General features: G+C 71.7%; 44 protein-coding genes, 1 pseudogene and 1 riboswitch (1 of these 46 running past the window's edge). Of the genes and pseudogenes, 27 read left to right on the top strand and 18 right to left on the bottom strand.

Translation table 11 applies throughout. From position 1 onward, the window contains the following. A protein-coding gene (gene galK, locus ACZ7G3_RS16805; protein ID WP_470926284.1) for a galactokinase crosses the window boundary here: on the top strand, nt 1–908 show its 3' portion. Its footprint begins 268 nt before the window's first position; only the last 908 of its 1,176 coding nucleotides appear in the window; the start codon falls outside the window, past its left edge; its stop codon occupies nt 906–908. A gap of 88 nt (nt 909–996) precedes the next feature. Here the strand turns inward: galK and ACZ7G3_RS16800 are convergent, their stop codons facing one another. Together ACZ7G3_RS16800 and ACZ7G3_RS16795 are read right to left on the bottom strand one after the other, a co-directional pair. Next, nucleotides 997–1,524: a DinB family protein gene (locus ACZ7G3_RS16800; RefSeq protein ID WP_470926282.1), complete on the bottom strand. Its 528-nt coding sequence runs from the start codon at nt 1,522–1,524 to the stop codon at nt 997–999. A gap of 259 nt (nt 1,525–1,783) precedes the next feature. Then, the gene (locus ACZ7G3_RS16795; protein WP_426596602.1) at nt 1,784–2,239 is read right to left on the bottom strand and encodes a GNAT family N-acetyltransferase; all 456 of its coding nucleotides are present in this window, start codon (nt 2,237–2,239) and stop codon (nt 1,784–1,786) included. A gap of 304 nt (nt 2,240–2,543) precedes the next feature. On the opposite strand from ACZ7G3_RS16795, the gene ACZ7G3_RS16790 reads away from it, so the two are divergent. After that, the gene (locus ACZ7G3_RS16790) at nt 2,544–3,317 is read left to right on the top strand and encodes a response regulator transcription factor (RefSeq protein WP_426596601.1); all 774 of its coding nucleotides are present in this window, start codon (nt 2,544–2,546) and stop codon (nt 3,315–3,317) included. Between the two features lie 149 nt (nt 3,318–3,466). Here ACZ7G3_RS16790 and tamR read toward each other — a convergent pair whose 3' ends face one another. Beyond that, nucleotides 3,467–3,964 (bottom strand): MarR family transcriptional regulator TamR, encoded by a 498-nt coding sequence (gene tamR, locus ACZ7G3_RS16785; protein WP_426596600.1) that lies wholly within the window; start codon nt 3,962–3,964, stop codon nt 3,467–3,469. 119 nt (nt 3,965–4,083) lie between these two features. On the opposite strand from tamR, the gene ACZ7G3_RS16780 reads away from it, so the two are divergent. Beyond that, on the top strand, nt 4,084–4,905 hold the full coding sequence (locus tag ACZ7G3_RS16780; protein WP_470926279.1) for a trans-aconitate 2-methyltransferase: 822 nt from the start codon (nt 4,084–4,086) through the stop codon (nt 4,903–4,905). A gap of 54 nt (nt 4,906–4,959) precedes the next feature. Here ACZ7G3_RS16780 and ACZ7G3_RS16775 read toward each other — a convergent pair whose 3' ends face one another. From ACZ7G3_RS16775 to ACZ7G3_RS16765, 3 genes are read right to left on the bottom strand one after another with little or no spacing between them, the layout of a single operon-like run. Continuing rightward, a complete protein-coding gene (locus ACZ7G3_RS16775; protein WP_470926277.1) occupies nt 4,960–6,135 on the bottom strand; it encodes a CaiB/BaiF CoA transferase family protein in 1,176 nt (391 codons plus the stop codon). A gap of 54 nt (nt 6,136–6,189) precedes the next feature. Then, on the bottom strand, nt 6,190–6,867 hold the full coding sequence (locus tag ACZ7G3_RS16770; protein WP_310872965.1) for a TetR/AcrR family transcriptional regulator: 678 nt from the start codon (nt 6,865–6,867) through the stop codon (nt 6,190–6,192). Beyond that, a complete protein-coding gene (locus ACZ7G3_RS16765; protein WP_470926274.1) occupies nt 6,864–7,877 on the bottom strand; it encodes an acyl-CoA desaturase in 1,014 nt (337 codons plus the stop codon). The genes ACZ7G3_RS16770 and ACZ7G3_RS16765 overlap by 4 nt, the downstream gene beginning before the upstream one ends. A 311-nt stretch (nt 7,878–8,188) precedes the next feature. Here ACZ7G3_RS16765 and ppc point away from each other — a divergent pair, with 311 nt between their 5' ends. Beyond that, the gene (ppc, locus tag ACZ7G3_RS16760; protein WP_470926272.1) at nt 8,189–10,924 is read left to right on the top strand and encodes a phosphoenolpyruvate carboxylase; all 2,736 of its coding nucleotides are present in this window, start codon (nt 8,189–8,191) and stop codon (nt 10,922–10,924) included. Between the two features lie 89 nt (nt 10,925–11,013). On the opposite strand, the pseudogene ACZ7G3_RS16755 reads toward ppc, so the two are convergent. The 5 genes and pseudogenes from ACZ7G3_RS16755 to glmU all read right to left on the bottom strand — a co-directional run bounded on the left by ACZ7G3_RS16755 (nt 11,014) and on the right by glmU (nt 15,719). Continuing rightward, nucleotides 11,014–11,589, bottom strand: a pseudogene (locus tag ACZ7G3_RS16755) (hypothetical protein). 82 nt (nt 11,590–11,671) lie between these two features. Next, nucleotides 11,672–12,268: an aminoacyl-tRNA hydrolase gene (pth, locus tag ACZ7G3_RS16750; RefSeq protein ID WP_470926270.1), complete on the bottom strand. Its 597-nt coding sequence runs from the start codon at nt 12,266–12,268 to the stop codon at nt 11,672–11,674. Nucleotides 12,269–12,368: 100 nt separating this feature from the next. Further along, nucleotides 12,369–12,956, bottom strand: a complete 588-nt coding sequence (locus tag ACZ7G3_RS16745; RefSeq protein WP_426596593.1) for a 50S ribosomal protein L25/general stress protein Ctc — start codon at nt 12,954–12,956, stop codon at nt 12,369–12,371. Nucleotides 12,957–13,163: 207 nt separating this feature from the next. Then, nucleotides 13,164–14,138 carry a ribose-phosphate diphosphokinase gene (locus ACZ7G3_RS16740; RefSeq protein WP_426521235.1) on the bottom strand — a complete coding sequence of 325 codons (975 nt, stop codon included), beginning with the start codon at nt 14,136–14,138 and terminating at the stop codon, nt 13,164–13,166. A gap of 132 nt (nt 14,139–14,270) precedes the next feature. Further along, complete coding sequence (gene glmU, locus ACZ7G3_RS16735) at nt 14,271–15,719, bottom strand: bifunctional UDP-N-acetylglucosamine diphosphorylase/glucosamine-1-phosphate N-acetyltransferase GlmU (protein ID WP_470926268.1); 1,449 nt, start codon at nt 15,717–15,719, stop codon at nt 14,271–14,273. A 448-nt stretch (nt 15,720–16,167) separates the two neighbouring features. Between glmU and ACZ7G3_RS16730 the strand changes: the two genes are divergently transcribed. Next, nucleotides 16,168–17,493 carry a sensor histidine kinase gene (locus ACZ7G3_RS16730; RefSeq protein ID WP_470926266.1) on the top strand — a complete coding sequence of 442 codons (1,326 nt, stop codon included), beginning with the start codon at nt 16,168–16,170 and terminating at the stop codon, nt 17,491–17,493. A gap of 18 nt (nt 17,494–17,511) precedes the next feature. Here the strand turns inward: ACZ7G3_RS16730 and ACZ7G3_RS16725 are convergent, their stop codons facing one another. Beyond that, nucleotides 17,512–18,006: an SUKH-3 domain-containing protein gene (locus tag ACZ7G3_RS16725; protein WP_426596589.1), complete on the bottom strand. Its 495-nt coding sequence runs from the start codon at nt 18,004–18,006 to the stop codon at nt 17,512–17,514. 147 nt (nt 18,007–18,153) lie between these two features. After that, entirely contained in the window at nt 18,154–18,699 is a 546-nt protein-coding gene (locus tag ACZ7G3_RS16720) for a YwqJ-related putative deaminase (RefSeq protein ID WP_426596588.1), read from the bottom strand. A gap of 309 nt (nt 18,700–19,008) precedes the next feature. On the opposite strand from ACZ7G3_RS16720, the gene ACZ7G3_RS16715 reads away from it, so the two are divergent. The 6 genes from ACZ7G3_RS16715 to mfd all read left to right on the top strand — a co-directional run bounded on the left by ACZ7G3_RS16715 (nt 19,009) and on the right by mfd (nt 31,931). Further along, nucleotides 19,009–20,034: an SMI1/KNR4 family protein gene (locus tag ACZ7G3_RS16715; protein WP_426596900.1), complete on the top strand. Its 1,026-nt coding sequence runs from the start codon at nt 19,009–19,011 to the stop codon at nt 20,032–20,034. A gap of 7 nt (nt 20,035–20,041) precedes the next feature. Beyond that, a complete protein-coding gene (locus ACZ7G3_RS16710; RefSeq protein ID WP_470926263.1) occupies nt 20,042–22,852 on the top strand; it encodes an SUKH-4 family immunity protein in 2,811 nt (936 codons plus the stop codon). Nucleotides 22,853–23,018: 166 nt separating this feature from the next. After that, on the top strand, nt 23,019–23,909 hold the full coding sequence (locus tag ACZ7G3_RS16705) for a cellulose-binding protein (RefSeq protein ID WP_470926261.1): 891 nt from the start codon (nt 23,019–23,021) through the stop codon (nt 23,907–23,909). A 680-nt stretch (nt 23,910–24,589) separates the two neighbouring features. Further along, on the top strand, nt 24,590–25,378 hold the full coding sequence (locus ACZ7G3_RS16700; protein ID WP_426596585.1) for an ABC transporter ATP-binding protein: 789 nt from the start codon (nt 24,590–24,592) through the stop codon (nt 25,376–25,378). Beyond that, complete coding sequence (locus ACZ7G3_RS16695) at nt 25,375–27,942, top strand: ABC transporter permease (protein WP_470926258.1); 2,568 nt, start codon at nt 25,375–25,377, stop codon at nt 27,940–27,942. Before ACZ7G3_RS16700 ends, ACZ7G3_RS16695 begins: the two co-directional genes overlap by 4 nt. A 455-nt stretch (nt 27,943–28,397) precedes the next feature. Next, a complete protein-coding gene (mfd, locus tag ACZ7G3_RS16690) occupies nt 28,398–31,931 on the top strand; it encodes a transcription-repair coupling factor (protein ID WP_470926256.1) in 3,534 nt (1,177 codons plus the stop codon). Nucleotides 31,932–32,024: 93 nt separating this feature from the next. Here the strand turns inward: mfd and ACZ7G3_RS16685 are convergent, their stop codons facing one another. Continuing rightward, a complete protein-coding gene (locus tag ACZ7G3_RS16685) occupies nt 32,025–32,222 on the bottom strand; it encodes an antitoxin (protein WP_470926254.1) in 198 nt (65 codons plus the stop codon). 134 nt (nt 32,223–32,356) lie between these two features. On the opposite strand from ACZ7G3_RS16685, the gene ACZ7G3_RS16680 reads away from it, so the two are divergent. Continuing rightward, entirely contained in the window at nt 32,357–33,139 is a 783-nt protein-coding gene (locus tag ACZ7G3_RS16680; protein WP_470926252.1) for an HNH endonuclease family protein, read from the top strand. Here ACZ7G3_RS16680 and ACZ7G3_RS16675 read toward each other — a convergent pair. Next, the gene (locus tag ACZ7G3_RS16675) at nt 33,093–33,704 is read right to left on the bottom strand and encodes a GNAT family N-acetyltransferase (RefSeq protein ID WP_470926250.1); all 612 of its coding nucleotides are present in this window, start codon (nt 33,702–33,704) and stop codon (nt 33,093–33,095) included. The two genes, ACZ7G3_RS16680 and ACZ7G3_RS16675, sit on opposite strands and share 47 nt — an antisense overlap. 175 nt (nt 33,705–33,879) lie before the next feature. Here ACZ7G3_RS16675 and ACZ7G3_RS16670 point away from each other — a divergent pair, with 175 nt between their 5' ends. Further along, the gene (locus tag ACZ7G3_RS16670; protein ID WP_470926248.1) at nt 33,880–34,623 is read left to right on the top strand and encodes a GNAT family N-acetyltransferase; all 744 of its coding nucleotides are present in this window, start codon (nt 33,880–33,882) and stop codon (nt 34,621–34,623) included. A gap of 238 nt (nt 34,624–34,861) precedes the next feature. Here ACZ7G3_RS16670 and ACZ7G3_RS16665 read toward each other — a convergent pair whose 3' ends face one another. Beyond that, complete coding sequence (locus ACZ7G3_RS16665) at nt 34,862–35,365, bottom strand: hypothetical protein (protein ID WP_470926246.1); 504 nt, start codon at nt 35,363–35,365, stop codon at nt 34,862–34,864. Between the two features lie 191 nt (nt 35,366–35,556). On the opposite strand from ACZ7G3_RS16665, the gene ACZ7G3_RS16660 reads away from it, so the two are divergent. From ACZ7G3_RS16660 to ACZ7G3_RS16595, 14 genes are all read left to right on the top strand, one after another. Beyond that, nucleotides 35,557–38,037 (top strand): N-6 DNA methylase, encoded by a 2,481-nt coding sequence (locus ACZ7G3_RS16660; protein ID WP_470926244.1) that lies wholly within the window; start codon nt 35,557–35,559, stop codon nt 38,035–38,037. Between the two features lie 135 nt (nt 38,038–38,172). Next, nucleotides 38,173–38,886: a hypothetical protein gene (locus ACZ7G3_RS16655; protein ID WP_470926242.1), complete on the top strand. Its 714-nt coding sequence runs from the start codon at nt 38,173–38,175 to the stop codon at nt 38,884–38,886. Nucleotides 38,887–38,924: 38 nt separating this feature from the next. Next, nucleotides 38,925–40,415, top strand: coding sequence for a serine/threonine protein kinase PkaE (pkaE, locus tag ACZ7G3_RS16650; protein WP_426596899.1), 1,491 nt, complete (start codon nt 38,925–38,927; stop codon nt 40,413–40,415). 199 nt (nt 40,416–40,614) lie between these two features. Next, nucleotides 40,615–41,262, top strand: coding sequence for a SurA N-terminal domain-containing protein (locus ACZ7G3_RS16645; RefSeq protein WP_426596576.1), 648 nt, complete (start codon nt 40,615–40,617; stop codon nt 41,260–41,262). 185 nt (nt 41,263–41,447) lie between these two features. Continuing rightward, the gene (locus tag ACZ7G3_RS16640; RefSeq protein ID WP_470926240.1) at nt 41,448–42,443 is read left to right on the top strand and encodes a nucleoside triphosphate pyrophosphohydrolase; all 996 of its coding nucleotides are present in this window, start codon (nt 41,448–41,450) and stop codon (nt 42,441–42,443) included. Nucleotides 42,444–42,526: 83 nt separating this feature from the next. Then, nucleotides 42,527–43,867, top strand: a complete 1,341-nt coding sequence (locus tag ACZ7G3_RS16635) for a cytochrome P450 family protein (protein WP_470926238.1) — start codon at nt 42,527–42,529, stop codon at nt 43,865–43,867. Between the two features lie 145 nt (nt 43,868–44,012). Further along, entirely contained in the window at nt 44,013–45,095 is a 1,083-nt protein-coding gene (locus ACZ7G3_RS16630) for a transglycosylase family protein (protein WP_470926236.1), read from the top strand. Nucleotides 45,096–45,278: 183 nt separating this feature from the next. Beyond that, nucleotides 45,279–45,446, top strand: a riboswitch (cyclic di-AMP (ydaO/yuaA leader). Nucleotides 45,447–45,449: 3 nt separating this feature from the next. After that, nucleotides 45,450–46,193 carry a transglycosylase family protein gene (locus ACZ7G3_RS16625; protein WP_470926234.1) on the top strand — a complete coding sequence of 248 codons (744 nt, stop codon included), beginning with the start codon at nt 45,450–45,452 and terminating at the stop codon, nt 46,191–46,193. Between the two features lie 353 nt (nt 46,194–46,546). Next, entirely contained in the window at nt 46,547–47,827 is a 1,281-nt protein-coding gene (eno, locus tag ACZ7G3_RS16620) for a phosphopyruvate hydratase (RefSeq protein ID WP_470926232.1), read from the top strand. Between the two features lie 97 nt (nt 47,828–47,924). After that, nucleotides 47,925–48,407 (top strand): FtsB family cell division protein, encoded by a 483-nt coding sequence (locus ACZ7G3_RS16615; RefSeq protein ID WP_426596571.1) that lies wholly within the window; start codon nt 47,925–47,927, stop codon nt 48,405–48,407. Between the two features lie 49 nt (nt 48,408–48,456). Then, nucleotides 48,457–48,999, top strand: coding sequence for a DUF501 domain-containing protein (locus tag ACZ7G3_RS16610; protein ID WP_426596570.1), 543 nt, complete (start codon nt 48,457–48,459; stop codon nt 48,997–48,999). Then, nucleotides 48,996–49,937, top strand: a complete 942-nt coding sequence (locus ACZ7G3_RS16605; protein ID WP_470926229.1) for a Ppx/GppA phosphatase family protein — start codon at nt 48,996–48,998, stop codon at nt 49,935–49,937. Before ACZ7G3_RS16610 ends, ACZ7G3_RS16605 begins: the two co-directional genes overlap by 4 nt. A 419-nt stretch (nt 49,938–50,356) precedes the next feature. Continuing rightward, a complete protein-coding gene (locus ACZ7G3_RS16600) occupies nt 50,357–51,775 on the top strand; it encodes an NAD(P)/FAD-dependent oxidoreductase (RefSeq protein ID WP_426596568.1) in 1,419 nt (472 codons plus the stop codon). A 293-nt stretch (nt 51,776–52,068) separates the two neighbouring features. Then, the gene (locus ACZ7G3_RS16595; protein WP_470926226.1) at nt 52,069–53,370 is read left to right on the top strand and encodes a class I SAM-dependent methyltransferase; all 1,302 of its coding nucleotides are present in this window, start codon (nt 52,069–52,071) and stop codon (nt 53,368–53,370) included. A gap of 70 nt (nt 53,371–53,440) precedes the next feature. Here the strand turns inward: ACZ7G3_RS16595 and ACZ7G3_RS16590 are convergent, their stop codons facing one another. Further along, the gene (locus ACZ7G3_RS16590) at nt 53,441–55,969 is read right to left on the bottom strand and encodes an ABC transporter permease (protein ID WP_470926224.1); all 2,529 of its coding nucleotides are present in this window, start codon (nt 55,967–55,969) and stop codon (nt 53,441–53,443) included. 132 nt (nt 55,970–56,101) lie between these two features. Continuing rightward, a complete protein-coding gene (locus tag ACZ7G3_RS16585) occupies nt 56,102–56,899 on the bottom strand; it encodes an ABC transporter ATP-binding protein (RefSeq protein ID WP_470926222.1) in 798 nt (265 codons plus the stop codon). Between the last annotated feature and the right edge of the window lie 772 nt (nt 56,900–57,671).

Raw genomic sequence — 57,671 nt, 5'->3', positions numbered from 1 at the left:
CCCCCGAGTCGGACAGGTCCTGGACCGCGTACCCCTCGGGCGTCGTCTGGGCGCTGCGCGAGGCCGGCCACGAGTTGACCGGTGCCGACATCCACCTCGCCTCGACGGTCCCGTCCGGCGCGGGCCTCTCCTCCTCGGCGGCCCTGGAGATCGTCGTCGCCCTCGCCCTGAACGACCTGCACTCCCTCGGCCTGCGCGGCTGGCAGCTGGCCCGCCTGTGCCAGCGCGCCGAGAACGTCTACGTCGGCGCCCCCGTCGGCATCATGGACCAGACCGCCTCCGCCTGCTGCGAAGCGGGCCACGCCCTGTTCCTCGACACCCGCGACCTCTCCCAGCGCCAGATCCCCTTCGACCTCGACGCCGAGGGCATGCGCCTCCTCGTCGTCGACACGCAGGTCAAGCACTCCCACAGCGAGGGCGAGTACGGCAAGCGCCGCGCCGGCTGCGAGAAGGGCGCCGCGCTGCTCGGCGTGAACGCGCTGCGCGACGTGGCCTACGAGGAGCTCGACGCGGCACTGGAGCGGCTGGCCGACGACGAGGAGGTGAGCCGCCTGGTGAGGCACGTCGTCACGGAGGACGAACGCGTCGAGCGGGTGGTGTCGCTGCTGGAGTCCGGCGACACCCGTGCCATCGGGCCCGTCCTGGTCGAGGGCCACACCTCCCTGCGCGACGACTTCCGCATCTCCTGCCCGGAGCTCGACCTGGTCGTCGACACCGCCCTCGCCGCCGGCGCCCTGGGCGCCCGCATGACCGGCGGAGGCTTCGGCGGCTCGGCGATCGTCCTGGCGGAGACGGCCGACGTGGACGCCATCACGAAGGCGGTGGAGGAGGCCTTCGCGACGGCGGGCCACAAGGCTCCTCGCGTGTTCGAGGCGGTGCCTTCGGCGGGGGCGCGGCGGATCGTCTGACGCCCGGAGACCCGGACTGCCCTCACCGCTCCCGGCCGAGGGCAGTCCGTCGCCGGCGTGGCCGTGCCGGCCGTGCGGCGAGCCTGTCTCAGGCGCCGGTGACGCCGTCGATCCCCTCGCGGATGAGGTCGGCGTGACCGTTGTGACGCGCGTACTCCTCGATCATGTGCACCATGATCCAGCGCAGCGAGACCCCCTGGTCACCGACGTGTCCCGCTTCCTGTTCGGGCAGGTGGCCGGACGCGTCGAGCGACGCGCCGGCGATCAGCTCACGGCCTCGGGCGACCTCCGCCCGCCAGGCGGCCGTCGCCTCGTCGAGCCCTCGGTCCGGCCGAAGGGCGAAACCGTCGAGGCCGCCCTCCCCGAAGACCGGCGGCACGTCCTGACCCGCGAAAACACGTTGGAACCAGTTGCGCTCCACCTCGGCCATGTGCTGCACGAGGCCGAGCAGCGTCATCGACGACGGTGACGCCGCGGCGAGCCTCACCTGCTCGTCCTTCAGGCCGGAACACTTCGAGGCGAGAGTCGCACGGTGGAAGTCGAGCCACGCTTCCAGCATGACGCGCTCGCCGGCATGCGGAGGCGGTATCGGCCGCCCGTCCGGTGTCGTATTCATGACCACACCATGCCAGCAGCGACGGCGCCCCCCACGACCGCCTTCGCCGGCGACGAGAGGCGGCGGCGCCCACGGGGCCTGGCCGGTCCGGCGGCCGCCCCGGGTACGAGAACCGGCCGTACCGTCCGTACGGGGAACGGGCTGCCTTCGCCACCGACCTCGGCACCTGGACGACCGGCACCACCGGACCGCCCGCTCCAGCGCGAAGGACACGGGGCCGGAGCCCGAGTGACGACCGGCCCCGTTGCCTCCGGCCGCCTCACCCCAGCCGCTTGGTCAGCGTGTACTCCGTGATCCCCGGCGGATAGTCCGGGATCACGCACACCACCTCGTAGCCGTGCCCGCGGTAGAAGTCCGGAGCCTGGAAGTCCCAGGTCTCCACGCGGGCCGCCGTGCAGCCCCGCTCCTCGCGGGCACCTCGCTCCGCCTCCGTCAGCAGGGCCGAGCCCAGACCCGCCCCCCGGCACCGGTCGTCCACCCACAGGTACGTCACGTGGAGCCAGCTCGCCCAGGTGTGGCCGACCAGGCCGCCCGCCAGGCCGCCGGCCTCGTCCAGCACCCAGACGTGCAGCGGGAATTCGCGTTCGTGAGGGGTTCCGCGCAGGGAGCGCAGGATGGCCGAGGCCGCCGTGTTCGTCTCCCGCAGGCGGGTGCGCAGCAGATTGCGCCGTGCCTTGTCTACTTCTGTCACAAGACGAAACATGCGGCTCACCATAAACGCGCCGGGCTGTCAGTTCTGCAAATAGCCTTCCGCTCCCGGCCCCCGCCCGTACTCTGATGAGCAGCACCGGTGGGGGCCGGTGCCGTTCAGGGGGCGAGACAGCCGGGTACGGCGCCCGGGGCGGGGTGGCGGTCACTGCACGGCGGCGGCCGTGCGGCTGCGGCGACCCGTCCCGGAGTACCGAGTGCACAGCCGGATACGGGGCTTCGGGCGTCGTACCCGTGCCGGTGTCGTTTTCCGAGGACGGACAGACGATGGGTATCCCCTGCTCCTCGAGGAGCGTGGGGGAGGGGGTTTCGTGGTTCGTATCCGAGTCCTGGTCGTCGATGATCACCGCATCTTCGCCGAGTCGCTCGCCGCCGCCCTGGCCGCCGAGCCGGACGTCGACGTCTCCGCGGCCGGCAGCGGCCCGGCCGCGCTGCGCTGCCTGGAGCGGGCCGCGTCCGACGGGCGGCGGTTCGACGTGCTGCTCGTCGACGCCGACCTGGGGGGCCAGGTACCCGGCGTGCGCCCGGCCGTACCCGTGCGGGACGGCAACGAGGACGGGCTGGTGGACGGCATCTCCCTGGTCGCCGGGGTGCGATCGGGGCAGCCGAGCGTACGGATCGTGGTCCTCGCCGAGAAGGACGACCCCCGGCGGGCGGCCCTCGCGCTGGGGGCCGGCGCCTCCGGATGGGTGGCCAAGGACTGCTCCCTGTCGCGGCTGCTCAACGTCATACGGGGCGTCCTGCGCGACGAGACGCACCTGCCGCCCGCCCTGCTCACCGGCGTCCTGCGCGAACTGACCGCCGCCCGCAAGCACCGCACCGAGAGCGAGCGGCTGGTGGAGTCGCTGACCCCGCGGGAGCGGGAGGTGCTGCGCTGCATGGTCGCCGGGCTCGGGCGCAAGGCCGTCGCGGAGCGGCTGTACCTGTCCCCGCACACCGTGCGCACACACATGCAGAACGTGCTGGGCAAGCTGGGCGTCCACTCCACCCTCGCCGCCGTGGCGCTGGCCCGGCGGGCCGGGGTGGGGCCCGCCGAGCTGGGGCCTCCCGGGCAGATCGGGTCCCAGGAGAGCAACAGCGCCTGATCAACGCAGGCAAGCGGGGCCTGGTGCGTGCGGACACCAGGCGGAGGAGGGGCGTCGGCGCGGAGCACCGGCAACCGACGACAAGGCGGCAGATGTGCGTGCCGGTCGCCGCGTCGCCGCGTCCGCGGCACGGTCTGCCCGGGAGGCCCTCAACCGGGGATGTTGTCGAACGGGGCGGTCAGCCGGCGCAGCAGTGCCGCCAGTTCGCCGCGCTGGGCGCGGGAGAGTTCGCCCAGGATCGCGCGCTCCTGGGCGAGCAGGCCCGCCAGCGACTGGTCGGCTCGGTCCCGGCCCTCGTCCGTGAGCCGGACCAGGACGCCGCGCCGGTCACTGGGATCGGGCAGGCGTTCCACCAGGCCCTTCTTGGCCAGGCGGTCGATACGGTTGGTCATCGTGCCCGAGGTGACCAGGGTCTGGGTGAGGAGCTGCCCCGGCGAGAGCTGGTACGGCGTACCCGCGCGGCGCAGTGCCGTCAGGACGTCGAACTCCCAGGGCTCCAGGTGGTGTTCGGAGAAGGCCAGGCGGCGTGCGCGGTCCAGGTGCCGGGCGAGCCGGCTGACCCGGCTCAGCACCTCGAGCGGTTCCACGTCGAGGTCCGGGCGCTCCCGGCGCCACGCTGCGACCAGCCGATCGACCTCGTCCTCCATGACGATCAGTGTAGTGGTTGTGTCGATGTGAAGTCTCTTGACGTCAACACTCTTGACGTCGATTTATCGTGCGGGTGACGCTGGGTACCCGCCCCGCACGGCCAGCCCCTGGAGGCCCCATGCCCGCCACCGCCCCCCTCTGGGACCCCGCCCAGTACCTGCGCCACGCCGGCCACCGCGCCCGCCCCTTCACCGACCTCCTCGCCCGCGTCCCGGAACTGCCCGGTGACCCGCCCCGCATCGCCGACCTCGGCTGCGGCCCCGGCAACGTCACCGTCCTGCTCGCCGGCCGCTGGCCCACCGCCCGCATCACCGGCTACGACAGCTCACCCCAGATGCTCGAACGGGCCCGGGAGCACGCCGGCCCCACGTCCGGCGGCGGCCACCTCGACTTCGCCCCCGCCGACGCCCGCACCTGGACCCCCGACGAGCCCTGCGACCTCGTCATCAGCAACGCCACCCTCCAGTGGGTCCCCGGCCACGTCGAGCGCTTCCCCGACTGGATCGACCGCCTCGCCCCCGGCGGCACCCTCGCCTTCCAGGTACCCGGCAACTTCGACGCCCCCAGCCACCGCCTGATGCGCGACCTCACCCACTCCCCGCGCTGGCGGGACCGCCTCGCCGGCGTCCTGGGCCACGACGACGCCGTCCTCACCCCCGAGGCCTACCTCGCCCGCCTCACCGCCGCCGGCTGCACCGCCGACGTGTGGGAGACGACGTACGTCCACCTGCTGCCCGGCGAGGACGCCGTGCTCGACTGGGTGAAGGGGACGGGGCTGCGTCCCGTGCTCACCGCACTCGACGACGACCCGGAGGCCCGCGACGCGTTCGTCGAGGAGTACCGGACCGCGCTGCGCGCCGCCTACCCGGCCGGCGCGCACGGCACACCGTTCCCCTTCCGCCGCGTCTTCGCCGTCGCCCGGAAGCCGGACAACCCCTGACCGCCACAGCCGGTCACGTGAGGAGCGGCACGCCCCGGGCCCGCACGCCGCCGCTCACGCCACGCCCTCCGCGACGAGCGCGTCGATGGCGTCCTCGGACAGGCCCAGCTCGCCGAGTACGGCGCGGGTGTGCTCGCCCAGCGCCGGCACCGCCTCCATACGGGGCGCGTCCCCGGTCGGGCCGGGCGGTGCCATCGCCGGGACCGGACCGGCCGGCGTCGGCACCCGGTGCACGCGTCCGCGCGCGGCCAGCTGAGGGTGGTCCCACACCTCGGCGAGCGTGTTCACCCGGGCGTTGGCGACCGGCACCGCGCTGAGCAGCGCGATCGCCTCCGCACCGGTCAGCTCCGCGAACCGCGCCGCGACCAGCCCGCCCAGCGCCTCCCGGTGCGTGTGGCGGTCCGCGTTGGTGGCGTAGTGCGGATGACCGGCCAGCTCCGGGCGGCCCAGGAACCCCGCGCAGAAACCACGCCACTCGCGCTCGTTCTGCACCGCCATCATGACCACGTCACCGTCCCCCGCCGTGAACGGCCCGTACGGGTGGATCGTCGCGTGCGCGGCGCCCGCCCGGGGCGGCGGCCCCGCACCGTCGAAGGCGTAGTACAGGGGGAAGCCCATCCACTCCACGGTGGCCTCCAGCATCGACACGTCCAGATGCGTGCCCCGCCCCGTCCGCCCGCGCTCCAGCAGCGCACCGAGGACCGAACTGTACGCGTACATCCCGGCGGCGATGTCCGACACCGAGGTCCCCACCTTGGCCATGTCGTCCGGCGTGCCCGTGACGGACAGCAGCCCCGACTCGGACTGCACCATCAGGTCGTACGCCTTGCGGCCCTCGTACGGGCCCGGGGCGCCGTAACCGGAGATGTCGCACACGATCAGCTCCGGGTGCCGGGCCCGCAGCTCCTCAGCCCCCAGCCCGGCCCGGGCCGCCGCCCCCGGCGCCAGGTTCTGGAGGAAGACGTCGGCGTCCGCGATCAGACGGCGCAGCACCTCCATGCCGCGCGGGTCCTTGAAGTCCAGGGTGAGGGACTCCTTGTTGCGGTTGGCCCACACGAAGTGCGAACTCAGACCCCGCACCCGGGTGTCGTAGGACCGGGCGAAGTCCCCCGTCCCGGGACGCTCCACCTTGATCACCCGCGCGCCGAGGTCGGCGAGCTGCCGGCTCGCATAGGGAGCGGCGATCGCCTGTTCGAGGGAGACGACGGTGATTCCGCGCAACGGCTGCATGTGCTGGGTTCCGTCCTCTCCACCCCCCGGCGGCACGCCGCGGGCCGACACGCTCTAGCTCTTGCGGTGCCCTATCAGCCGAGGCTTCGGCTCCAGGCCGTCCAGCCCGTGCCACGCCAGGTTCACCAGGTGCGCCGCCACCTCCGCCTTCTTCGGCTTGCGCACGTCCAGCCACCACTGCCCCGTCAGCGCCACCATGCCGACCAGCGCCTGCGCGTACAGCGGGGCCAGCTTGGCGTCGAAACCGCGGTTCTTGAACTCGCGGCCCAGGATGTCCTCCACCTGGGTGGCGATGTCCGAGATGAGCGAGGCGAAGGAACCCGTCGACTGCGGGATGGGCGAATCACGGACCAGGATGCGGAAACCGTCCGTGTACTCCTCGATGTAGTCCAGCAGGGCGAAAGCCGCCTGCTCGCACAGCTCACGCGGATGCCCGGCGGTCAGGGAACTGGTCACCATGTCCAGCAGCCGCCGCATCTCACGGTCCACCACCACCGCGTACAGCCCCTCCTTGCCACCGAAATGCTCGTACACCACCGGCTTGGACACCCCGGCCTTCGCCGCGATCTCCTCCACCGACGTGCCCTCGAAACCCTTCGCCGCGAACAGCGTGCGACCGATCTCCAGCAGCTGCTGGCGCCGCTCGGCACCGGTCATCCGGGTGCGACGCGCGCGCCGGGGCTTCTCATTGCTCGGGGTGCTGCTGGAGTCGGTCGCCACGCCGACCATCATGCCGCCTCGACGGTTTCCTTCCGGCGGCGGGAGGAACCTTGGTCCGTGTTGCGGCGGGAATCGATACGCGAGCGTGACGGCCACCGCACGTCGTACGCCCACCCGAACCGCTCGAACCAGCGGATCAGCCGGGCGGACGAGTCCAGCTGCCCGCGCATCACACCGTGCCGCGCCGACGTCGGGTCGGCGTGGTGCAGGTTGTGCCAGGACTCGCCGCAGGACAGCACCGCCAGCCACCACACGTTGCCCGAACGGTCCCGCGACTTGAACGGCCGCTTGCCGACCGCATGACAGATCGAGTTGATCGACCACGTGACATGGTGCAGCAACGCCACCCGGACGAGTGAACCCCAGAAGAAGCCGGTGAGCGCCCCCCACCAGGACATCGTCACCAGCCCGCCGATCAGCGCCGGCAGAGCCAGGGACAGCGCCGTCCACCAGATGAACTGGCGGGAGATCGCACGGAGCACCGGATCCTTGATCAGATCCGGCGCGTACTTGTCCTGCGGGGTCTGCTCCTCGTCGAACATCCATGCGATGTGGGCCCACCACAGGCCCTTCATCAGCGCCGGCACCGTCTCGCCGTACCGCCACGGCGAATGCGGATCACCCTCGTCGTCGGAGAACTTGTGATGCTTGCGGTGATCGGCCACCCAGCGGACCAGCGGCCCCTCCACCGCCATCGAACCCGCGATCGCAAGCGCGATCTTCAGCGGCCGCTTCGCCTTGAAGGAACCATGGGTGAAGTGGCGGTGGAAGCCGATGGTGATGCCGTGGCAGCCCAGGAAGTAGAAGAAGACCAACAGGCCCACGTCCAGCCAGCTCACGCCCCACCCCCACGCCAGCGGCACCGCCGCCACCAGCGCGAGGAACGGAACGATGATGAACAGCAGCAGCGTGATCTGCTCCAGGGACCGCTTCCGCTCACCACCCAGCGTGGCGGAGGGCGCGGACGTGCCGTCGGAAGGCGGCTGCGGAGCGTCTGGGATCACATCGGAACTCGTGGTCATGCGCGTCCCCTGTGGGATCGAGGGTGAGGTCGGGGTCGTGGGCTGTGTCCGGTGCCGGGTTTCCGGAAACCACGCACCGTATTCCTACGGTTCCGTAACCTACGGCGACGTAAGTATGGCAGCGCGTCACGCCGCGGCAAGAGCCCGAAACCCTGCGCGTCCCGGCCGACACCTATCCTGGACTCGGTCGGACAGCGCGGTCCGCTCTGATTTCTTCCCGGACGTCCGGCCCGGTAAGCGGCACCCGCCGCGCGAGACGGCCGTCCGGGTTCCCTCCCAGACGAGCTTCAACACTGCAAGGAGCCGCACCTGTGAGCAGTGCCGACGACCAGACCACCACGACGACCGGCAGCGAGCTGCGCGCCGACATCCGCCGGCTGGGTGACCTCCTCGGAGAGACCCTCGTCCGGCAGGAAGGCCCCGAACTGCTGGAACTCGTCGAGAAGGTACGCCGACTCACCCGAGAGGACGGCGAGGCCGCCGCCGAACTGCTGCGCGGCACCGAACTGCAGACCGCGGCCAAGCTGGTCCGCGCCTTCTCCACCTACTTCCACCTCGCCAACGTCACCGAACAGGTCCACCGCGGCCGCGAACTCGGCGCCAAGCGCGCCGCCGAAGGCGGACTGCTCGCCCGAACGGCCGACCGCCTGAAGGACGCCGACCCCGAGCACCTGCGCGACACCGTCCGCAACCTCAACGTCCGGCCCGTCTTCACCGCACACCCCACCGAGGCCGCCCGCCGCTCCGTCCTCAACAAGCTGCGCCGCATCGCCGCCCTCCTGGACACCCCGGTCAACGAGTCCGACCGGCGCCGCCTCGACACCCGCCTCGCCGAGAACATCGACCTCGTGTGGCAGACCGACGAACTCCGCGTCGTCCGCCCCGAACCCGCCGACGAGGCCCGCAACGCCATCTACTACCTGGACGAACTCCACGCCGGCGCCGTCGGCGACGTCCTCGAGGACCTGACCGCCGAGCTGGAACGCGCCGGCGTCAAGCTCCCCGACGACACCCGCCCCCTCACCTTCGGCACCTGGATCGGCGGCGACCGCGACGGCAACCCCAACGTCACCCCCCAGGTCACCTGGGACGTCCTCATCCTCCAGCACGAACACGGCATCAACGACGCCCTGGAGATGATCGACGAGCTGCGCGGCTTCCTCTCCAACTCCATCCGCTACGCCGGCGCCACCGAGGAACTCCTGGCCTCCCTCCAGACCGACCTGGAACTGCTCCCCGAGATCAGCCCCCGCTACAAGCGCCTCAACGCCGAAGAGCCCTACCGGCTCAAGGCCACCTGCATCCGGCAGAAGCTGGAGAACACCAAGGAGCGCCTCGCCAAGGGCACCCCCCACCAGCCCGGCCGCGACTACCTCGGCACCGCACAGCTCCTGGACGACCTGCGACTCGTCCAGACCTCCCTGCGCGAACACCGCGGCAGCCTCTTCGCCGACGGCCGCCTCGCCCGCACCATCCGCACCCTCGCCGCCTTCGGCCTCCAGCTCGCCACCATGGACGTCCGCGAACACGCCGACGCCCACCACCACGCCCTCGGCCAGCTCTTCGACCGGCTCGGCGAGGAATCCTGGCGCTACGCCGACATGCCCCGCGAGTACCGCACCAAGCTCCTCGCCAAGGAACTGAGGTCACGCAGGCCCCTGGCACCCACCCCCGCCCCCGTCGACGCCGCCGGCGAGAAGACCCTCGGCGTCTTCCAGACCGTCAAGCGCGCCCTGGAGGTCTTCGGCCCCGAGGTCATCGAGTCCTACATCATCTCCATGTGCCAGGGCGCCGACGACGTCTTCGCCGCGGCGGTCCTCGCCCGCGAGGCCGGACTCATCGACCTGCACGCCGGCTGGGCCAAGATCGGCATCGTGCCGCTCCTGGAGACCACCGACGAGCTCAAGGCCGCCGACACCATCCTCGAGGACCTCCTCGCCGACCCCTCCTACCGGCGCCTCGTCGCCCTGCGCGGCGACGTCCAGGAGGTCATGCTCGGCTACTCCGACTCCTCCAAGTTCGGCGGCATCACCACCAGCCAGTGGGAGATCCACCGCGCCCAGCGCCGCCTGCGCGACGTCGCCCACCGCTACGGCGTACGCCTGCGCCTCTTCCACGGCCGCGGCGGCACCGTCGGCCGCGGCGGCGGCCCCACGCACGACGCGATCCTCGCCCAGCCCTGGGGCACCCTGGAGGGCGAGATCAAGGTCACCGAACAGGGCGAGGTCATCTCCGACAAGTACCTCATCCCCGCCCTGGCCAGGGAAAACCTGGAACTGACGGTCGCCGCCACCCTCCAGGCCTCCGCCCTGCACACCGCACCCCGCCAGTCCGACGAGGCCCTCGCCCGCTGGGACGCCGCCATGGACGCCGTCTCCGACGCCGCCCACACCGCCTACCGCGAGCTGGTCGAGGACCCCGACCTGCCGACGTACTTCCTGGCCTCCACACCGGTCGACCAGCTCGCCGACCTGCACCTGGGCTCGCGGCCCTCCCGCCGCCCCGGCTCGGGCGTCTCCCTCGACGGACTGCGCGCCATCCCCTGGGTGTTCGGCTGGACCCAGTCCCGGCAGATCGTCCCCGGCTGGTACGGCGTCGGCTCCGGCCTCAAGGCCCTGCGCGAGGCCGGCCTGGACACCGTCCTCGACGAGATGCACCAGCAGTGGCACTTCTTCCGCAACTTCATCTCCAACGTCGAGATGACCCTCGCCAAGACCGACCTGCGCATCGCCCAGCACTACGTCGACACCCTCGTCCCCGACGAGCTCAAGCACGTCTTCGACCGGATCAAGGCCGAACACGAGCTCACCGTCGCCGAGGTCCTGCGCGTCACCGGCGAGGACGAACTCCTCGACGCCGACCCCGTCCTCAAGCAGACCTTCACCATCCGCGACGCCTACCTCGACCCCATCTCCTACCTCCAGGTCGCCCTCCTCGGCCGCCAGCGCGAAGCCGCCGCAGCAGGCGAGGAAGCCGACCCGCTCCTCGCCCGCGCCCTGCTCCTCACCGTCAACGGCGTCGCCGCGGGCCTGCGCAACACCGGCTGACCCGCATCCCCCCCCACACACACACGACGGTGCCCCCGCGCTCACCACTCGAGCACGGGGGCACCGCCACATCCGTGCGCGCCGGAGACTCACACCGCGAAGAACGCCGCCGTCAGCAGCCCCACACCCGACCCGGCCATCACCCACGCCGCCCGCGTACGATGCAGACCGCCCGCCACCATCACCGACGCCAGCAGCTGGGGGCACCTCCCAGGCCGTCAAGGCACTGGGGGAGAACCACCCAACGGCACCCACGCGTACAGCACGCCGGCCGGGCCCGAACGCACCACGTCGTCACCGCCGGGCTTCATCACCACCGAGTACGTCCGACCCTCCGCCACGGCGACCGAATCCTCGATGACGACCCGCTCCCGCGCCTGCGACCCCGCCGACACCGGCGCGTACGGCCCACTGCACGAACCCCCGCCGCACCGCGTCACCTCGACCGTGCCCCGCTCCCGGCCCTTGGTCAGCAGCACGTGCTGCGCCGTACCCCAGGACGCCCACACCCCCGCGATCAGGATCAGCGCGGTGACCGTCCCCATCGCCGCGACCCGGCCGAACCGCAGCACGGCACGCGAGGCCCGACGGGGACGGGCGGCGACGGCGGCAGCGGCAGGAACAGCGGCAGGGGCAGCGGCTGAGGCAGGCATGGCCGGGATCATTGGCCATACCTGCGCGCCCGGTCAACTCACCCGCGCGCCATCGACGGACAAGTCGGGAGTTGTGCGGCGGCGGGCAACGAGCTCAGGAGTTGTACGCGCTCTGCGCCCGCTCCAGCCCCTCGATGACCAGCGCCTCCACCGCGTCCGCCGCGCGGTCCACGAAGTAGTCCAGCTCCTTGCGCTCCGTCGACGAGAAGTCCCGCAGCACGAAGTCCGCCACCTGCATCCGCCCCGGCGGCCGGCCAATCCCGAACCGCACCCGGTGGTAGTCCGCACCCAGAGCCTTCGTGATCGACTTCAGCCCGTTGTGCCCGTTGTCCCCGCCGCCCAGCTTCAGCCGCAGCACGCCGTAGTCGATGTCCAGCTCGTCGTGCACCGCCACGATGTTCGAAACCGGCACCTTGTAGAAGTCCCGCAGCGCCGTCACCGGCCCGCCCGACACGTTCATGAACGACATCGGCTTCGCCAGGACCACCCGCCGGCCGGCCGGCCCGGGCGGCCCGATCCGCCCCTCGACCACCTGCGCCTGCGCCTTGCCGTGCCGCTTGAACCGCGCCCCGATCCGCTCCGCCAGCAGATCCGCCACCATGAAACCGACGTTGTGCCGGTTCGCGGCGTACTCGGGGCCCGGGTTGCCGAGACCGGCCACCAGCCAGGGCGCACCCGCGTCCGTCGTCACGTCCGTGTCTCCTTCGTATCCATCGGACCCGTCACCTGCATACGCGTCGGCCGCTGCCCCGCACGGGAGCAGCGGCCGACCAATCGTTGACCGTGGAGGATCAGGCCTCGGCGGCCTCGTCGCCACCCTCGGCGGGGGCCTCCTCGGCCTGCGCCGACAGCACCTGCAGGACCACGGTGTCACCGTCGACGTCCAGCTTCACACCGGACGGCAGCGCGATGTCCTTGGCGAGGATCGAGGCACCGGCCTCCAGACCCGCCACCGACACGGTGACCTGCTGCGGGATGTGCGTGGCCTCGGCCTCGACCGGCAGCGCGTCCAGGACGTACTCCAGCAGGAAGCCACCCGGGGCCAGCTCGCCCTCGGCCTGCACCGGGATCTCGACCGACACGGTCTCGCCGCGCGTCACCAGCTGCAGGTCCACGTGCTCCAGGAAGCCCTTGATCGGGTCACGCTGGACCGACTTCGGGATCGCCAGCTCGTTGGTCTTGCCGTCGATGTCCAGCGCGATCAGCACGTTGGAGGTACGCAGCGCGAGCAGCAGCTCGTGGCCCGGCAGGGTCAGGTGGATCGGGTCCGAACCGTGGCCGTACAGAACACCCGGAACCTTGTTGTCACGACGGATACGACGCGCGGCACCCTTGCCGAACTCGGTACGGGTCTCGGCGGTGAGCTTTACCTCAGCCATGATCACTCCTCGTGGAAAGCAGAACGGACGTGGTCACCCGGCCACGAACGGCCTGCTACGAAGAGCGCGTCGATTACGGACCGCCACACCCGCGAAAACGGGTACGGCCTCCCTCGCCGAGCAACTTCAGCAGTCTACTCGGAGAGGAAGGCCGTACCCAAAACGATCTCTGCGGGACGATCTTGCAGAACGGTTACTGCGCGACGCTCACTGCTCGTCGAACAGGCTCGTCACCGAACCGTCCTCGAACACCTCGCGCACCGCACGCGCGATCGTCGGCGCGATCGACAGCACCGTGATCTTGTCCAGCTCCAGTTCGTTCGGCGTCGGCAGCGTGTTCGTGAACACGAACTCACTCACCTTCGAGTTCTTCAGCCGGTCCGCCGCCGGACCCGACAGCACGCCGTGCGTCGCCGTCACGATGACGTCCTCCGCACCGTGCGCGAACAGCGCGTCCGCCGCCGCGCAGATCGTGCCACCGGTGTCGATCATGTCGTCCACCAGGACGCAGATCCGGCCCTCCACCGAACCGACGACCTCGTGCACCGTCACCTGGTTCGCCACGTCCTTGTCGCGCCGCTTGTGCACGATCGCCAGCGGCGCGCCCAGCCGGTCGCACCACCGGTCCGCCACCCGCACCCGGCCCGCGTCCGGAGACACCACCGTCAGCTTCGACCGGTCCACCTTCGCACCCACGTAGTCCGCGAGCAGCGGCAGCGCGAACAGGTGATCGACGGGACCGTCGAAGAAGCCCTGGATCTGGTCCGTGTGCAGATCCACGGTCAGAATCCGGTCAGCACCCGCCGTCTTCATCAGATCGGCGATCAGACGCGCCGAAATCGGTTCACGCCCCCGGTGCTTCTTGTCCTGCCGCGCGTAACCGTAGAACGGCACGATGACCGTGATGGAGCGGGCCGACGCACGCTTCAGAGCGTCGATCATGATCAACTGCTCCATGATCCACTTGTTGATCGGAGCCGTGTGGCTCTGGATCAGAAAGCAGTCCGCACCACGTGCCGACTCCTGATACCGCACATAGATCTCGCCGTTCGCGAAATCGAAGGCCTTCGTCGGGACGACCCCGACACCCAACTGCTGGGCGACCTCCTCGGCAAGCTCGGGGTGGGCGCGGCCGGAGAAGAACATCATCTTCTTCTCGCCGGTCGTCTTGATCCCGGTCACAGCACTTTCTCCTCAGAGGTTTCGCAGCTGAGCGTCACAGGCTCTTCCGGCTGGGTGCGGGAGGCGTCTCAGCTGGTGGGGTGCGGATGTGCACTTATCACGGTACGCCGTGTTCGGCGCGCCGGTTTCCGGTCAGCCTTCGCCGCCGGCCTCCCGGGACACCGCCTCGGCCGCCTTCGCCGCCGCGCTCCCCGGACGCTTCCGAGCCACCCAACCCTCGATATTCCGCTGCTGGCCCCGGGCCACGGCCAGCGAACCGGGCGGCACATCCTTCGTGATCACCGACCCCGCGGCCGTGTAAGCACCGTTCCCCACCGTGACAGGAGCCACAAACATGTTGTCCGAACCCGTGCGGCAGTGCGAACCGATCGTGGTGTGGTGCTTGTCCTGCCCGTCGTAGTTCACGAACACGCTCGCGGCACCGATGTTCGTGTACTCACCGATCGTCGCGTCACCCACATAGGAGAGGTGCGGGACCTTGGTCCCCTCACCGATCGACGCGTTCTTCGTCTCGACGTACGCACCGATCTTCGCCTTCAGCCCCAGACGGGTACCGGGACGCAGATACGCGTACGGACCCACGGTCGTCTCGGGGCCGACCTCGGCACCGAGCGAGACCGTGTTGTCGACGCGTGCGCCGGCACCCACGCGCGTGTCGGTGAGACGGGAGTTCGGGCCGACCTGGGACCCCTCGGACAGGTGCGTCGAGCCCAGCAGCTGCGTACCCGGGTGGACGATCACGTCCTGCTCGAAGGTCACCGTCACGTCGACCCACGTCGTCGCCGGGTCCACCACCGTCACGCCGGCCAGCATCGCGCCGGTCAGCAACCGGTCGTTGAGAATCCGACGGGCCTCGGCGAGCTGCACCCGGTTGTTGATCCCCGCGATCTCCCGGTGGTCACCGGCCACCGACGCACCCACCCGGTGCCCCGCCCCACGCAGAATGCCGAGGACGTCCGTCAGGTACTCCTCACCCTGGCTGTTGTCCGTCCGCACCTTCCCCAGCGCGTCCGCGAGCAACCGCCCGTCGAAGGCGAACACACCCGAGTTGATCTCACGGATCGCCCGCTGCGACTCCGACGCGTCCTTGTGCTCCACGATCGCGGTCACCGCACCGGAAGCCCCGTCCCGCACGATCCGGCCGTACCCCGTCGCGTCCGGCACCTCCGCCGTCAGCACCGTCACCGCGTTCCCGTCGGCCGAGTGCGTGGCGGCGAGCGCCTGCAGCGTCCCACCGGTGAGCAGCGGAGTGTCACCGCAGACGACCACCACCGTGCCGTCCACGGCACCGCCCAGCGCCTCCAGCCCCATCCGCACCGCGTGCCCGGTGCCGTTCTGCTGCTCCTGCACGGCGGTACGTACGCCGGGGGCGACCTCGGCGAGGTGCGCGGTGACCTTCTCGCGGGCATGCCCGACGACGACGACCGAGTTCTCCGGGTCCAGTTCACCGGCGGCGGCGAGCACGTGCCCCACGAGGGACCGGCCGCACAGCTCGTGCAGGACCTTGGGTGTGGCCGACTTCATACGGGTGCCCTCACCCGCTGCGAGAACGACGACGGCTGCCGGGCGAATGGCGCTCACGGGATGCCCTTCGGCTGAGGGGTGGGGGTGGACATCCGCAGGATACCGGGGTGGTTCGTGGGGGACATGAGTGCGGGCCCTGACGGAAAGGTCAGGGCCCGGACAGCAGCTCCCCCATCAGGATTTGAACCTGAACTTAAGGGACCAAAACCCTCAGTGCTGCCTGATTACACCATGGGGGATCAAACTCGACTGAACCGGACATTTAGCTGGGCCGTCGAGTCGGCACCCAACACTATGCCGTACCAGGCGCCCGCGATGCGACGGTACCGGTCGCCGTCTTGTCGCGGGCGCCGTGGCCGGCGAGGCGGGCCGGGCGGCCGTCCGGCCGGAATTCCTGCTTCCGGAGGTGAACGCCGGATGCCTCACCGGTTCGAGGGGTATCGCGTCGTATCGCTTGTCGAAAGTCGCCGGAAATGTGCCGCCCGCCGCCCGTAGGCTGGAGGGCATGACCACGACGGGGGAAGACCACGTACCGGCCCGGGGAGGGTCTTGGTGGTGGGACAGGCGGCGCGGTGCGGTGCTCGATGTGAGCCTCGGTGTCGTGTCCGCGTTGGAGTGCGCGGCGGAGGGGTTTCCGTTCGCGCGGGATGCCGGGATTCCGTGGGCGGCGGGGGTCGTCTTCGGGTTGCTGGCCGGTTCGGTGCTGGTGGTGCGGCGGAAGTGGCCGATCGCGGTGGTGTTGGTGGCGATCGCCATCACGCCGGCGCAGATGGGCCTTCTGATGGGCATCGTCGGCCTGTACACGCTGGCGGCGTCGGAGTTGCCGCGGCGGATCATCGGTGCGCTGGCCGGGATGTCGTTGCTGGGGACGTTGATCGTGACGTTCGTCCGGCTGGGGCAGGACGCGGCGCGCGAGGACTTGCAGTTCGGGGACTGGTTCCTGCCGTTCGCGTCGATCACGATGTCGCTGGGGGCGACCGCGCCGCCGTTGCTGCTGGGGCTGTACGTGGGGCAGCGGCGGCGGTTGATGGAGAGTCTGCGGGAGCGGGCGGACAGTCTGGAGCGGGAGCTGCAGTTGCTGGCGGAGCGTGCGGAGGAGCGTGCGGAGTGGGCGCGGGGTGAGGAGCGGACGCGGATCGCGCGGGAGATGCACGACGTGGTGGCGCATCGGGTGAGTCTGATGGTGGTGCACGCGGCGGCGTTGCAGGCGGTGGCGCGGAAGGATCCGGAGAAGGCGGTGAAGAACGCGGCGCTGGTGGGGGACATGGGGCGGCAGGCGTTGACGGAGTTGCGGGAGATGCTCGGGGTGTTGCGCAGTGGTGGGGGTGGTGGGGGTGCCGAGCGGGCGTCGGTGTCGCCGCCGTTGGCGGCGGTGGGGGTGGCCGCGGCGGTGGCGGCTTCGCGGGCCGCGGAGGGTGGGGAGTCGTCGGTGGACGGGCCGTGGCTGTCCGAGCTGGACGAGTTGATCGGGCAGTCGGAGGCGGCCGGGATGGTCGTGGATCTGTCGGTGGAGGGGGAGGGGCGGTCGTATGCGGTGGAGGTGGAGTCGACGGCGTTCCGGGTGGTGCAGGAGGCGTTGACGAACGTGCACAAGCATGCGGCGGGTGCGAAGACGTATGTGCGGTTGGCGCACCGGGTGTCGGAGATCGCGATGCAGGTGGAGAACGAGCCGCCGCCGGAGGTGTCGCAGGCGTCGTCGGCGCGGTTGCCGTCGGGGGGTAATGGGTTGGTGGGGATGAAGGAGCGGGTGGTTGCTCTGGGGGGTGTGTTCGTGTCGGGGCCGACGGATGCGGGGGGTTTTCGGGTGTCGGCGGTGATTCCGGCCTCGTAGTCGTGTCGGCGGGGTCGGTCAGCCGGTGGTGAGGCGGGTGGGCTGGGTGCCTGCGACGAGGGTGGCGAGGGCTTGGTCGATGGTGGGGCCGAGGTACCAGTCGCCGGTGTGGTCGAGGGCGTAGACGCGGCCTTCGGTGTCGATGGCGATGAGGGCGTGGCTGTCGGTTTCGGTGCCGAGGGGGCAGGTCTGGGTGCCGAGGGCGCGGCCGAGGTCGCCGAGGGTGCGGGCCATGTGGAGGCCGTGGAGGGGGTCGAGGTGGAGGGTGGCGGGGGCGATTTGGCGGCCGGGGCCGGTGGGGGTGATGTGGAGGCTGCCGAATTCGGCCCAGGCTTCTACTGCGGCGGGGAAGACGGTGTGTCGGTGTCCTGCGGGTGAGGTGTGTCCGCGCAGGGTGTCGGCCCAGATTTCGGCCTGTTTGATGTCCCAGCGTCCGGGTTGCCAGCCGGCGTCGCGGAGGGCGGCGTCGACGGGGACGGGGAAGCGGGTGGTGGAGGTGCGGTCGGCGTGCATCTGCCCTTGGTTCGTTCTGGTCGGCTCGGTCGGCTCGGTCGCTTGGTGGTGCCGTGCGGTGTGGGGGTGGGGTGGGTGTCGGCGTTGGTGTCGGGTTCGGCTTCGGGTTCGGCTTCGGAGGTGGTGGCCGGTGTCCGGTGGCCGGTGTCAGTCGTCGTTCGTCGTGGGGTCGACGATGCGGACGCCGAAGTGGGCGGTGAGGGCGGTGCAGGCGCGGCAGGGTGTGGCGAAGCCGCCGTGGAGGGGGTCGCCGTCCTCGCGGATGCGGCGGGTGGTGAGTTTGGCGTGTTTGAGCGCTTTGCGGGCTTCGCCGTTGGTCATGGGTTTGCGTGACGCGCGTTTGCTGCGGGCGGCGTCGGCGGTGGCGAGGTGGCGTGAGATGAGGATGGTTTCGGCGCAGCGGCCGGTGTAGCGGTCTCGTTGGCCGCTGGTGAGGGTGTCGAGGAAGTCCTGTACGAGGTGGTGCAGGGCGGGGGGTGTGTCGGCGCGGGTGGCGGTGCCGGTGAGGGTGGTGCCGCGGACGGAGAGTGCGGCGGCGACGGTGGGGAGGATGCCGTCGCGGCGGTGCTGGAGGGTGGGGGCGTGGAGGGTTTCGGTGGCGCTCCAGCCGATGCGGGGGTCGCCGCCGCGGGGGTCGGCTCCGCGGGGGTCGTCGGACCGCCCGGTGTGGGGCCCTGCCTGTGTCGCACTCATGATCATCTTCCCCTCCTGAGCATCCCCCCGAAGGTCACAGAGTGCCAAATCCCGGGGCGGCTGTGGAAGCTGGGGCGGGGTGACACGCCCGGGTGTGGGCGTTGCGTCACGGCAGGGTGACGGCTGGTCACGGAAGCGGAGGGGTGGTGGTCGGGTGCGGGGTCCGGTGCCGGTGACCGGTCTTGCCGTACCGCATAGGCTGTCGGCACCGCGATCGCGTGCGGTGACCGGACAGTGCAGGCAATCAGTCCGGACAGTGCAGACAATCAGTGCAGACTGATCAGACAGACGCCGCAGGGGGCAACCGCCATGACGACAGGTCGGCTCGGGCTGGGGGCACCTCCCGGCCGCCAGGCCGGGGGACACGCCGCGCCGCCGAACGCGGCCTACGCCGGGCAGGTCGTGCATTTTCCGGATCCGGTGCGGGCGGCGCGTCACCCGCGAGGGGTACGGGTGGACGAGGGTGGTTATCCCGTCTTCTCGCCGTACGCCCGTGCGGTCGCGGAGATCGCGGATCCGCCGGAGGGGTTCGGGGTCGACGAGTTGCGGCTGACGGACTACGTGTCGGCGAACGCGGCGTTGTCGGCGTCGGGGCACGAGCTGTGGGACACGGTGCCGGCGGTGGCGACGCCGCACGGCTGGACGTGGCATCACGTGGCCGGGTCGCGGCGGATGGAGTTGGTGCCGGTCGAGGTGAAGGCGCTGCTGCGGCATCACGGTGGGCTGGCGACGGCGGCGGTGGACCAGGGCAAGCGGGGGACGCGGCCGTTGCAGGAGACGCGTCCGGCGCATTTCGGTCTGCCGAAGTCGGGTGTGGCGGTGTCGGAGCAGATGGTGCAGGGGGTCGAGGAGGACCTCGGGTACCGGCTGCCGGGTGCGTACCGGTCGTTCCTGAAGGCGGCGGGTGGCTGTGCGCCGGTGGGTACAGCGCTGGACGCGGAGCTGGGGCTGTTGGTGGACCAGCCGTTCTTCACGGTGCGTGAGGAGGCGGCGGTCAATGACCTGGTCTATGTCAACAAGTGTCTGCGGGATCACCTGACCAAGGACTATCTGGGCGTCGCGTTCGTGCAGGGCGGTCTGCTCGCGGTGAAGGTGAAGGGGGAGCGGATCGGTTCGGTGTGGTTCTGCGCCTACGACGATGTGCGGGACGTGGACCCCTCGGTGCCGCCGGCGGATCGGGTGGAGCGGTTGCTGCTGCCGTGCGGTGAGGATTTCGACGCGTTTCTGTCGCGGCTGGCGGGGTCCCCGCCGGAGTTGGAGACGGTGGCGAACCTGATGGTGGACGGTGGGTTCGCGCGTGCGGTGCCCGTGGCGTCGGCGTCGGTAGGGGAGTGAGCTGGCGATGGTGACGTTCGCGCAGGCGCAGGAGCGCGCGGAGGAGTGGGTCAACGGCGAGCTGCCGGCGTACCAGCACCGTGAGGTGCGGGTGCGGGAGTTCGAGCTCGGGTTCGTGGTGTGGGCCGAGGACCGTGCGGACGGGCCGCGTTCGGACGGGGGCGTGCACCGGCTGGTGATCGCACGGGACAGCGGTGAGGCGACGCTGTGGCCGGGGTTGCCGGTGGGTGAGGTGATCCGCCGGTACGAGGAGGAGTACGGCCGTCCGGAGGAGGCCGCGGAGCCGGTGGCGGCGCCTGCGGCGCGGGTGGATCTGAATCAGACGTCGTTCTTGCTGACTCCGCCGGAGTGGTTGCAGGAGGCGGCGGACAAGCTGGGTATTCCGGACCGTCGGCGGGGGGAGCACGCCGGCGGGGGTGGTGTCGGTGACACCGGTGGTGGTGGTGACGCCGGTGGTGGTGGTGACACCGGTGGTGGTGGTGCCGGGGCTGGGTCCGGTGCCGGGGCCGGGGCTGAGGGTGGTGCGCTTGCTGAGACGCGGGGTGGGGTGCCGTCAACTCCTGTGGCTCCTGTGGCTCCTGCGGTCCCTCCGGCCCCTGCGGCTTCGGTGGACGCGCAGGGGAGCGGTGCCGCGTGGCCGGCTGCCGGGGCGAGTGGTGCCGGTGGCTCCGGGACGGGTGCGTCCGGTGCGCCGGGTGCGCCTGCCGGGGCGACGCCCTGGGCGGGGACGGACACCAACGCGGACGCCGGTGAGGACCGTTCCGTACCGCTGCCCCAGACCGTGTTCGCGCCGCCGCTGAGCGGTGCCGACGACGACGCGCCGCCGCCCGCGGCGGCGCCGGACGCGAAGACGGCGCTGATGTCGGGCGGCAGTGGGCTTCCGCCGACGGCGCTCGCGCCGGCGATCGACGACCCGAACGCGCCGGCCGCGTCCGCGCCGTCGGCGCCACACGCTCCGCAGCAGCCCGCCGGCCCGGGTGCGTCGGCCGGCCCGGGTGCGTCGGCCACGCCGGCCCAGCCGCTCGCGCCGCCGGCCGGGGACATCGCCGACGCCGCGACCCGCAAGGCGACGCCTCCGCCGCGCCGCGGCGGTGGTTCGACCACGCCGCCTCCGCCGGGGGCCCCGGGTGTGCCGGGTGTAGGGCCGGGGAGTACGCCTCCCCCGTCGGCGCCGGCCGCACCGGCGGGTGGTTACGTGCCGACGCAGCTGGTGTCGTCGCTCGGCCCCGAGGGCCCGGGCGGTGGTCCGACCACGCCGCCCCCGCCGGGCGCACCGCAGCCTCCGGCCGGTCAGGGCGCTCCCGGTGGTCCGGCCACGCCGCCCCCGCCGGGCGCACCTGGTGGGACGCCCGCCGGTGGGATGCCTCCCGGTGGTACGCCTCCCGGTGGGATGCACCATGCCGCCACGATGCTGGCCGACCCGGGCCGGACGGGTGGCGGTGGGCCTCAGCCGCCCGCTCCGCCCGCTCCTCCTGGCGCGCCCGGTGTCCCTGGCGCGTCCGGTGGTCCGGGTACGCCGCCTCCGCCTGCCCCTCCCGGCGCCCCCGGCGTTTCCGGCGGGCCCGGCCCGCGGGGTTCCTCGGGCGGTGCGGGCGGTGCCGTGCACCATGCGCAGACCGTGCTGGCCGGGCCTGCGGTGGGCGGCCCCGGTGCGCCTCCGCCTCCGCCGGGTGCTCCTGGTGTTCCCGGTGCTCCTGGTGTCCCCGGTGGACCGGGTGTCCCCGGTGCCCCGGGCGCCGGACAGCCCATGCCGCCCGGTGCCGTGCCGCCGCCCGGCGGGCCGGTGCCCGGTGCGCCGCCGGCGTACGGCTATCCGCAGCATCAGCAGCAGCAGCCGGCCGGTCTGCCGACCGTCGGCCCCGGCTACCAGGCCGTGCTGCGCTACCGCGCCCAGGACGGTTCCGAGCAGCAGCTGATCCGGCGTTCGGCGCCGGGTACGCCGCACCCCGAGTGGCAGATCTTCCACGAGCTGCGGGGCATGAACGTGCCGCCGGACCAGGTGCTGGAGCTGCACACGGAGCTGGAGTCGTGCGAGCTGCCGGGTGCCTACTGTGCGCGGATGATCCGGGAGCAGTGGCCGCAGGCGCGGATCACCTCCATCGCGCCGTACGGCGCGGATCACGCGAGCCGGCAGCAGGGTATGCGGCAGTTGCTGGCGCACCAGGGCGAGTTGCATCAGGTGGCCGACGGGCCGGCCCGTCCGGCGCCGGTGCGCGCGCCGCTGCCGCAGGTGCAGCCGGCGCCGCCGATCCCGCCCGAGGCCATCGGGCAGGAACTGGGCGGCGCGTTCGGTCCGGGTGTCTTCCGGTTCGAGCAGGCCGCGGTGTCCCGGCAGGGGGTGCCGCCGATCGTGGCGCACACGCTGGTGGCGGCGGGTCTGCCGATGGACATGGGCCCGTTCTTCTGGGCGCAGGCCCAGCCGGGGCGTCCGGTGCCGACGCTGGCGGAGCTGGCGGCGGAGCGCGGGGTGCAGCCGGCGTCGGACGCGGGTTCGTACCTGGTCGTGGGCAGTGACTTCGGCCGGGCGATCTGTGTGCAGTACGGCACGGCGGCCATCGTGGCGGTGCCGGTGGAGGCGGGGCCGGGTGGTGCGCCGGTGCCGCCGCAGTTCGTGAACACGGGGCTGCCGGAGTTCGCGCGTTCCCTGGCGCTGCTGGGCCGGATGTGGCGGCTCAGGTTCGGTCTGAACCAGGAGCAGGCGGGCCGCTGGACGGTGGACTTCCAGGCTCAGCTGGCCGCGCTGGACCCGGCGGCGCTCGGGTCGCCGGAGAGCTGGTGGTCGGTGCTGCTCGAGCAGATGTGGGACGGGCTGCTGTGACGCGGCGGCGCCGCTGACGTACCCGGCGGGCGGGGCCCGGTCGACCTGTGAGGCGACCGGGCCCCGCCCGTTTCTGTGCGGTGTGTCGCATTATGAGGCTTTACTTCCGATCCATAAAGTCGGTTAAGTCCATTTAGTGCGGCAGCGCATCACAGGGGTGTTGAGCATGAGCGGCGCATCGGCGTCTCCCCACGGCTTCGTGACCGTACGCGGGCGTGAGCGCGGCTACCGGCCCGAGCAGGTGGAGGAGTGTGCCGCGGCGCTCTTCGAGGAGCGGGACGCGGCCTGGGAGCGGGCCGCCCGGCTCACCGTGCTCGCCCGGGAGATGGAGGAGGAGCTGGAGGACCTCCTGGATGTCGTCGCACGGCTGGAGTCGCAGAGCTACGAGACGCTCGGGGAACGCGCGGGGCGTCTCTTCCGGCTCGGTCAGGAGGAGGCAGAGGCGGTACGGGAAGGGGCGCGGAGCGCGGCGGAACGCCTGGTGGAGGATGCGCGGGCGCACGCGTCCGGTGTGCGTGCGGCAGCTCAGGCGCACGCCGAAGCCGTACGCGCCGAGGCCGACGAACGGGCCCGGCGGCTACTGCTCGCGGCGCGTGCGGAGGCCGACGAGACGCGGATCGCGGCGCGGCGCGAGGTGCGGGCGGGGCGCGGAGAGGCGCTGTGCGTGCTGCGCGAGATGCGGAGGCGCACCACCGGGATGCTGGCCGAGCAGAGCAGGGAGCACGCGCAGAGGTGGGCCGGGGAGGAGCGGGCGGAGGACGAGCGGGCGCGCGCCCTGGACGCGTACCACGCGGAGCTGTTGGCGCGCGCCGAGCAGGATCTGTACGAGGCTCGGCAGGCCCTGGCCGATGCCGGGGAGGCGGCCGGGAGGCGGCAGGAGGAGGCCCGGGCCCGGGCGGCCGAGGTGGTCGCCGAGGCCCGGCTGTGTCAGGAACGGATCGCCCGCGAGACGGAGCGGGTGCTGCGTGAACACGGGGCGCGGTGGGACGAACTCCAGGCCCATGTGGCCTCCGTACGCAGCAATCTCCGTTCGCTGACGGGCCGGGCGGTGGAGTGACGCCTCGGGCCCGCTTGCCCGGCGACTTCACCCGCCCCGGTGTGCCGCGCCGTCGCCCGCCCCGGTGTGTCGCGCCGTCGCTCGTCCCGGTGTGCCGCGCCGTCGCTCGTCCCGGTGTGCCGCGCCGTCATTCGTCCCGGTGTACCGCCCCGTCAGGGTCCAGCCCGTCAGGGTCTCGTGGTGCCGAGGCCGGCCTGCGCCTTCCGCCGGCCGGCCTCGGCGGCGTGCCGGGCGGCCTCAGGTGAAGCCCAGGGGTGCATCTTGGGCTTGCCCCTGACGTCGGGGGAGGGTGGATGCTCGATGCGCCTCGGGGAGGAGGACGACCCTGAGGTGGGTTCCGCCGAAGGGTGTACTGCCCCTAGGGGTACCTCCGTACTACGGCCTGGGGACGGCTCGTACCGTCGGAGGACGAGAGGGACCCGGTGGCGTCCTTAACCTGGTCCTACGTCGCCGGGGGGCGGCGAACCGGACCCGTGGGGGTGGGGTTTTCCCCAGGGAAAGAGTGCGCTGAACACCAGGGCGGTCGCTCTCCGGTCCGGCCAGACTCTTCGATGTAGCAGCACGGCACACGCACGGCGGCGCGTACACCGGGACGGGTCGCAGCACCGCGTTCACCAGTACGACCAGCGCCCGCCGCCGGCACCGGCGGCTCATCTGATGACCGACATAGGAGACTTGACATGACATCGGCCGTGAGTATTCCCACGCACGGGAGCACCGGAGGGCGTACGGCCGTTGCCGCGCGGGCGCGGCAGGTCGTGAAGGCGTACGGATCGGGTGAGACCCGGGTGGTCGCCCTCGACCACGTGGACGTGGACATAGCCCGTGGTCAGTTCACCGCGATCATGGGGCCGTCGGGGTCCGGCAAGTCCACGCTGATGCACTGCCTGGCCGGTCTGGACACCGTCACCGGCGGGCAGATCTACCTCGACGACACCGAGATCACCGGTCTGAAGGACAAGAAGCTCACGCAACTGCGCCGGGACCGGATCGGGTTCATCTTCCAGGCGTTCAACCTCCTCCCGACGCTGAACGCGATCGAGAACATCACGCTGCCCATGGACATCGCCGGGCGCAAGTACGACCGGGCGTGGCTGGACCGCGTGGTGGAGACCGTGGGGCTCGCCGGGCGGCTCAAGCACCGGCCGACGCAGCTCTCCGGTGGTCAGCAGCAGCGTGTCGCGGTGGCGCGGGCGCTGGCCGCCCGGCCCGAGATCATCTTCGGTGACGAGCCGACCGGAAACCTCGACTCGCGCGCCGGCGCCGAGGTCCTGGGCTTCCTGCGCCGGTCGGTGGACGAGCTGGGCCAGACCATCGTGATGGTCACCCACGACCCGGTGGCCGCCAGCTACGCGGACCGGGTGCTGTACCTCGCCGACGGCCGGATCGTCGACGAGATGTACAAGCCGACCGCGGACGCCGTCCTCGACCGCATGAAGGACTTCGACGCCCGGGGGCGCACGTCATGACCGTCGTCAAGACCTCGATGCGCAACTTCCTCGCGCACAAGGGCCGTATGGCGCTCTCGGCGGTGGCGGTGCTGCTGTCGGTCGCGTTCGTGTGCGGCACCCTGGTGTTCACGGACACCATGAACACCACCTTCGACAAGCTCTTCGCGGTCACCTCGTCGGACGTGACGGTCGCCCCGAAGGACGCCGAGGCCGAGGACACGCCGCAGAACGGGGTGCCCGAGTCGCTGCCGGCGTCCACGCTGGAGCAGATCCGCTCGGCCGACGGTGTGGCATCGGTCGAGGGCGCGGTCGTCTCGATGAACGTGACCGTCGTCGACGCCGACAACGACAACGTGGGCGCCACCAGCGGCGCCCCGACGTTCGCCGGGAACTGGACCAAGAACGACCTGCGGTCCATGGAGATCACCTCGGGGCACGCGCCGCGCGGCCCGACCGAGACGATGGTCGACTCCGACACCGCCGACAAGCACGACCTGAAGATCGGCGACGAGCTGCGCACCATCGCGCAGACCGGCGACTTCAAGGCGAAGATCGTCGGCATCGCCTCCTTCACCGTCACCAACCCCGGTGCCGCGGTCGTCTACTTCGACACCCCCACCGCCCAGCGCCAACTGCTCGGCGGCGAGGGCCGCTTCAGCCAGTTCAACGTCACCGCGGCGTCCGGCGTCACCGACGCTCAGCTCAAGCAGAACGTCTCCGAGGCCCTGGACGGCGGCGCCTACAAGGTCCAGACGGCCAAGGAGGCGTCCGACGAAGGCCGTGCGGACGTCGGCGAGTTCATGGACGTCATCAAGTACGCCATGCTCGGCTTCGCCGGGATCGCGTTCCTGGTCGGCATCTTCCTGATCATCAACACCTTCTCGATGCTGGTCGCCCAGCGCACCCGCGAGATCGGCCTGATGCGGGCCATCGGCTCCTCCCGCCGGCAGGTCAACCGCTCGGTGCTGGTCGAGGCGCTGCTCCTCGGCATCGTCGGTTCCGTCCTCGGCGTCGCGGCCGGTGTCGGAATAGCCGTCGGCCTGATGAAGCTGATGTCGGCGGCGGGCATGAACCTGTCCACCGACGACCTGACCATCAAGACGGCGACCCCCGTGGTGGGCCTGGTCCTCGGTGTCGTGGTCACCGTCCTGGCCGCCTACCTCCCGGCCCGTCGCGCCGGCAAGATCTCCCCGATGGCCGCCCTGCGCGACGCCGGTACGCCGGCCGACGGCAAGGCCGGCCGGATACGCGGTCTGATCGGCCTGGTGCTCACCGGCGCCGGTGCCGCCGCCCTGCTCACGGCCGCCGCCGCCGACAAGGCGAGCGACGGTGCGCTGATGCTCGGCGCGGGCATCGTGCTGACCCTCATCGGTTTCGTCGTCGTCGGCCCGCTGCTGGCCGGCTTCGTGGTGCGGGTGATCAGCGCGGTCCTGCTGCGGGCCTTCGGTCCGGTGGGACGGCTGGCCGAGCGCAACGCCCTGCGTAACCCGCGCCGCACCGGCGCCACGGGTGCCGCCCTGATGATCGGCCTCGCGCTGGTGGCCTGCCTCTCCGTCGTCGGCTCCTCCATGGTCGCCTCGGCCACGGGTGAGCTGGACAAGACGGTCGGCGCGGACTTCATCGTCCAGGGCAACCAGCGGATCGTGCCGCAGGCCGAGAAGGCGATGCAGGACACGCCCGGCCTGGAGCACGTCACCCGCTACAAGGTGCTCGACGCCACGCTGACCTCGCCCGACGGCAAGACCGACGACGACGGGGTCACGGCCGCCGACCCGACCTACGCCGAGGACGTGCGCCGCACGACGACGGAGGGCGAGCTCTCCGCCGCCTACGGCACCGACGCCATGTCGGTCGGCTCGGACTACGCCGAGAAGCACGGTGTGCACGTCGGCGACACGATCTCCGTGGCCTTCAAGGGCGGCGAGACCGCGAAGCTCAAGGTCGCCGCGATCACCAGCGACGACGTCGCCATCGACCAGGGCGCGCGGTACGTCAGCATCGAGACGATGCGGAAGTACCTGCCGGCCGAGAACATCCCGCCGAACACGATGATGTTGGCCAAGGCCGAGGAGGGCCAGGCGGACCAGGCCTACGCGGCGCTGAAGAAGTCCCTGGACGCCTACCCGCAGTACCGGGTGGCCGACCAGACCGACTACAAGGAGGAGCTGAAGGACCAGGTCGGCCAGCTGCTGAACATGGTCTACGGTCTGCTCGCCCTGGCGATCATCGTCGCGGTCCTCGGTGTGGTGAACACCCTGGCCCTGTCGGTGGTCGAGCGGACCCGCGAGATCGGCCTGATGCGGGCGATCGGCCTCTCCCGCCGCCAGCTGCGCCGGATGATCCGGATGGAGTCCGTCGTCATCGCCCTCTTCGGTGCCCTGCTGGGCCTGGGGCTGGGCATGGGCTGGGGCGCCACGGCGCAGAAGCTGCTCGCGCTGGAGGGACTGAACGTCCTCGACATCCCCTGGCCGACGATCATCGGCGTCTTCATCGGCTCGGCCTTCGTGGGCCTGTTCGCCGCCCTGGTGCCGGCGTTCCGTGCGGGCCGCATGAACGTCCTGAACGCGATCGCGACGGAGTAGCGACCGACGGCCACCACGCACGGGGGTCGTGGGGGAGTGCCCGGTGCCGGAACGTCCTGGAGGGCGTCCGGCACCGGGCTCGTCGCTGCCTCCGGCCCTTCGACGGGCTGCCCCTCCGGCCGCCTTCGACGGGCTGTCCCTCCGGCCGGCCGTGTCGGGCGGTGACCTCTCCGGGCAGGGGCCGTGCGCAGGCCACGGGGACAGGGGGAGACAGGGGCCAGGGGCCGAGGAGACAGAGGGAGGCAGGGAACCAGGGGTCAGGGGACAACGGCCAGGGGCCAGGGAGGGCGGAGCCCTTGGTGGGGCCCCGCCATGCCGGTCAACCTGGCAACGGACGTCATCCACAGCCCCGACGCCGACGAGCGCAGCGTCGTACGCTGGACACCCCCGGCCCTCACCGCGTCGGGCTACTCGTGTTGTCCACCCCGGCACCCCAGGACGGAAGCGCCCCCTCAATGAGTCTGCACGGTCTGCTCGACGCCGTCGTCAAGGACACCGCCCTCGCGGAAGCGATCACGGCGGCCGCAGACGGCAACCGCATGCACGTCGACCTGGTCGGCCCGCCCGCCGCCCGGGTCTTCTCGGTCGCCGCGCTGGCCCGCGAGACCGGCCGCCCCGTGCTGGCGGTGACCGCGACGGGACGCGAGGCGGAGGACCTGGCCGCCGCTCTGCGCTCCCTGCTGCCCCCGGAGGGCGTCGTGGAGTACCCCTCCTGGGAGACCCTTCCGCACGAACGGCTCAGCCCCCGCAGCGACACCGTCGGCCGCCGCCTCGCCGTCCTGCGGCGCCTGGCCCACCCCCGCCCCGACGACCCCGAGACCGGCCCGGTCTCCGTCGTCGTGGCACCCGTACGCTCCGTGCTCCAGCCCCAGGTCAAGGGCCTCGGCGACCTGGAGCCGGTGGCGCTGCGCACCGGGCAGAGCGCCGACCTGAACGAGGTCGTCGAAGCCCTGGCAGCCGCCGCGTACGCGCGTGTCGAGCTGGTGGAGAAGCGCGGCGAGTTCGCGGTGCGCGGCGGCATCCTGGACGTCTTCCCGCCCACCGAGGAGCACCCCCTCCGCGTCGAGTTCTGGGGCGACGACGTCGAGGAGATCCGCTACTTCAAGGTCGCCGACCAGCGCTCCCTGGAGGTCGCCGAGCACGGCGTGTGGGCCCCGCCCTGCCGCGAGCTGCTCCTCACCGAGGACGTTCGGGAGCGGGCACGGGTCCTCGCCGAGGACCACCCCGAGCTGGGCGAACTGCTCGGCAAGATCGCCGAGGGCATCGCGGTGGAGGGCATGGAGTCCCTGGCACCCGTCCTCGTCGACGACATGGAACTCCTGTTGGACGTACTGCCCAAGGGCGCCATGGCCCTGGTCTGCGACCCCGAGCGGGTGCGCACGCGGGCCGCCGACCTCGTGGCCACGAGCCAGGAGTTCCTCCAGGCGTCCTGGGCCGCCACCGCGGGCGGCGGCGAGGCGCCGATCGACGTGGACGCGGCCTCCCTGTGGTCCATCGCGGACGTCCGGGAGCGGGCCCGTGAGCTGGACATGATGTGGTGGTCGGTGTCGCCGTTCGCCGCCGACGACGCGCTGGACGACGCCGACACGCTCAAGCTCGGCATGCACGCCCCGGAGAGCTACCGCGGCGACACCGCCAAGGCGCTGGCCGACACCAAGGGCTGGCTCGCCGACGGCTGGCGCACGGTCTACGTCACCGAGGGCCACGGACCGGCCGCCCGCACCGTCGAGGTCCTCGGCGGCGAGGGCATCGCCGCCCGCCTGGACAACGACCTCGGCACCCTCAGCCCCTCCGTCGTGCACGTGTCCTGCGGCTCGGTCGACCACGGCTTCGTCGACCAGGCCCTCAAGCTGGCCGTGCTCACCGAGACCGACCTGACCGGGCAGAAGGCCGCCGGCCGCGAGGGCGCCCGGATGCCGGCCCGGCGCCGCAAGACCATCGACCCGCTCACCCTGGAGGCGGGCGACTACATCGTCCACGAGCAGCACGGCGTCGGCCGCTACATCGAGATGGTCCAGCGCACCGTGCAGGGCGCCACCCGCGAGTACCTGGTCGTGGAGTACGCCCCCGCCAAGCGCGGCCAGCCCGGCGACCGGCTCTACATCCCCACCGACCAGCTGGAGCAGATCACCAAGTACGTCGGCGGGGAGGCCCCCACCCTGCACCGCCTGGGCGGCGCCGACTGGACCAAGACCAAGGCCCGCGCGAAGAAGGCGGTCAAGGAGATCGCCGCCGACCTGATCAAGCTGTACAGCGCGCGGATGGCGGCGCCCGGTCACGCGTTCGGCGCGGACACCCCCTGGCAGCGCGAGCTGGAGGACGCCTTCCCGTACGCGGAGACCCCGGACCAGCTCACCACCATCGCCGAGGTCAAGGAGGACATGGAGAAGACCGTCCCCATGGACCGCCTGATCTGCGGCGACGTCGGCTACGGCAAGACCGAGATCGCGGTCCGCGCCGCTTTCAAGGCCGTCCAGGACGGCAAGCAGGTGGCCGTTCTCGTGCCGACGACCCTGCTGGTGCAGCAGCACTTCGGGACGTTCGGCGAGCGGTACGCCCAGTTCCCGGTGAACGTGCGGGCGCTGTCCCGCTTCCAGTCCGACACCGAGTCGAAGGCGACGCTGGAGGGTCTGCGCGAGGGCTCGGTGGACATCGTCATCGGCACCCACCGCCTGTTCTCCTCCGAGACGAAGTTCAAGGACCTGGGCCTGGTCATCGTCGACGAGGAGCAGCGCTTCGGCGTCGAGCACAAGGAGCAGCTGAAGAAGCTCCGCGCCAACGTCGACGTCCTGACCATGTCCGCCACCCCCATCCCGCGCACCCTGGAGATGGCGGTCACCGGCATCCGCGAGATGTCCACGATCACCACCCCGCCGGAGGAGCGCCACCCGGTGCTGACCTTCGTCGGCCCCTACGAGCACAAGCAGATCGGCGCCGCCATCCGCCGCGAGCTGCTGCGCGAGGGCCAGGTCTTCTACATCCACAACCGCGTCGAGTCCATCGACCGCGCGGCGGCCAAGCTCCGGGAGATCGTCCCCGAGGCGCGGATCGCCACCGCGCACGGCCAGATGTCGGAGCAGGCCCTCGAACAGGTCGTCGTCGACTTCTGGGAGAAGAAGTTCGACGTGCTGGTCTCCACGACCATCGTCGAGTCCGGCATCGACATCTCCAACGCCAACACCCTCATCGTCGAGCGCGGCGACAACTTCGGCCTCAGCCAGCTCCACCAGCTGCGCGGCCGGGTCGGCCGAGGACGGGAGCGCGGGTACGCGTACTTCCTCTACCCGCCGGAGAAGCCACTGACGGAGACCGCGCACGAGCGGCTCGCCACCATCGCCCAGCACACCGAGATGGGCGCGGGCATGTACGTGGCGATGAAGGACCTGGAGATCCGCGGCGCGGGCAACCTGCTGGGCGGCGAGCAGTCCGGACACATCGCGGGTGTCGGCTTCGACCTGTACGTGCGGATGGTCGGCGAGGCGGTCGCGGACTACCGGGCCTCCCTGGAGGGCGGCGTGGAGGAGGAGCCGCCGCTCGAGGTCAAGATCGAGTTGCCCGTCGACGCGCACGTCCCGCACGACTACGCCCCCGGCGAGCGGCTGCGGCTCCAGGCGTACCGGTCCATCGCCTCCGCCAACAGCGAGGAGGACGTCAAGGCCGTACGCGAGGAACTCGTCGACCGCTACGGCAAGTTGCCGGAACCGGTGGAAAACCTGCTGCTGGTTGCGGGCCTGCGGATGCTCGCGCGGGCGTGCGCCGTCGGTGAGATCGTGCTCCAAGGCAACAACATCCGCTTCGCGCCCGTGGAGTTGCGCGAGTCCCAGGAACTGAGGCTCAAGCGGCTCTATCCCGGAAGCGTCATCAAGGCGGGCGCCCACCAGGTCCTCGTGCCGCGCCCGAAGACCGCGAAGGTGGGCGGAAAGCCGCTGGTCGGGCGGGAACTGCTCGGCTGGGTGGGGGAGTTCCTGACCTCGATCCTGGGGTCGTAGCAGCCCGCCGGGAAAGCCCGGAAGCCGTCCACGGGGCCAGGCCCGTGGACGGCTTCCGATGTGTTCGAGGTGTGGGCGCGCTGTCGCGCCCTACTACCGTTCCGGCCGGTGGCCGCCCCGCCCGCGCCCGAAGCCGAGCTTGCCCTCGGCCCGCTGCTGTGCGGCGTCGACCTGCTTCCCGTACTTGCCGCCGGTCCTCTGGTTGACCTGGCGTTCGGCGGCGTCGGACACCTTTCTTGACCTGTCCTTGTCCTTGCCGGCCATGTTCTTCATCTTGTCGAGGATGCCCATGCAGAGCTCCTTCCGAGGCGTGACTCACTTTCGACGGTACGGCAGATATGCCCGGCATGCCCAATAAAGCCCACTATGGTCTGGACCTCTCCGTCGCTACGGTGGTACGGCACAACGGCAAGGGGAGGACGCGCATGAGGCGGCACAGCAGGATCCGTACCGGATGGGCCGCGGGTGCGGCCCTCGCCCTGGCCCTGGTCACCGGATGCGAGGGAGCTCAGGACGACGGGGACCCGTCCGCGGGCAGCGGTGCCGAGGCACCGGCCGAGGGGCGGGCGGCAGGACAGGCCGTCAGCCCGCTGGGCAACCCGGACGGAACCGAACCCGGCCTCGGCCCGGTCACGGGCGACACCGACGAGGCAACGGCCCGGAAGCTCATCGACGGCCTGAAGACCAAGGGGCGCGGCCCCAGGACCGGATACGACCGTGACGAGTTCGGCTACGCCTGGATGGACTCGGCCGACGGCGTGCCGCTCGCCCGCAACGGCTGCGACACGCGGAACGACCTGCTGAGACGCGACGGCCAGAAGCTGCGCTTCCGCTCCGGCTCCGACTGCGTGGTCGTCGCCATGACGCTGGACGATCCGTACACCGGCACGACCATCGAGTGGCGCAAGCAGGAGGCGAGCGAGGTCCAGATCGACCACGTCGTGCCGCTGTCGTACAGCTGGCAGATGGGCTCCTCGCGGTGGCCGCAGAGCAAGCGCGAACAACTGGCGAACGACCCGCTCAACCTGCTCCCCGTCCAGGGCCGCGCCAACTCCGCCAAAAGCGACTCCGGACCGGCCTCCTGGCTGCCGCCCGCCAAGCCGATCCGGTGCGCGTACGCCGTCCGCTTCGCCCAGGTCGCCGCCAAGTACGAACTGGCGGTCACCGCACCGGACCGGCAGGCGATGCTGCGGCAGTGCGGCGGCTGACGGAGACCGGCCGCCCGCCGGCTCCCTGCGCCTCTTCGCCCCGGATCCGCTTCTCGGGGAGCGTGAACGACTTGGGCACCCCGCCCGGCTGCGGGTTGCCGTCCTTGCGTCCGGCAACCCGGTAGCCGGCGTCGAGGTAGTGCGCGGTCAGGCGTGTGTTGCCGGCCAGGCGGTCCAGACGTACCCACGTCCGCCCCGCCCCGCCCCGCCCCGCCTCGGCCACGCGGCGCTCCGCGCGGCGCGGAAGCTGCCGTCCCGTCCCGGGCGGGACACTGCCGTGGTCCACCATCAGACGGTGCACATGGCCGGCCGTCGGCGGTTGCGGCCCCCATGCCTCCTCGTCCTCCCACCACAGTTCCCAGGCCCCGACCACGCGATCGGCGGCCTCCGCGATCCATACCTCGCCGTGCCGCGTGATCCGGCGGAAGTGGTCCCCGGTCAGTTCGCCAGGACTCCACTGACCAGCGACACCCTGGGCGGGCATCCAGCGGGCAGCGTCGTCGCGCAGGCGCACGACAGCGGCAAGGTCGGCGTGCTCGGCGAGACGGAAACCCACAGCGTCCATGTCCCGTCCTCGCACCGGCGCTGCCCGTGGCGGACGCCGAAGGCGGGGCGTCGGCCTGCGCCGCACCGACGGCAAGACTCCGGGACGAGAGGCGGCGCCGCCGACCATGACCCGTGGGTGAGGCGCTGGGCAAAACCGCTTTCCCGGCCTCGGCATCCCTGCCTACGGTGGCGCCATGGAGTTGAAGGTATCGAGCCTCGCCGAACGCCCGGAGATGACGGACCGGGTCCGGGAAATGGCCGACAGCTGGCCCGCGTTCGCCGTCGAGGACCTCTCGGGCAACGCCCACTACCCGCGCATCGCCGTCGAACTGCCGGAGTACGTGCAGTTCGCCGAGGACGAGCACGGCGAGGTCGTCGCGCACGGCCACAGTGTGCCGTTCGCCCTGCACAGGGAGGGACGCGGCACGCTGCCCGCGCGTGGCTGGGGAGAGGTGCTCGTCTGGGCCTTCAGCGACCTGCGCCGCGATGTCCGCCCCGACACCGTCAGCGCCATCTCCGTCACCGTCGCCCCGCACGCCCAGGGGCTCGGCCTGTCCGGCCGGATGCTCGCCGCGATGCGCGACAACGCCCGCGCCCGCGGCTTCCGTGAGGTCGTCGCCCCGGTCCGCCCCAGCGCCAAGCACCTCGAACCCCACGCGCCCATCGAGGAGTACGCCCGCCGCCTGCGCCCGGACGGTCTGCCGCACGATCCCTGGCTGCGCGTCCACGCGCGGGCCGGCGCCACCGTCGACTCCGTGGCCCCGGCCTCCATGACCGTCTCCGGCTCGCTGGACCAGTGGCGGGACTGGACGGGGCTGCCCTTCGACACCGCCGGGGACGTCGAGGTGCCCGGCGCCCTGGTGCCGGTGCGCTGCGAACCGGAGCGCGGGTACGCGGTGTACGTCGAGCCCAACGTGTGGATGCGGCACGCACTCTGAGCCGAGCACGGCAGCGTGTCGATGTGCGTGGCGCCCCAGGATTTCCAGTGGTGGTTCGGTGAGCCGTGAGCTGAGCTGAGCTGAGCTGTGAGCTGAAGTGAGCTGTGAGCTGAAGTGAGCTGAGCTGTGAGCGGTGAGTCGGGAACCGTGAACCGCGAGCGGCGGCGTGTGCACGCCGCCATGAGGCGTGAGCCGTGACGTGCGAGTGCCGTGAACGCTCGCGGACGGGGCGCCGGCGTCAGAAGTTGCCGTTGCCGAGCAGCTCGCCTTCGGCATCGTAGATCGTGACGAGGCCGTTCTCGCTCTGCTTCCAGTCGGCGAACGCGGAGGCGATGAGTTTGGCGGGACCGGTGGCCTCGCCCATGATGCCGCCGGTGAAGTCGGTGTAGACGTCGGCGGCATCGAGGATGTCGTTCTGCTCGTCGGCGCCCTGCACCTTGGTGACGTGGGAGACGGCGTCCTTCTCCGCCGCCGTCCCGTTCTTCTGCACGAACGCCTTGAACTGCTCGGCCTGGGAGGCCTTCTCGACGGCCTTGTCCTCGGCGGGCTTCGCGTCGGACTTGCCGCTCGTGCCGCCCGTGCCGCCCGACGCGGCGGCACCTCCGGACTTCTCACCCGAGCTCGCGGAGGTCCGGCTGTCACTCTTGCCGTCGCCGCTCCCGTCACCGGAGTTCGCCGACACCGCGCCGATGACGACGAGACCCACGACAGCACCCAGCGCGACCTTGGTCTTCATGCCCATGACTCTGTTCCCTCCCCATGCGGCAACCGCCACCTCCCGGCGATTGCTCGTTCGCGGTGTCAATAAGACCAGAGCTTGTGAACCGAGTCAACCAAGTTCACAGCGTCCTGGGAGTACACGTGCGTGAATCGATGTGAACTCGCTTGCGTCGGTATGCTCGGCGTCACACCATCGACGAGGGGGCCGTGCGGGTGCAGGACAACGCGACAGAAGTGACCGCCGCCGGAATCGCGCGGCTCGCCGGCGTCGGCCGCGCGGCCGTCAGCAACTGGCGCCGTCGGCACGCCGACTTCCCCAAGCCGGTCGGGGGCACCGAGACCAGTCCCTCCTTCGCCCTCGCCGAGGTGGAGGGCTGGCTGCGCGAGCACGGCAAACTCGCCGAGGTCCCCCTGCGGGAGCGGGTCTGGCAGCAACTCGTCGGCCATCCCGAAGGCCCGGGCACCGCGCTCACGCACGCCGGGTGCGTCCTGCTGCTGATCCACGACCGCCCCACGCTCTGGCTGGAGCTGAGCGCCGGTTCCGACGAACGGCTCGCCGCGATGCTCCCCGAGGCGCTGGACGGGGTACTGGCGCCGCGCTTCGGCGTGGCACGCCGGGGGCGTGGCGGTCGCGGTGGGAGCGCGCCGAGCGCTGCCGCCGGTTCCCCCGCGAGGGCGGGGGCGTCGATGTCGGTGTTGGCGTCGGCGTCGGGCGCCGTGAATACGTCCACCGGGGACCATGCGGTCACCCCGGTTCACACGGAACACTCCGTGAAGGCGCCGGACTCTGTGAACACCTCACCGACGATTCACACCCCCGCTCCCGCCCCGGCCTCCGCTTTCGGCCCGACCTCCGCTCCCGCCCCGGCCTCCGCTCTCGGCCCGGCCTCCGCTCACGCCCCGGCCGCCACTCCCGCCCTGGCTCCCGCTCCCGCCCCAGCCGCCGCTCCCGCACAGGCCCACGCCTCGGCCCCGACCGCGGCCCCGGCCCCCGCACCCGTCCTCCAGACCCCCACAGGCCCCGCCGTCCTCGTCTCCGCGCCCCTCCTCCGCGGCACCGCCGAACTGGCCGCCGAGCTCGGGGCCCGGCAGGCCTTCGAGTTCCTGCTCGGCCGGCACCTCGACGCCAACCCCCGCCAGTACACGCTCACCCCCGCCGACCTCGCCCGCCTCATGGCGGACCTCGCCGGCCCCGCCCGCACCGTCCTCGACCCCGCCTGCGGAACCGGCGCCCTCCTGCGCGCCGCCGCGCCCCACGGCCCCGCCCCCCGCCCCGAGCAGACCGATCAGCGGCTGTACGCCCAGGACAGCGCCCCCGACCTCGCCGCGCTCACCGGACTCCGGCTCGCCCTGAACACGCGGGCCACCGTGCGCGGCGCCGTCGGCGACACCCTGCGCGCGGACGGCTTCCCCGAGCTGCGCGCCGACGCGGTCCTCTGCCACCCGCCGTTCAACGAACGCAACTGGGGCCACGACGAACTCGCCTACGACGCCCGCTGGGAGTACGGCTTCCCGGCCCGCACCGAGTCCGAGCTGGCCTGGGTGCAGCACGCGGTCGCCCGCCTGAGGGACGGCGGCACGGCCGTCCTCCTCATGCCGCCCGCCGCCGCCTCCCGCCGCTCCGGCCGCCGCATCCGCGCCGATCTGCTGCGCCGGGGCGCGCTGCGAGCCGTGGTCGCGTTGCCCGTCGGCGCGGCCCCGCCGTACAACATCCCGCTCCACCTGTGGGTGCTGCGCAGGCCGGAGAAGGCGTCCGCGCAGCCCGAGGTGCTCCTCGCCGACGTGGGACGGTTCACCGGAGAGGGGCGCGGCGGACCGGACTGGCAGGCCGTGCGGAGTGCCGTGCTCGACGCCTGGCGGGACTTCGACCGGGACGGCAGCCTCGGCGACCGGCCCGGCCTGGCCCGCTCCCTGCCCGTCATCGAGCTCCTCGACGACGATGTCGACCTCGCCCCCGCCCGCCACCTGCCGCCCCCCACGGCCACCGACGGTGCCGGACGGCTCGCGGACGTACGGGAGCGCCTCGGCGAGACCCTGCGCCTGACCACCGACCTCACCCCCGCGGCCCCCGACCTCACCCCCGCGGCCGCCGGCCTCCGACCCGAGGCCGCCGACACCGCGCAGCCCGTGCCCCGCTGGCCGCTCACCACCGTCGGTGAACTCGCCCGCGGCGGCGCTCTGCTCCTGCGCACCGGCGGAAACGGCGGCCACGCGCGCGTGCCGGTACTCACCGACCACGACGTGCTCGCCGGCACCGGCCCCTCCGGCACCCTCCCCGAGAGCGAGGAGGAGGCCGTACTGACCGAACCCGGCGACGTCGTCGTCCCGGTCCTCGGCGGCGGCTCCGTCACGCGTGTGGTCGACGACGACACCGCCGGTGCCGTCCTGGGCCGCAACCTCGTCCTCCTGCGTCCCGACCCCGCCGCGCTCGATCCCTGGTTCCTCGCCGGGTTCCTGCGCGGCACCGCCAACAACCGGCAGGCCAGCAGCTACGCCTCCACCGCCACCCGCCTCGACGTCCGCCGCCTCCAGCTTCCCCGGCTCCCGCTGGACGCCCAGCACCGGTACGGCGCCCGCTTCCGCGCCCTCGACGAGTTCGAACGGGCGCTCAGGCTCGCGGGCCGCCTCGGCGAGCAGCTCGTACGCGGGATGTACGACGGGCTCACGGACGGCACGGTGGCACCCGGTCGGTGACCTCGCGGTGATCGGTACGGCAACGGTTCGGTACAACCGGGGACCACTGTCGGTCCCGGCCTATACGCTCGGACTTTCACACTGAACGGCCCGTTCGTCCGTTCGGCACGTCGGCACCATCGTCCAGGAGCAGTCATGTACGGCAACAGCGCCGCCGGGCCGCCGCCGTCACGCGGCGCGGCCACCGTCATCACCCTGCGCGTGCTGTTCGCCGCCGCCGGTTTTCTGACGTGCGGTCTGCTCGCCTGCGTCCCGCTGTTCCGGATCGCCGTGCTGCGCGGCCGCGGGCTCGACTGGGCCGTGGCCTGGCTGAGCCTGCCGGTGTCCATCGGCTGCCTCGCCGCGGTCGGTGAGCTGCCGGAGAGCGACCCCCGCACGGACGTCGCCATGGTCGCCCTCCTGCTGATCGGAGCGGCGGCCAGCGCGTACTTCCTCGTCGTCGACATACGCCTGCACGCCGCACCACGGCAGTTCAGCGGCTACGCGCCGCCGCGTCACCCGTTCGCCGCGCCCTACGGCCAGACGCACCCCGCGGGACCGTACGCGCCCACGCTCGTACCGCAGCCCCCGGCCAACCGCCCCGCGCACCCCGGGTTCCCAGCACCCCATACGCCGATGACCCATACGCCGATGCCTCACGCGCCGATGCCCGAGGCTCAGGTGGCCCAGACGTCCGTGCCCCAGCACCCCGCTCCCACCCCGCCGCCCCAGCACCCCGCCCCCACCCCGCCGCCCCAGCACCCCGCCCCCACCCCGGCCCGCATCGACCAGGTCCGCGCCGAGCTCGACGAGCTCAGCGACTACCTGCGCAAGCACGACGGCAACGGCGACAGCCAGGGCGGACGGTGACCGTGGCGACAGGGCGAGTCGTCGCCGACCGGTACGAGCTGTCCACGCTCATCGGGCAGGGCGGCATGGGCCAGGTCTGGACGGCGTACGACCGGCGGCTCGACCGGCGCGTCGCGGTGAAGCTGCTGCGCCCCGACAAGGTGGCCGGCCAGGAGGCCGACGAACTGCGCCGCCGGTTCGTGCGCGAGTGCCGGGTGACCGCACAGGTCGACCACCCCGGCCTGGTCACGGTGCACGACGCGGGCAGCGAGGGCGAGGAGCTGTTCCTCGTCATGCAGTTCGTCGACGGCGCGGACCTCTCCGACCACCTCGCCGAGCACGACCCGTACCCCTGGCAGTGGGCGGTCGCCGTCGCGGCCCAGCTGTGCGCCGTCCTCAGCGCGGTGCACGCCGTGCCGATCGTCCACCGCGACCTCAAGCCGCGCAACGTGATGGTGAAGCAGGACGGCACCGTCACCGTCCTCGACCTCGGCGTCGCCTCCGTCATGGACGCCGACACCACCCGCCTCACCCACACCGGCACCCCCATCGGCTCGCCCGCCTACATGGCGCCCGAGCAGGCCATGGGCGGCGCGGTCGGCCCGTACACCGACCTGTACGCCCTCGGCGTACTCATGCACGAACTGCTCAGCGGCGACGTCCCGTTCGCCGGCTCCACCGCCCTCGGTGTCCTCCACCGGCACCTGTACGAACCGCCGCTGCCCGTGCGCCGCATCCGCCCCGAGGTCCCCGAGGCGCTCGAAGCCCTGGTCCTGCGCCTGCTCGCCAAGGACCCGCAGCACCGGCCCGCCTCCGCCCAGGAGGTCTACGAACACCTGGCGCTGCTGCTGCCCGCGCGCGGCATGCCCACCGGCGGTCCCCTCGACCCCACCCGCCCCTTCGTACGCCCGCACGCCCCCTGGCCGGACCGTGCGCGCACCCCCGCGCCCCGGCCGGCCCCCGTGCCGCCCGCCGCCGAAGCCGGGAAACCGGACGTCGCCCGCGCCGTCGACGACGTCAAACGCCTCCTCGGCGAGGGCCGCATCACCCAGGCCGTCGACATCCTCGGCGCGATCCTGCCCGCCGCCGCCGAACAGCACGGCGAACGCTCCCCGGTCGTGCGCACCCTGCGCAAGCAGTACGCGGCCACCCTCATGGACGACGGCCAGTACCGGCGCGCCCTGCCCGAACTGCGCCGCCTCGCCGACGAACGCGCCGCCGAGGCCGGCCAGTCCGACCCGCAGTCCCTGCGCCACCGCCACGACGCCGCCCAGTGCCTGGAGCAGCTCGGCGAACCGGCGGCGGCCCTCGCCGAGTACCGGGCGCTGCTGCCGTACTACGAGAACCAGTACGTCGCCGGTGACCCCGACCTCGCCCACGACGTCCGCCGCCGCATCGGCCACCTGCTCCTCGCCCTCGGCGACCGCGCCGCCGCCCACGAGACGCTGGCCCGGCTGCTGCACGACGTGGAGCGCGTCCACGGACCCGGCCACCCGCTCGCGGCCGAGATCCGGCGCACCCTCCAGTGGCTCGGCCAGGTACGCGGCTGACGACCGCCACCCCCGGGGACGGCGCGGCGGTGCCCGAAGTCCTCGTGAATCGTTGGTCGAATGGGTTGGCCGGAGCCCGGCCACTGCCTACCATCGATCACCGCAAGACTTTGTGCGCCCGCCCGTCGCCCGACCACCACCCCTGGTGGGAAGCGCCGTGCGCCGTACCTGTCGTCGCAATCTCCAACGGGAGGTTTCCTTGCACCGCCGTCGTCGCACCGCGCTCCTCCTCACCACGGCGATCGCCGCCGCAGCGCCCCTGCTCACCGCCTGCGGCAACGACGCGCACCAGGGCGCGGCGGCCGTCGTCGGCGACCAGCGGATCACCGTCGCCCAGCTGGAGAACCGCGTCGACGAGGTGCGCGAGGCCCAGCGGGCCGCCGTCCCGGACGACGCCCAGTACGAGCAGGTCCTCGCCCGCACCGGCGGCCTCGCCCGCGACACCCTGCACAGCATGGTCCTCGACCAGGTCCTGCACCGCGCCGCCCAGGACGCGGGCGTGACCGTCACACGCAAGGACGTCCAGCAGATGCGCGGCGGCCTCGAGGAGCAGGCCGGCGGTGCCAAGCAGCTGGAGACCGCCTGGCTGCAGCAGTACGGCGTCGCCCCCGGCCGTCTCGACGACAACCTGCGCATCCAGCTGGAGGCGCAGAAGCTCGCCGAGAGCCTCGGGACCGACACCAGCCGGCCCGAGTTCTGGCAGGCCCTGTCCGAGGCGTCCAAGAAGCTCGACGTCGACCTCAACCCGCGCTACGGCGCCTGGGACGTCCAGAAGAGCAGCCGCGTCGACACCGAGGTGCCGTGGGTGCGGGAGATCACGGCGGCGCAGACGCGGCAGACGGCGTAACGGCCCTGCGGGCCCTGCCGGGACGGCACGGGTCCTGCGGGCCACCGGCCAGGCTGTGGAAACTGCGGACGACGGCCCTGTGGACGACGGCCCTGTGGACGACGGCCCTGTGGACAACGGTCCTGTGGACAACGGCCCTGTGGACAACTCATGGGGCTGTCGGCCGCGTGCGTTACGTTCTGAGGGTGAACGCAACCGCCGCCGACACCACCCCCGGCACCTCCCCCGACCCGGGCCGCGTCGTCCTCCTCACCACCAGCCATCGCGTCGCCCCCGGCCTGCTCTCCTGGCCCGCCTGGCAGGCCCTGCGCACCGCCGACCGCGTGCTGTGCGCCGACGCGACGCACCCGCAGCTGCCGTACCTGCGCGAGGCGGGCATACGGGTCGACGAGGCAGCCCCGACCGCCGAGGAACTGGTCGCCGCCTGCGCCGGCGGTCGCACGGTGGTGGTCGTGGCGACCGGTGAGGGCGACCCCGCCCTCACCGACGGACTGGCCCGCCTCGCCGGATCGGGCCGCGTCCGCATGCCGGACCTCGAGCTGCTCCCCGCCTCCTACGACCTCCCGGGTGCGCGCCTGCTCGACCTCGTCCAGGTCATGGACCGCATCCGCCTCGAATGCCCCTGGTCGTCCGAACGCACCCACAAGGGCCTGGCCAAGTACGCCATCGAGGAGGCGTACGAACTCGTCGAGGCGATCGAGGACGGCGACCGCGAGGAACTCCGCGAGGAACTGGGCGACGTACTCCTCCAGGTCGTCTTCCACGCCCGCATCGCCGAGGACGACCCCGACGCCCCGTTCTCCATCGACGACGTGGCCGGCACCATCGTCGCCAAACTGATCCACCGCCACCCGCACGTCTTCGGCGACGAGACGGCCTCCACCCCCGAGGAGGTCAGGGAGCACTGGCTGCGCACCAAGGCGGCCGAGAAGCAGCGCACCTCGGTCACCGAGGGCGTCCCGCTCGGTCAGCCCGGCCTCGCCCTCGCGGCCAAGCTCGCCTCCCGCGTCCGCACCGCGGGCCTCCCGGTCCCCCTCCCCACCGGCGAGGGCATCGGCTACGAACTCCTCGCCCTGGCCGCACGCGCCGAGGCCGGCGGCACGGACCCCGAGGCGGCCCTGAGAGCGGCGGCACGGGCGTACCGGGACGCGATCCGGGCGGCGGAGGCCGCCGGGGACTGAGACCGAGGGCGAGTATCCAGGGCCCGCGGCCGAAGGCACACCGGCGCCCGGAACACCTCCGGCCCCCCGGATACGGTCAAGGGGTGACCGACCACCCCACACCCGACCGCCCCACGCCGGGCCACCCCGCGTCCGACGGCCCCACCCCCGAGCTCTTCACCTGGGAGTTCGCCAGCGACCCCTACCCCGCCTACGCATGGCTGCGCGAGCACGCCCCCGTGCACCGCACCCGGCTGCCCAGCGGAGTGGAGGCCTGGCTGGTCACCCGGTACGCCGACGCCAAGCAGGCCCTCGCCGACCCGCGGCTGTCCAAGAACCCGGCGCACCACGACGAGCCCGCGCACGCCAAGGGCAAGACCGGCATTCCGGGGGAGCGGAAAGCCGAGCTCATGACCCATCTGCTGAACATCGACCCGCCGGACCACACCCGGCTGCGGCGGCTGGTCAGCAAGGCGTTCACGCCCCGCAGGGTCGCCGAGTTCGCGCCCCGGGTGCAGGAGCTCGCCGACGGCCTCATCGACCGGTTCGCCGGCACGGGTTCCGCCGACCTGATCCACGAGTTCGCCTTCCCGCTGCCCATCTACGCCATCTGCGACCTGCTCGGCGTACCCCGCGAGGACCAGGACGACTTCCGGGAGTGGGCGGGCATGATGATCCGTCACGGCGGCGGGCCACGGGGCGGGGTCGCCCGGTCGGTGAAGAAGATGCGGGGCTATCTCGCCGACCTCATCCACCGCAAGCGCGCGGCCCTGCCGGCCGAGCCCGGCCCCGGCGAGGACCTCATCTCCGGGCTCATCCGCGCCTCCGACCACGGCGAGCACCTCACCGAGAACGAGGCCGCGGCGATGGCCTTCATCCTGCTCTTCGCCGGTTTCGAGACCACCGTCAACCTGGTGGGCAACGGAGTGCACGCCCTGCTCACCCACCCCGAACAGCGGGCCCGCCTGCAGACGTCCCTCGCCGCGGGCGAGCGCGGCCTGCTGGAGACGGGCGTCGAGGAACTCCTGCGGTACGACGGCCCGGTGGAGCTGGCCACCTGGCGCTTCGCCACCCGGCCGCTCACCATCGGCGGGCAGGAGATCGCGGCCGGCGACCCCGTCCTCGTCGTCCTCGCCGCCGCCGACCGGGACCCGGAGCGGTTCGCGGACCCGGACACCCTGGACCTCTCCCGCCGGGACAGCCAGCACCTCGGGTACGGCCACGGCATCCACTACTGCCTCGGCGCCCCGCTCGCCCGGCTGGAGGGGCAGACCGCGATCGGCACGCTCCTCACCCGCCTCCCGGACCTGCGCCTCGCCGCCGATCCGGCCGAACTGCGCTGGCGCGGCGGACTCATCATGCGCGGTTTGCGCACCTTGCCCGTCTCGTTCACGCCGGTCGCGTCGTCGTCGGCCGACGACGGCCCGCCGTCGACGCAAAGGTGACACGCGCTCAACTCTGTGATCTTCACGTGATCTACGCGGCATGAACTTGTGACAAGCGATCATCTGCCTATACGTTCACGATTCAGCGTGGCGCCCCGAGCACCACCCGTCGCGCGGTCCCCGTTGTCTCGTGAAAGGTCGTCGCATGCTCTCCGGGAACGGTCGTCACCGCCGCCCCCGCCAGGCTCCCGCCCTGGTCGTCGCCGCCGGAGTGACCGGCTCCGCCATCGCGATCCCGCTCCTCGGCGCCACCGGCGCCCACGCGGCCGACGGGGCGAGCTGGGACCGGGTCGCCGAGTGCGAGACCGGCGGCGCCTGGAGCCAGAACAGTGGCAACGGGTACTACGGCGGCCTCCAGCTGTCCCAGGACGCCTGGGAGCAGTACGGCGGCATGGAGTACGCGCCCAGCGCCGACCAGGCCAGCCGCTCCCAGCAGGTGAGAGTCGCCGAGAAGATACACGCGGACCAGGGCATCGCCGCCTGGCCGACGTGCGGTCTGCTCGCGGGCCTGGGTGACGACTCGGCGTCCGCCGGCGGTGGCTCGGGTGCGGCGGGTGACGGCTCGTCGGAGGGATCGGACACCTCGGAAGAGCCGTCGGGCCTTCCCGGACTCTCGGGTGCGTCCGGCTCGACCGGCTCGTCCGGTGCGTCCGGCTCGTCCGGTTCGACGGAGCCGGCGGATCCCACGTCCGAGGCGTCCCCTTCGGTTCCTTCCTCTCCCTCGTCCCCTTCCTCGTCCTCCTCGCCCTCCGCTGACCCTTCGTCGGACAGCGGGGACGATTCGACCAAGTCCGACACGTCCCCCGGCTCCGGGTCCACGGAGAGCGGTGAACCGCAGAACACCGGCGCTTCACCCACGACCTCCCAGGAAGCCGGCGAATCGGACAAGCCGGGGCGGAGTGACGGCTCTTCGGCCCTCACCGACACGGAGGAGTCCGGCGCGGGCCGGCACCGGGGCGGCAGTGCCGACGAGGGGGCGGTGGACGGCCGTACGGGCGAGTCGTCGGGGCGGCACGCCTCGCGCGGTGAGGGTGACGCGCGCCAGGCCGTGGACGGCTCGTACACCGTGCGTTCCGGCGACAGCCTGTGGGGCATCGCCGACTCTCTTGAGCTGGACGGCGGCTGGCGTTCGCTCTACGCCGGCAACAAGGAGGTCGTCGGTGCCGACCCCGACCACATCCTGCCCGGTCAGACGCTCACGGTCGCGGGCGAATCGGGCGAAAAGTAGGGGGAGTTCGCGTCACGGTTAGAGATCGTATGTCCGTTTTGGATCTCGTGAGAGATAGGTCTCAGAAGCCGTGATCGTCTTTGTAAATCCGCGGAGCGCGTGACTACGGTCATGACCGCCCGTCATCGCGGGCCCCGGCTGCCGCAACGCCTAATCCTGCCAGCGGCCGTCCGGGAACAGTCGTCGCGTCAAGCGCCGAAGGCAGGAGCGGGGGACCCAAGGTAAGTGCCGCACCGGGGCAGTTGAACCGGAGCGGCTAGGGGTGGAGCCGAGTTCCGCGAGGAACCCGGCCGGGCAACTCAACCGGCCCGAACCCGACAGCTCACCTCGCAGGCGTCGGTGAGGGGATCAACCATGCTGTTTTCCGGCAAGGGCAAGCACCGCCGTCCGTCCAAGGCCACCCGTGTCATCGCCGTCGCCGGTGTCACCGGTGCCGCCGTCGCCGCCCCGCTGATGGCGGCCGGCAACGCCTCCGCCGCCACCGCGTCCGAGTGGGACGCCGTCGCCCAGTGCGAGTCCGGCGGCAACTGGTCCATCAACACCGGCAACGGCTACTACGGCGGCCTGCAGTTCTCCGCCTCCACCTGGGCCGGCTACGGCGGCACGCAGTACGCCGCGACCGCGGACCAGGCCAGCAAGGCGCAGCAGATCGAGATCGCCGAGAAGGTGCTCGCGGGCCAGGGCAAGGGCGCCTGGCCGGTCTGCGGCACCGGCCTGTCGAACGCCGCGTACACCGGCGGCGGCTCCGGTGAGAGCCAGGACAGCGGCTCCTCCCAGGGCTCCGGCTCCTCCCAGAACTCCGGCAGCTCCGAGAGCGCGCAGAGCCAGGGCGGCGGCTCCGGCGCCGACCGCTCCGCCGAGCAGAAGGCCTCCCGCTCCGCCGAGCGTCCGGCCGCCGAGAAGACCGTCACCACCCCGACCGGCAAGAAGGTCGAGAAGGGCGACGGCGAGTACAAGGTGGTCACGGGCGACACCCTCAGCTCGATCGCCCAGGAGCACGACGTCGAGGGCGGCTGGGCCGAGCTGTTCAAGCTGAACGACGACATCGTCGACGACGCCGACCTGATCTACCCGGGCCAGCAGCTGCACCTGAAGTAGGCAGCAGCTCCCCTTGCTCCCGCTCCGGCGCGTGTTCCCCCGTACGCGCCGGAGCGGGATTTTCATGCCCTGACCCCGCACTCCGTTCCACCCTGACCCCGCACTCCGTTCCCGCCCTGACCCCGCACTCCGTTCCCGCCCTGATCCCGGCTCCGTTCCCGCCCCCGAATCCGGCCGGGTTTGCGGAAACGTCTTTGTTCCGTTCGGAAACAATTTACTCTCGGTTCTGTCCAGCGGGTGGGCCATCGGCTGGCCGATCGCCCGGAGCCGGTTAGGCTCGGTCCCGCAGAGCCGCTGCGGTCCTGTGGACCCGCGCGTCACACCGAAGCGTCACATTGAAGAAGGAGATGCTCGTGCCGTCCATCGACGTCGTCGTAGCCCGGGAAATCCTGGACTCCCGAGGCAACCCCACGGTCGAGGTCGAGGTCGGCCTCGACGACGGCAGCACGGGTCGTGCCGCCGTTCCGTCCGGCGCCTCCACCGGCGCCTTCGAGGCCATCGAACTCCGTGACGGCGACTCCAACCGTTACCTGGGCAAGGGCGTCGAGAAGGCCGTCCTGGCCGTCATCGAGCAGATCGGCCCGGAGCTCGTCGGCTACGACGCCACCGAGCAGCGCCTGATCGACCAGGCGATGTTCGACCTGGACGCCACCGACAACAAGGGCTCGCTCGGCGCCAACGCCATCCTCGGCGTCTCGCTCGCCGTCGCCCACGCCGCCTCCGAGGCCAGCGACCTGCCGCTCTTCCGCTACCTGGGCGGCCCCAACGCGCACCTGCTGCCGGTGCCGATGATGAACATCCTGAACGGCGGGTCGCACGCCGACTCGAACGTGGACATCCAGGAGTTCATGATCGCCCCGATCGGCGCGGAGTCCTTCTCCGAGGCCCTGCGCTGGGGCGCCGAGGTCTACCACACCCTGAAGAAGGTCCTGAAGAGCAAGGGCCTGGCCACCGGCCTCGGCGACGAGGGCGGCTTCGCCCCGAACCTCGGCTCCAACCGCGAGGCCCTCGACCTCATCCTCGAGGCCATCAAGGAAGCCGGCTACACCCCCGGCGAGCAGATCGCCCTCGCGCTCGACGTCGCCGCGTCCGAGTTCTACAAGGACGGCTCCTACACCTTCGAGGGCAAGGAGCGCACGGCCGCCGAGATGACCGAGTACTACGCCGAGCTGGTCGAGGCGTACCCGCTGGTCTCCATCGAGGACCCGCTGTTCGAGGACGACTGGGACGGCTGGAAGGTGCTCACCGGCAAGCTCGGCGACAAGGTCCAGATCGTCGGCGACGACCTGTTCGTCACCAACCCGGAGCGCCTGGCCCGCGGCATCGAGGAGAGCGCCGCCAACGCCCTGCTGGTCAAGGTCAACCAGATCGGTTCGCTGACCGAGACCCTGGACGCCGTCGAGCTGGCCCAGCGCAACGGCTTCAAGTGCATGATGTCCCACCGTTCCGGCGAGACCGAGGACGTCACCATCGCCGACCTGGCCGTCGCCACCAACTGCGGCCAGATCAAGACCGGCGCCCCGGCCCGCTCCGAGCGCGTCGCCAAGTACAACCAGCTGCTGCGCATCGAGGAGATCCTCGACGACGCCGCGGTGTACGCCGGCCGCAGCGCGTTCCCGCGCTTCAAGGGCTGACCGCGGCCCCGAGAGGCAGCGTCGTACGTACGTCCCCGTACCCGGTCCCGTACCGTGTGCGGGGACGTACGCGTGTGCACGGGAGGCGGAGACCAGGATGGCCGTGAAGGACCGGGACCGTTTCTCCACCGCGACCAGGATCCGGATCATCGGGGAACAGACCGCGGCCCGGGTCTACCGCTCGCAGACCAAGCGCCAGGCCCGCCGCTCCCGGCTGACCGGCCGGGCCGCGCTGCTCGCGATGGTGCTCTGCTCGCTCGTCGTGGCGCTCGCCTATCCGATACGGCAGTACGTCGCCCAGCGTGCCGAGATCGCCGATCTGCGGCGGGAGCAGCAGGAGACCCGGGACCGGGTCGAGGAACTGCGCGACCTCAAGGCACGCTGGCAGGACGACGCCTACGCCGAGCAGCAGATCCGGCTGCGGCTGCACTACGTGATGCCGGGGGAGACCGGGTTCGTCGTCGTCGACCCGGACGCGGCCAGGAAGGCACGCGCCGAGGCCGGTGCCGCCGACCGCCCCTGGTACCGGAACGTATGGGACGGGGTCGACAAGGCCGACACCGCCGCCCGCCGGCAGTGAACCGACAGCGCCGGCAGTGACTCAACAGGAAGACCAGCAGAAGACAGCCATGCAGACTCCCCCGCCGACCACCCCGCGCACCGAGCCCACCGACGCGGACGTCGAGGCCTTCAAGCAGCAGCTCGGACGACCCCCGCGCGGCCTGCGCGCCATCGCGCACCGCTGCCCCTGCGGCCAGCCGGACGTCGTGGAGACGGCGCCGCGGCTGCCCGACGGCACTCCCTTCCCCACGCTGTACTACCTGACGTGCCCGAAGGCGGCCTCCGCCATCGGCACGCTGGAGGCGAACGGCGTGATGAAGGAGATGACCGAGCGGCTCGCCACCGACCCGGAGCTGGCCGACGCCTACCGGGCCGCGCACGAGGACTACATCCGGCGCCGCGACGAGATCGAGGAGCTGACCGGCTTCCCGAGCGCGGGCGGCATGCCGGACCGGGTCAAGTGCCTGCACGTGCTGGTCGCCCACTCGCTGGCGGCCGGTCCCGGCGTCAACCCGCTGGGCGACGAGGCGATCGCGATGCTGCCCGAGTGGTGGCGCAAGGGGCCGTGCGTGTCCCTTCCGGCTCTCACGGACGAGGAGGACGGCAAGTGACCCGTGTAGCCGCCGTCGACTGCGGTACGAACTCCATCCGGCTGCTGGTCGCCGACGCCGACCCCGGGACCGGTGAGCTGACCGACCTGGACCGCCGCATGACCATCGTGCGGCTCGGCCAGGGCGTCGACCGCACCGGGCGGCTGGCCCCCGAGGCGCTGGAGCGGACCTTCGCCGCCTGCCGCGAGTACGCCGGGATCATCAAGGCGCACGGCGCGGAGCGGCTGCGCTTCGTGGCGACCTCGGCCTCCCGGGACGCGGAGAACCGGGACGACTTCGTGCACGGGGTGCTGGACATCCTCGGCGTGGAGCCGGAGGTCATCTCGGGCGACCAGGAGGCCGAGTTCTCCTTCACCGGCGCGACCAAGGAGCTGGCGGGCCGCGACCACCTCGAAAAGCCCTACCTGGTCGTCGACATCGGCGGCGGCTCGACCGAGTTCGTCGTCGGCGACGACCACGTGCGCGCGGCCCGCTCCGTGGACGTCGGCTGCGTGCGGATGACCGAGCGGCACCTGGTGCGCGACGGGGCCGTGACCGACCCGCCCACCGCCGAGCAGGTCGCGGCGATGCGGTCCGACATCGAAGCCGCCCTGGACCTCGCCGGGGAGACGGTGCCGCTGCGCGAGGCGCGCACGCTGGTGGGGCTGGCCGGTTCGGTGACGACCGTCTCCGCGATTGCCCAGGAGCTGCCCGAGTACGACTCGGCCGCCATCCACCACTCCCGGGTCTCCCGCGCGCGCGTCCGGGAGATCACCGACTGGCTGCTGCGCTCCACGCACGCCGAGCGCGCGGCCGTCCCCTCCATGCACCCCGGCCGCGTGGACGTGATCGGAGCGGGCGCTCTCGTACTGCTGTCGATCATGGAGCGGACGGGTGCGGAGGAGGTCGTCGTGAGCGAGCACGACATTCTCGACGGGATCGCGTGGTCGGTGGCGTAGGTGTCCGCGGTCGTGGTCCGGGCGGGACGGGCGACGGCTGAGCGCGTTCCGAGGGGCCCTCCGGGGCCCCTCGGTGACATCCTGTCGGGAAACTTCGTGAAGTTCTTCACAAGGAATTTGGTCCTGCCGGACGACATAAGCGCGCCGGTTGACCCTTTTGGGGGTTCAACAGCCCTTTGAACGCGTTCAGGGCGGTGTTCCGCAAGGGCTCCAGAAGGATGCCGCGGGATGGTGGTCCACTGCCCTCGGAGGTACGGAGAAGCAGCTCACGCGGCATTGACAACGGAGCGCACTACACGCTGGTTCCTTCCCCCGCCATGATCTCCGTCACGTGGGCGGCGGATAGTAGCACAGCCTTCACCGAAGCTTGTGAAGGGGCGCACGAACCACCCCCCTCGGGCGGGTGGATACTCGATGGCATGAGCACCACGGAGCGTCCCAGGATCCTCGTAGTAGGCGGTGGGTACGTAGGCCTGTACGCAGCTCGACGCATCCAGAAGAAGATGCGTTACGGCGAGGCGACCGTCACCGTCGTCGACCCGCGGTCGTACATGACCTACCAGCCCTTCCTCCCCGAAGCCGCCGCCGGCAACATCTCCCCGCGGCACGTCGTCGTCCCCCTGCGGCGCGTGCTTCCGAAGGCGGAGGTTCTCACCGGCCGGGTCACCACCATCGACCAGGACCGCAAGGTCGCGCGCATCGCCCCTCTGGTGGGCGAGGCGTACGAGCTGCCGTTCGACTACCTGGTCATCGCCATGGGCGCGGTCTCCCGCACCTTCCCGATCCCCGGCCTCGCCGAACAGGGCATCGGCATGAAGGGCATCGAGGAGTCCATCGGCCTGCGCAACCACGTTCTGGAGCAGCTCGACAAGGCCGACTCCACCACCGACGAGGAGATCCGCCGCAAGGCGCTCACCTTCGTCTTCATCGGCGGCGGTTTCGCCGGTGCGGAGACCATCGGTGAGGTCGAGGACATGGCCCGCGACGCGGCCAAGTACTACCGGAACGTCTCCCGCGAGGACATGCGTTTCGTCCTCGTGGACGCCGCCGACAAGATCCTTCCCGAGGTCGGACCCAAGCTCGGCCAGTACGGCAAGGAGCACCTCGAGGGCCGCGGCGTCGAGGTCTACCTGTCCACCTCCATGGACTCCTGCGTCGACGGTCACGTGGTGCTGAAGAACGGCCTGGAGGTCGACTCCAACACCATCGTGTGGACGGCCGGCGTCAAGCCGAACCCGGCGCTCTCCCGCTTCGGTCTCCCGCTCGGCCCCCGCGGTCACGTCGACTGCCAGCCGACCCTCCAGGTCACCGGCACCGACTACATCTGGGCCGCGGGCGACAACGCCCAGGTGCCCGACCTCGTCGGCCGCAAGGCGGGCAACGAGAACGCCTGGTGCCCGCCGAACGCCCAGCACGCGCTGCGCCAGGCCAAGGTCCTCGGCGACAACGTCGTCTCCGGCATGCGGGGCTTCCCGCAGAAGGAGTACAGCCACGCCAACAAGGGCGCGGTGGCGGGCCTCGGCCTGCACAAGGGCGTGGCGATGATCGTCATGGGCAAGATGAAGATCAAGCTCAAGGGACGTCTCGCCTGGTACATGCACCGCGGCTACCACGGTCTCGCGATGCCGACCTGGAACCGCAAGATCCGCGTCTTCGCGGACTGGACGCTCGGCATGTTCCTCAAGCGCGAGGTCGTCTCCCTCGGCGCGATGGAGACCCCGCGCGAGGAGTTCTACGAGGCCGCCAAGCCGGCGCCGGCCGCCGCGCCGAAGGCCGCCGACAAGGGCGAGCAGGCCGCGAAGTCGGAGAAGACCGAGGAGAAGGCCAAGGCCTCCTGACCTCCGGCCGTCCGTACCCGCGTACCAGCGGGGCGTGCAGTACCGGCAAGACCTTGCAGCACCCGCAGTTCCCGTAGTACCGGCAGTACCCGTAGTACCCGTAGTGCCCTCGAAGGGGTCGCCCGCCATCCGTGGTGCGGGCGGCCCCTTCGCGCTGTGCCGACCGGGCGAAAATCTCGTGGTGTGCACAGGTGTTTTGCCCGGTCGTCACGCGCGCCGGGGACTGTACGGCGGGCTCCCAGGTGTTTACGTGGTGTTGGACATTCCGGGATCGCTCGTCACGGAGGTATGCCATGGCTGACGCCGCGCTGCGGCTGCAGAACCTCTTCGAACAGTTGCTGGGAACACCACTCCCGGTGCGCATCCGTGCCTGGGACGGTTCGCAGGCGGGTCCGCCGGGCACGCCGACCCTCGTCGTCCGCAACCGCAGGGCCCTGCGCCGCCTGCTGTTCAAGCCGGGTGAACTGGGCCTGGTCCGCGCCTGGGTGGCGGGCGACCTCGACATCGACGGTGACCTCTACGCCGCTCTCGGGCTGCTCGCAGGTCTCGTCTGGGAGCGCGGTGACGACGCCCGCGGTGTCGTCGAGGCGCTCCGCGACCCGGAGGTCCGGGCCGCCGTGCGCGGTCTGCTCCGGCTCGCCGGGCCGCCGCTGCCGCCCGCCCCGCCACCGGAGGAGGTCCGCCGGGCCCGCCGCCACCTGCACACCAAGCGCAGCGACAGGCGGGCCGTCAGCCACCACTACGACGTCGGCAACGACTTCTACGAGCTCGTCCTCGGCCCCTCCATGGTCTACTCCTGCGCCTACTGGCAGGCCCCCGAGGCCGAGGGCGGCACCCTGGAGGACGCCCAGCGCGACAAGCTCGAACTGGTCAGCCGCAAGCTCGGCCTGAGCCCCGGCCGGCGCCTGCTCGACGTGGGCTGCGGCTGGGGCTCCATGGCGATCCACGCGGCCCGCGAGCACGGCGTGAGCGTCGTCGGCGTCACCCTCTCCCAGGAGCAGGCCGCCTACGCCCGCAAGCGGGTCGCCGACGAGGGGCTCACCGACCGGGTGGAAATCCGCGTCCAGGACTACCGGGACGTCGCCGACGGGCCGTACGACGCCATCTCCTCCATCGGTATGGCCGAGCACGTCGGCGCCGAGCGCTATCTGGAGTACGCCGTCGACCTGTTCAAGCTCCTGGCGCCCGGCGGGCGGCTGCTGAACCACCAGATCGCCCGGCGGCCCCAGCGCGACGAGTCCGCCTACACCGTGGACGAGTTCATCGACGCATACGTCTTCCCCGACGGTGAACTGGCCCCGGTCGGCAGCACCATCACCCAGCTGGAACGCGCCGGGTTCGAGGTGCGCGACGTGGAGTCGATCCGTGAGCACTACGCGCTCACCCTGCGCCGCTGGGTGGCCAACCTGGAGTCCGGCTGGGCGGCGGCCACCCGGCTCGTCAGCCCCGGCCGGGCCCGCGTCTGGCAGCTGTACATGGCCGCCTCCGCGCTCGCCTTCGAGCGCAACCGCATCGGCGTCAACCAGGTCCTCGCCGTGAAGACCCCCGAGCCGGGCGGCTCCGGGATGCCGCTGCGCGCCCGCACCTGGAACTGATCCCGCGCCCGTCGCACGCGAGAGGGCCCCGCTCCCACCCGGGAACGGGGCCCTCTCGCGTGCGTACCGGTTACTCCGCCTTGATGGCCTGGAGCATGTTCAGGCGCGCCGCCCTGCGGGCCGGCCACAGCGCCGCCAGGACGCCCACGGCGGCGGCCAGCAGAAGGAAGACACCCATCCGGGCCCAGGGCAGGACCAGTTCGTACGTCGGGATCGTCGTGCCCATCAGCTGTCCGGCCGCCCAGCCGAAGAACACGCCGAGACCGATGCCGAGCACACCGCCGAAGAGGGAGATCACCAGGGACTCCAGGCGGACCATCCGCTTGATGCCCTTGCGGTCCAGGCCGATCGCCCGCAGCATGCCGATCTCCTGGGAGCGTTCGAAGACCGACATGGCCAGGGTGTTGATGACACCGAGGACGGCCACGATCACCGCCATGGCCAGCAGGCCGTAGAGCATGTTCAGCATCAGCGTGAACATCTTCGCGACCTCGTTGGAGATGTCCTGCTTGTCCTGGACCTGGATCGCCGGGTTGGTGTCGAGCGCCTTCACCAGGCTGTCCTTCGAGGCCGCGGAGGCCCCGTCGGACATCTTCACCATCACCTGCATGTCGACCGGGTCCGACTGGTGCGGGGCGACGTTGGCGAGGTCGACCATGATGCCGCGGATCATGTCGTTGCCCTCGTAGACCCCGGCGATCCTCAGCTGCTGCTTCTTGCCGTCCTCGTAGGCGACGGTGAGGGCGGAGCCGGCCTTCCAGCCGTGGTCCTCGGCGGTGTCGGTGTCCACGACGACGTCGGTGCCGCCGATCCGGAAGGCGCCCTGCTCGACCTTCACGTCGGCCAGCTCGCCGATCGTGGAGCCGTCGACGCCGGTGAGGTACTCGGTCTGCCCGCCGATGCGGGACTCCGCGTTGCGCAGGGGGCTGATGGCGGTGACCCCGTCGGCCTCGGCCAGCTTCTCGGCGACGTCGGGGCTGAGGTAGTTGCCGTTGGCCATGGAGACCACGTAGTCGGCCTCGATCGCCGCCGCCGCCATCTTGTCGATCGACTTCTGCAGGCTGCCCGCCATCACCGTCATGCCGGTGATCAGGGTGAGGCCGATCATCAGCGCGGAGGCGGTGGCGGCGGTGCGGCGCGGGTTGCGCACCGAGTTCTGCCGGGCGAGCTTGCCCGAGACGCCGAACACGCGCAGCACCGGCGCGGCGGCGGCGATCAGCGGACGGGACAGCAGCGGCGTCAGGATGAACACGCCGATGATCAGCAGCACCGCGCCCATGCCCATCGGGGCCTGCCCGTCGGAGCCCTCCATCGTCGTCGCCGCGAGGACGACCGCGACGCCGGCGGCCGAGAACAGCGCGCCCAGCGTGTTGCGCAGCACCAGCGACTTCGTCGTGGCCGTGGCGTGCACGCTGCTCATCGCCGCGACCGGCGGGATCTTCGCCGCCCGGCGACCGGGCAGCCACGCCGCCAGCATGGTGACCAGGACACCGACCGCGAGGGCCGCGACGACCGTGCCCGGGGAGACGACCAGCGGTCCGTCGGGCACGACCGCGCCCAGCGAACCCATCAGGGAGCGCATCCCGGCCCCGATGCCGATGCCCGCGAGCAGGCCGGTCACCGCGGCGACGACGCCGACCACGAACGCCTCGATCAGCACCGACCGCGTGACCTGCCGGCGGGAGGCGCCGACCGCCCGCATCAGCGCCAGCTCCTTGGTGCGCTGGGCGACCAGCATCGTGAAGGTGTTGGCGATGATGAACGTGCCGACGAACAGCGCGATGCCGGCGAAGACCAGCAGACCCTGCTTCATGCCGCTCATCGACGAGGCGATCATCTCCGCCTGGTCGTCGGCCAGCTTCTCACCGGTGGTGGTCTCGACGAGGTCCTTCGGCAGCGCCGCGTCGAGCTGCGCCTTCAGCGCGGCCTGCGTGACACCGGCCTTCGCCTTGACGGCGATCTCGTCGTACGTGCCCGTCTTGCCGAAGACCTTCTGCGCGGTCGCGGTGTCGAACAGGGTGAGGGTGCCGCCGGCCGCGACGTTGCCGTCGTCGGTGGTGAAGACGCCGGTGACCTTCGGGGTCAGCACCGGTCCGTCGATGGACATCCGCACGGTGTCGCCGACGCCGTAGCCGGTGCGCTCGGCGGTCCTGGAGTCGATGAGGATCTCGCCCTCGCCCTTCGGGGCGCGCCCGTCGACCAGCGGGTACCGGGGGTCCTTCTCCCCCCAGTAGTTGCCGCCCTGCGTGCTCCAGCCGTCGCCGATCAGGTCGCCGTCCTTGTCGGCGACGGCGGTGAAGCCGGTCACCACGCCGATGGCGGAGGCCGCCCCGGGTACCTTCGCACTGTCGTCGAGGAGGGCCTCGGTCAGCTCGGGGGCCTCGCCGACCTTGTCGCCCTCCGCGTCCTGGTACTCGGTCGTCACGGCGACGTCGACCTGGTCGAAGCCCTTGGCGGAGCTGTTCTGCAGGGCGTCGGTGATGGTGTTGGTGAAGACCAGGGTGCCCGACACGAACGCCACGCCGAGCATCACGGCGAGTACGGTCATCAACAGCCTGGCCTTGTGCGCGAGAACGTTGCGCAGGGCGGTACGGAACATGGGTCTTCTCTGTCGGAGGTACGGAGTCACGGACGTACGGCGTCACGGACGTACGGAAGTACGTACGCACGGAGGTACGTACGCGTCAGGGGTGGGGGCGGGCCGGCCGGCGACGGGTCGGTCGACGACGGGTCAGCTGGTGCGGCCCTTGGCGTCGAACTGCTTCATGCGGTCCAGCACCGAGTCGGCCGTCGGCCCGTACACCTCGTCGACGATGCGTCCGTCCGCGAGGAAGACCACCCGGTCCGCGTAGGCGGCGGCCACCGGGTCGTGCGTCACCATCACCACGGTCTGCCCCAGCTCCCGCACCGAGTTGCGCAGGAAGCCCAGCACCTCGGCGCCCGAGCGGGAGTCCAGGTTCCCGGTCGGCTCGTCACCGAAGATGATCTCCGGGCGGGAGGCCAGCGCCCGGGCCACGGCCACGCGCTGCTGCTGGCCGCCGGAGAGCTGGGAGGGACGGTGGCCGAGCCGGTCGGACAGCCCGATCATCCCGATCACGGAGTCCAGCCACTGCTTGTCCGGCTTGCGGCCCGCGATGTCCATCGGAAGGGTGATGTTCTCCAGCGCGCTCAGCGTCGGCAGCAGGTTGAACGCCTGGAAGATGAAACCGATCTTGTCCCGGCGCAGCTTGGTCAGCTGCTTGTCCTTCAGCGAGCCCAGTTCGGTGTCGCCGATGCGCACCGAGCCCGAGGAGAAGGTGTCCAGCCCGGCGACGCAGTGCATCAGTGTGGACTTGCCGGAGCCGGAGGGGCCCATGATCGCGGTGAACTCGGCCTGCCGGAAGTCGACGGAGACCCGGTCCAGAGCGACCACCTGGGTCTCGCCCTGGCCGTAGATCTTGGAAAGCTCCGTGGCACGTGCGGCCACGGTGGTGGACCGGTCGGCTGAGGGGTCCCCCGGCCGGAGGCTGGGGGAGGGTGCGGTGGTCACGGGAAGGGCGCTCCTGTCGGTACGGCGTGTGTGCGGGGACGTTCTCCATCCTTCCGGACGTGAGGCGCCGTGTAGTCAGCCGCTGTTCCGGTTCCGATGGGGGACTTCGGTCGGACCCGGGGAGCCGGCGTCATACCTGGGGATGACGGACGCCCCTGACGTGCCCGCCCGTGACGCCCCTGACATGTGCGCCCGCGACGCCTCTGAGGTGCCCGCCCGCGACGTCCTGGCGTCCCTGACATGCCCGCCCGCGAGGCTCCTGACGGCGCCGCCGTGACGGCCCGGGCGCGAGAACGGGGCGGACGCCCTTGTAGAGACGGTGAAATTCCGTCATTCCGCATGCGTGGCCGATCGCCGCACGCAAGGGTGTTGGCACGTGTGGAAGGCACGGACCCGGAACTGATGACCCCTCAGGCGCCAATAAAATAAGACAACATCGCTCCGCCCGCCCGCTGTGCGAGGGGCCCGTCCCGATAGGCTCGGGGCACTCGAAGCGGAGCCCATGGCCTGCCCGGATGGTGGAATGCAGACACGGCGAGCTTAAACCTCGCTGCCCCTTCGCGGGCGTGCCGGTTCAAGTCCGGCTCCGGGCACTCTCCTCGCGGCCGGTGGGGGGGGGGGGGGGGGGGGGGGGGGGGGGGGGGGGGGGGGGGTGGGGCGGGGGGGGGGGGGGGGGGGGGGGGGGAGGAGGGGGGGGGGGGGAGGGGGGGGGGGGGGGGGGGGGGGGTGTGGGTGGGGGGGGGGGGGGGCGTACCGGGGAGCTGCGTAGGAC

The organism is Streptomyces sp. NPDC037271, assembly GCF_055603605.1.
Note: the sequence above shows the minus strand (reverse complement) of the source record. Positions and strands in the feature narration are given on the sequence as shown.

Coding starts and splice junctions, on each gene's coding strand:
- ACZ7G3_RS16680 (WP_470926252.1), top strand. CDS start 32,357: ATGAGGCGGCACAGCAGGATCCGTACCGGATGGGCCGCGGGTGCGGCC.
- ACZ7G3_RS16725 (WP_426596589.1), bottom strand. CDS start 18,006: ATGCACGCCGACCGCACCTCCACCACCCGCTTCCCCGTCCCCGTCGAC.
- tamR (WP_426596600.1), bottom strand. CDS start 3,964: ATGGAGGACGAGGTCGATCGGCTGGTCGCAGCGTGGCGCCGGGAGCGC.
- ACZ7G3_RS16795 (WP_426596602.1), bottom strand. CDS start 2,239: ATGGTGAGCCGCATGTTTCGTCTTGTGACAGAAGTAGACAAGGCACGG.
- ACZ7G3_RS16675 (WP_470926250.1), bottom strand. CDS start 33,704: ATGGACGCTGTGGGTTTCCGTCTCGCCGAGCACGCCGACCTTGCCGCT.
- ACZ7G3_RS16720 (WP_426596588.1), bottom strand. CDS start 18,699: ATGAGTGCGACACAGGCAGGGCCCCACACCGGGCGGTCCGACGACCCC.
- ACZ7G3_RS16630 (WP_470926236.1), top strand. CDS start 44,013: ATGCTCTCCGGGAACGGTCGTCACCGCCGCCCCCGCCAGGCTCCCGCC.
- ACZ7G3_RS16730 (WP_470926266.1), top strand. CDS start 16,168: ATGACCACGACGGGGGAAGACCACGTACCGGCCCGGGGAGGGTCTTGG.
- ACZ7G3_RS16595 (WP_470926226.1), top strand. CDS start 52,069: ATGGCTGACGCCGCGCTGCGGCTGCAGAACCTCTTCGAACAGTTGCTG.
- ACZ7G3_RS16590 (WP_470926224.1), bottom strand. CDS start 55,969: ATGTTCCGTACCGCCCTGCGCAACGTTCTCGCGCACAAGGCCAGGCTG.
- ACZ7G3_RS16700 (WP_426596585.1), top strand. CDS start 24,590: ATGACATCGGCCGTGAGTATTCCCACGCACGGGAGCACCGGAGGGCGT.
- ACZ7G3_RS16780 (WP_470926279.1), top strand. CDS start 4,084: ATGCCCGCCACCGCCCCCCTCTGGGACCCCGCCCAGTACCTGCGCCAC.
- ACZ7G3_RS16625 (WP_470926234.1), top strand. CDS start 45,450: ATGCTGTTTTCCGGCAAGGGCAAGCACCGCCGTCCGTCCAAGGCCACC.
- ACZ7G3_RS16695 (WP_470926258.1), top strand. CDS start 25,375: ATGACCGTCGTCAAGACCTCGATGCGCAACTTCCTCGCGCACAAGGGC.
- ACZ7G3_RS16615 (WP_426596571.1), top strand. CDS start 47,925: ATGGCCGTGAAGGACCGGGACCGTTTCTCCACCGCGACCAGGATCCGG.
- ACZ7G3_RS16705 (WP_470926261.1), top strand. CDS start 23,019: ATGAGCGGCGCATCGGCGTCTCCCCACGGCTTCGTGACCGTACGCGGG.
- ACZ7G3_RS16665 (WP_470926246.1), bottom strand. CDS start 35,365: ATGGGCATGAAGACCAAGGTCGCGCTGGGTGCTGTCGTGGGTCTCGTC.
- ACZ7G3_RS16655 (WP_470926242.1), top strand. CDS start 38,173: ATGTACGGCAACAGCGCCGCCGGGCCGCCGCCGTCACGCGGCGCGGCC.
- ACZ7G3_RS16715 (WP_426596900.1), top strand. CDS start 19,009: ATGACGACAGGTCGGCTCGGGCTGGGGGCACCTCCCGGCCGCCAGGCC.
- ACZ7G3_RS16745 (WP_426596593.1), bottom strand. CDS start 12,956: ATGGCTGAGGTAAAGCTCACCGCCGAGACCCGTACCGAGTTCGGCAAG.
- ACZ7G3_RS16610 (WP_426596570.1), top strand. CDS start 48,457: ATGCAGACTCCCCCGCCGACCACCCCGCGCACCGAGCCCACCGACGCG.
- mfd (WP_470926256.1), top strand. CDS start 28,398: ATGAGTCTGCACGGTCTGCTCGACGCCGTCGTCAAGGACACCGCCCTC.
- ACZ7G3_RS16770 (WP_310872965.1), bottom strand. CDS start 6,867: ATGATGGTCGGCGTGGCGACCGACTCCAGCAGCACCCCGAGCAATGAG.
- ACZ7G3_RS16670 (WP_470926248.1), top strand. CDS start 33,880: ATGGAGTTGAAGGTATCGAGCCTCGCCGAACGCCCGGAGATGACGGAC.
- ACZ7G3_RS16600 (WP_426596568.1), top strand. CDS start 50,357: ATGAGCACCACGGAGCGTCCCAGGATCCTCGTAGTAGGCGGTGGGTAC.
- ACZ7G3_RS16685 (WP_470926254.1), bottom strand. CDS start 32,222: ATGGGCATCCTCGACAAGATGAAGAACATGGCCGGCAAGGACAAGGAC.
- ACZ7G3_RS16710 (WP_470926263.1), top strand. CDS start 20,042: ATGGTGACGTTCGCGCAGGCGCAGGAGCGCGCGGAGGAGTGGGTCAAC.
- ACZ7G3_RS16775 (WP_470926277.1), bottom strand. CDS start 6,135: ATGCAGCCGTTGCGCGGAATCACCGTCGTCTCCCTCGAACAGGCGATC.
- ACZ7G3_RS16800 (WP_470926282.1), bottom strand. CDS start 1,524: ATGAATACGACACCGGACGGGCGGCCGATACCGCCTCCGCATGCCGGC.
- ACZ7G3_RS16765 (WP_470926274.1), bottom strand. CDS start 7,877: ATGACCACGAGTTCCGATGTGATCCCAGACGCTCCGCAGCCGCCTTCC.